The following is a 54,567-nucleotide window of genomic DNA, read 5'->3' on the forward strand; positions in this document are numbered from 1 at the left end:
CGGTAGTAGACGGGGTCGCTGGTGCGCAGCCACAGCGCCTCGACGACGAACAGGAACAGCGACAGGCTGATCGTCAAGATGGGCCACAGGATGTGAAAGATGGCCGTCATCGCAAATTGTGCGCGCGACAGGTCCAGGGTATCGAAACCGAACATGGCGTTGTCCTGTTCAGCTGGCGGCGGCCGAAGGCGCCAGCAGCACGGGGATGGATTTGAAGGTCGGCGTGCGCGAGCCTTCGCCCACGCTGTCGAGCGGCACCAGCGGATTGGTTTCCGGGTAGTAGGCGCCGATGCAGCCGCGCGGAATGTCGTACTCGACCAGCAGAAAGCGGTCGGCGCGGCGTTCGATGCCGTCATGCCACACGCCGATCAGGTCGACCCAGTCGCCGGCCGCAAAACCCAGCATGGCCAGGTCGTCCTTGTTGATGAAGACGACGCGGCGCTGGCCGAACACGCCCCGGTAGCGGTCGTCCATGGCGTAGATCGTCGTGTTGTACTGGTCGTGCGAACGCGTCGTCATCAGCACCATCAATCGTTCGCCGTATTGCTGGCGCGCACGATGGATGGGCGTATCGCGTTCCACGGCGTTGACGAGGAATTGCGCCTTGCCGCTGGCCGTCTTCCACACCCTTTCGCGCGAGGCGATTTCCAGGTGGAAGCCGCCGGGCTTGGCTATGCGCAAGTTGTAGTCGAAAAAGTCGTCGAATACTTGTTCGATGGAATCGCGCAGCAGCGCATAGTTGCCGGAATAGCGCAGCCAGTCGATCTTCTCGCTGCCCAGTGTCGCCTGCGCCATGCCGGCCACGATGGCGATTTCCGAGCGCAGATTGGGCGAGGCGGGCTGGTTCATGCCGAACGAGATGTGCACCATGCTCATCGAGTCTTCCACCGTCACGCCTTGTGCCACGCCTTGCTGCACGTCGATCTCCGTGCGCCCCAGGGTGGGCAGGATCAGCGCATCCTTGCCGTGCACCAGGTGGCTGCGGTTGAGCTTGGTGGCGATGTGGACCGTCAGGTCGCACGAGCGCAGCGCGTCCCAGGTGCGCGGCGTGTCCGGCGTGGCCATCGAGAAATTGCCACCGAGGGCGACAAACACTTTCACCTTCTTCTCCAGCATGGCTTCGATGGTGCCGACGGCGTCGTAGCCGTGGTGGCGCGGCGGTTCAAAACCGAACACCAGGCCCAGGCGGTCGAGGAATTCCTTGGTCGGCTGTTCCTCGATGCCCATGGTGCGGTCGCCCTGCACGTTCGAGTGGCCGCGCACGGGGCACAGACCCGCGCCGCGCTTGCCGATATTGCCGCGCATCATCATCAAGTTCGACAGGATCTGCACGGTGGCCAGCGAATTCTTGTGCTGCGTCACGCCCATGCCCCAGGTGGCGATGACGGCCTTGCCCTTCACGTAGATCTGCGTCAATTCTTCGATCTTGTCGCGCGCCACGCCCGATTCGGCCAGCAGCAAGTCCCAGCTTTCCGCGCGCAGGTCGGCGGCGAAGGCGTCGAAGCCGCTCGTGTGCTCGGCGATGAAGGCACAGTCGAGCACGCGCTCCTGGCCGTGGGCGATGGCGTCATCATCGAGCTCGACGACGCGCTTGGCCATGGCCTTGATCAGCGCGAAGTCGCCGCCCAGGGTGGGGCAGATGAACAGCGAACAGATGTTCGTGCTGCCGCCCGTCAGCATTTCCAGCGGATGCTGCGGGCTGGTGAAACGTTCCAGGCCCCGTTCGTGCAGCGGGTTGATGGAGACGATGGTGGCGCCGCGGCGCGATGCTTCGCGCAATTCGCCCAGCATGCGCGGGTGGTTGGTGGCCGGGTTCTGGCCGAACAGCAGCAGGGTGTCCGCATGCTCGAAATCGTCGAGCAGCACCGTGCCCTTGCCGATACCGACGGTTTCCGGCAAGCCACGGCTCGTCGCTTCGTGGCACAGGTTGGAACAGTCGGGGAAGTTATTCGTGCCGTAGGCGCGCACGAACAGCTGATACAAAAAGGCCGCTTCGTTGCTGGCGCGGCCAGACGTGTAGAAGGCGGCCTGGTCCGGGTCGTCCAGCGCGTGCAAATGGTGCGCCACGAGGGCGAACGCGTCGTCCCAGGCTATCGCCTGGTATTTGTCGCTGGCCGCGTCGTAGACCATGGGGTCCGTCAGGCGGCCATGTTGTTCCAGATCATAGTCCGACTGTTCCATCAATTCCGTGACCGTGTGCTCCTGGAAAAACTCGGGACGCACGCGCTTGCTCGTCGATTCGGCGGCCACGGCCTTGACGCCGTTTTCGCAGAATTCAAACGTCGATGCGTGTTCGCGGTCGGGCCAGGCGCAGCCGGGACAGTCGAAGCCGTCGGGCTGGTTTTGCTCGAACAGCGAACGGTAATTGCCCGCGCTGACTTTTTCCTTGAACAGATTGATGGCCACGTACTTGAGTGCTCCCCAACCGGCCGCGGCATGGGTATAGGGCGCGATGCGCGCGTCGGACTTTGGCTTGCTCATGATGACTCTCCTGGTGATATGCGATGGGACAATCACATGGTAGGGGCGGCGGACCGTCCCGTAGGCGCACAGTTCCGGACAAAAAAACAGAGTACAGATGGGCATGCGCCGATTTGCATCGCACCCGCCATGCCGCTGACTTATGATGCAAACGAGGGAAGTGCATTGCGCATTTCCAGCCTTCAACGAGGAACAATATGCAACATGAAGACGGAGTCGACGCGGCGCTGATAGCCCTGCTGGCGCTGCTGTGGGAGGCGCGCCAGGAAGCGTCCGAGAAACCGTGGTCGCTGGCCAAGCTGGCCAAGCGGGCAGGGGTACAGATGAGCACTTTGTTGCGCCAGCTCAATGCGCTGTCCAGCGCGCAACTGGTGAACGTGACGACGGCGGAGAGCGGCGGCGGCAGTGCGCTGCTGAGCGAAGCGGGCGCGCAGCTGTGCGCCAGCGTGTTCGCGCCGCCGCCGGCAGAGTAAAGCCGCATCTGTACTCTATCGCCCGGCGCCGGACTGTACCTCCTGGCCTGCCCCCATTCGCCCTATGCTACGTCCTGACGAATGCACATCAAGGGGGAAGCACAATGAACACCATCCTGTATCCGCAGCCAGCACTCCGGCAGCCAGACCATATCGCGCCCTGCTTGGACATGCTGGGCCGTCCCCTGACGGACTTGCGCATTTCCGTCATCGACCAGTGCAACTTCCGCTGCACCTATTGCATGCCGGCCGAGCTGTACCCGAGCGATTACCCGTTCCTGCCATCGAGCGAGCGCCTGTCCTTCGCGCAGATCGAGACGATGGCGCGCGCCTTCGTGCGCCTGGGCGTGGATAAAATCCGCATCACGGGCGGCGAACCGCTGCTGCGCAAGAACCTGGAACAGCTGATCGAGCGCCTGGCGCGGCTCGCCACGCCGGACGGGCGCGCCGTGAGCATCGCGCTGACGACGAATGGCAGCTTGCTGGCCGCCAAGGCGCGCTCGCTGAAGGACGCTGGCCTGGACCGGGTCACCGTCAGCCTCGACAGCCTGGATAACGGCATCTTCCAGCGCATGAATGGCGTCGATTTTCCCGTCGAGAAAGTGCTGCACGGCATTGAGGTAGCGCAAGCCGTGGGCTTGCATCCCGTGAAGGTCAACATGGTCGTGCAGAAAGGCGTCAACGACAGCCAGATCGTGCCGCTGGCGCGCCACTTCCGCCACACGGGCGTGATCCTGCGCCTGATCGAATTCATGGACGTGGGCGGCATCGGCGCCTGGTCGCGCACGCACGTCGTCACGTCGGACGCGGCGCGCGCGCTGATCGCGGCGGAATTTCCCCTCGTGCCGCTGGGCGAAGGCAAGCCGATCTCGCATGAAACGGCCAGCCGCTACAGTTATCTCGATGGCGGCGGCGAAGTGGGTTTCATTTCCAGCGTGTCGCAGCCGTTCTGCGGCGACTGCAGCCGCGTGCGCGTCTCGTCCGATGGCAAGCTGTTTACGTGTTTGTTCGCCCACGACGGCCTCGACCTGCGGCCCCATCTGGATTCCGAGCAAGGGCTGGAAACCGTGCTGCGCCGACACTGGCAACGCCGTGGCGACCGCTACTCGGAAGTGCGCGGCGCGCTGGCCCAGGCCGGCGGCGCCCAGCGCAAGCAGTATCCCACCGTGCGCATGTCGCTGGTGGGCGGGTGAATGGTTTACAAAAACTCGGTGATCAGTTTGCCGAGCAGGATGATCGCCTGTTCCACGTCCACGCTCCACGGATAGCTGTAGTTGAGGCGTATGCAATGCTTGTAAGCCTGGCTGACGGAAAACATGCGCCCCGGACCCACCGTGATCTTGCATTCCAGCGCGCGCCGGTACAGTTGCATCGAATCCACGTTGCCGGGCAACTCCACCCACAGCACGTAGCCGCCTTGCGGTTGCGAGACTTTGGTGCCAGCAGGAAAGAAGCGCAGCGCGGCGGCCGCCATGATGCGCGCCTGCTGGGCGTAGGCCTTGCGGGTGCGGCGCAGATGCTGTTCGTAGCCATCGTTTTGCAGGTATTCGGCGATGGCCAGTTGCGGAAACGAGGACGTGGCCAGGGTGTTGAGGAATTTGAGTTCCTCCACCTTGCCCCGGTAGCGCCCGGCCAGCGCCCAGCCCACGCGCTGGGCCGAGCTGAGGCTCTTGGAAAACGAGGAACAGTGCAGCACCAGGCCCTTGCGGTCGTAGGACTTGAGCGAGGACGGGTGGGCGTCGCCGTAATACAGTTCGTTGTAGACGCCGTTTTCGATGGCGGGCACGTCGTGCTGTTCCAGCAGCTGATACAGCGCGCGCTTGCGCTGGTCGGACATCTGGAAGCCCAGCGGATTCTGGAAGTTCGGCATCACCATGACGGCGGCGATCGGTTGCCGGGCCATGATGTCGGCCAGCGCTTCGATGCTGATGCCGTCGTACGGATCGGTGGAGATTTCCACCACCTTCATGCCCAGCCGTTCGACGGCCATCAGCATGGCATAGAAGGTGGGCGACTCGACGGCGATGGTGTCGCCCGGCCTGGCCACGGCTTGCAGGCACAGGTTGATCGCTTCCGTGGCGCCCACGGTGACGATGATTTCGTCGGGATCGACGGCCAGGCCGTTTTCCATGTAGCGGCGGGCGATTTCGCGGATCAGCTGCGGGTTGCCCGGCGGCAGGTCGTCCGTCATGTTCCACTCGCGGTTGCGGCGCGCCACGGCGCCCGCATACTGGTTGATGCGTCCCCAGGGAAACAGCGAAGGGTCGGGGTAGGGCGAGCCCAGCGGGATGGCGTCGTGCAAGCCGATCGAGCGCAGGGTCGACAGCACCAGGCGGCTGACGTGCACTTCGGCCGGCACGGTGCTCGGCTGCGAGGCTTGCATGCACAGGTCGGCCGGCTGTGCATCGCCGTCGGCGCGGGGCCGCACGAAGTAGCCGGACTGGGGCCGGCTTTCGATCACGCCCATGCTTTCCAGCTTGACGTAGGCGCGCAGCACCGTGGTGATGCTCAGCTTGTGCTGCTGGCTGGTCTGGCGCACGGAGGGTATGCGTTCGCCGGGCAAGAGCACGCCCTTGGTCACCAGTTGCTCGATGTCGCTGACGAGCTTTTCATACAATTTCATTGGTATCCATTCTTGAATCTTGCTCTACGTCATTGCATTATCGTCCAATTTATGACGACCTATAGTTACAGTTATCGCATGTTGCCTAAATGAAACTCCCAGGCTGCACTTCTGGTTTAATATCCATAGAGAAAACTAAAAGAGGAACATCTGTCATGGCAATTCCACAAAGCATGCTGTCTGTCGTCGCGCGCGACGAAGTGCATTTGCAGTTCAATGTGAAGGCCGGCGTTGAACCGGAGCAGCTGTTCAGGGTGTTGGGCAAACTGTGGGAATCCGAGGTCACGGGCATCCTGGATCCCACCCTGAACCGCCACCATCAGTTAACAGGCGGTACGGCCAATGTGGTGCTGGGATTCAAGCCCGAGCTGTGGCGCGCCGCTTGCCCCGGCTGCGTGCCGGACAACATGGCATCGTTCGCGCAAGACCTCGTGGGCGCCAATGGCAAGACGGCGCCGGCCACCCAGCACGATTTCTGGGTCTGGATCACGCAATCGAACGCGGCCACCCTGTACGACAGCATGCGCACGACGCTCACCTTGCTGAGCCCTTACGCCGAGCTGGCCAGCGAGCAGGTGTGTTTTCCGTATCACAATAACGTGACCTTCGACGGCTTTGCCGACGGCGTCGCCAACCCGAATCCGTTCCGCGCGAATGGCGTGGCCATCATTCCCGATGGCGAGGCGGGCGCGGGCGGCTCCACCGTGCTGCTGCAGAAATGGCGCATGGACGTGGAGCGCCTGCGCGCCTTGCCCGTGCACGCGGCGGAGCAGGTGTGGGGCCGCACCAAGGCCGGCAGCCATGAATTGTCGCCGCTGCCCGTCGATTCCCACGTGGGCCGCAACCAGTTTATCCGCGATGGCGAGGAAGTCGATATCGTGCGCCGCAATGCCAATTACGCCAATGCGACCGAGGCGGGCGTCATGTTTGTCGGTTTCTGCAAGGACATCACGGTGACCATGGGCATGCTGCGGCAAATGTACGGCGTAGGCTATGATGGCGTCACCAAGACGGACAGGCTGCTGGATTTTTCCACGGCGCTGTCGTCGGCGATCTATTTCGTGCCCAGCATCGACGCCTTGCTGGCCGTGGGTATTTCGCCGGCGGATCCCGGCTAAGGGCCGCCCCGGCGGTCCCTATTTTTACTTAACTAGGAGTTTTCCATGCGTATTCGTCCCGCCACACTGCTGTCCACCTTGATACTGGGCAGCGCCGTCTTCAGCGCTTCCGCTTCCGCCGTCGGCCTGGGTTTCCTGGCCGATACGCCGATGGCTTACCTGAACAAGAACGACAAGCCCGTCTTCGTGAAAGCCGTCACCGACGTGCTCAACGACAAGAAGGATGGCGAAACCGTGCAATGGAGCAATGAAGGCTTGCGCAATTCCGTGCGCATCGCCGCCGACATCACGGCCAGCGACACGGAAAAGACGGACGCGCAAACCTGCCGCAAGGTGCAGGTGGGCTTGAACGCCAAGGGCCAGGAACAGACCCTCAAGCTGAAAGTCTGCAAGGCTGGCACGGCCGCGTGGAAAGTGGCGAAGAGCTGATCGTCCGTGTTTTCCTTGCCGGTCCTGCGCCGGCAAGGTGACGACTTTCTCATAGGTGAGTCTGGCAGCGGTTAGAATCACGTTTTACCCTTACTTTTCTCACCTGCATGCAGCAAAGTCGCCTCCTGTTCTTCCGCCTGGCCGGCCAGTTTCGCCGCTATGGCGCCATCGTTGCCGCCACTTTGCTGGCCGTGGGCGTGGCGTCCGCCACCGATGTGTTGTTAATCCGCCAGTTGCAAAACGTCGTCGACGCCATGCGCACGACGGCCATCACGCAGGTTGCGCCCGCGTCCGGCGTGATGGGCATGCTGCAGGGCTGGGTCGACCGTTTCTTGCCGGCACAGGCGGGACAGGTGGATCTGTGGGTGATTCCCGCCACCATCCTGGGCCTGGCCGTGCTGCGCATGGTGTCGAGCTTTGCCGGCGATTACGGTTCCGTCTGGCTATCGAGCCGGGTGCAGGCCGATTTGCGCGAAAAGATGTTCGCCACCATCATGCGCCTGCCCAGCCGCTTCTTCGATACCACCACCACCAGCCTGACGCAGTCGCGCGTGGCCTTCGACGCCAGCCAGGTGTCGCAGGCGGGCTTGAACGTGCTCAACGTGATGGTGCGCGATTCCGTCGCCACCGTCGGCTACCTGATTTTATTGTTCAGCATCGACGTGAAACTGGCCCTGTTCTGCATGGCCTCGATGCCCATCGTCGCCATCGTCGTGACCTTGGCGGGACGGCGCATGCGCCACCTGAGCAAGAGTTCGCAGCAAGCCGTGGGCGAGCTGACGTCCGTGCTCGATGAAAGCATCGGCGGCCAGCGCGTGGTGAAAATCTTCGGCGGGCAAGACTATGAACAGGCGCGCTTCGGCAACGTCGTCAAGCGCAACCGCCAGCTGGCCGTCAAGCATGCGGCCACCTCGGCCATGAATTCCGGCTTCATCATGATGCTCGTCGGCATTACCCTGTCGTCCGTGATCTATTTCGCCATGCTGCGCGCGCAAAGCGGCGCCATCACGCCGGGCGCTTTTGTTGCCTTCATGGGCGCGCTGATGGCCATGCAGTCGCCGATCAAGAACCTGACCAAGATCAATGAGCCGCTGCAGCGGGGCCTGGCTGCGGCCGAGTCCGTCTTCGGTTTGATCGACACGCCGCTGGAACCGGACCCGGGCACCATCGCCCCGGCCACCGTGCAAGGCAATCTGTCTCTGCAGAACGTGCACTTCCGCTACAACAGCGACGATCCCGATGCGCCCACGGCCTTGAGCGATATCACGCTCGACATCCGCGCCGGCGAAACGGTGGCCCTGGTGGGCGGCTCGGGCGGCGGCAAGACGACCTTGCTGGGCTTGCTGCCGCGCTTCTATGACGTCAGCGGCGGCCGGATACTGCTCGACGGCGTCGACGTGCGCGACTACGCCTTGCTGGCCCTGCGGCGCCAGTTTGCCCTCGTCAGCCAGGACGTGATCCTTTTCAACGACACGATGGCGGCGAATATCGCGTATGGCGACCCGGCGCCGGACATGGCCCGCATCGAAGCGTCGGCGCGCGCCGCGTATGCGCACGACTTCATCATGCAGCTGCCGCAAGGCTACGCGACCCAGGCGGGCCAGAACGGTTCGCGCCTGTCGGGCGGGCAACGCCAGCGCCTGGCCATCGCCCGCGCCCTGTACAAGGATGCGCCGATCCTGCTGCTCGATGAAGCGACCAGCGCGCTGGACACGGAGTCGGAGCGCTCCGTGCAGGCGGCGCTGGAAGTGCTGATGCGCAACCGCACCACCATCGTCATCGCCCACCGCTTATCCACCATCGAAAGCGCCGACCGCATCGTCGTCATGCAGGGCGGCCGCCTGGTCGAGTCGGGCAGCCATGCCGCCTTGCTGCAGCAGGGCGGCGCGTATGCACGGCTGCATGCGAGCCAGTTGTCGCCTGTCAAGGATGGCATGGGCTGATGTGTGGCACGCTTGCCGCGCCAGCGCATGTCCCCGGACCGGGGCCGGACCAGCAGGTCTGGTCCCGGTTTTTTTTATTGTTGGGGCGGCAATCGTGCCCATGGCGAACGGCGCTTGCCTTTATGATAGTGGCCGCAAAGCAACATGAACAATGGAGCAACATGAAGAATCAACAGACGATGCGCTGGCTGCTGGCCGCCGCGCTGGGCATGGGCGCAGCCCTGCCATTGGCGGCTCAGGAACAGCCCGAAGGGCAAATGCCAACGCCAACCTTGCAGGAGGAAGACCACACCATGTATCTGGATGAAAATTTCATGCCCAGCAACCAGCGCCGCGCCGTGTATGCGCTGCGCACGCCGCCCGTGCGCGACGAGGCGTTGGGCGCCTGGCATGTGCGGCTCGAATTTCCCGACACGCCGGGCGTGCTGGCCTTTGAAACCTATGCCACGGATCTGGACCTGAGTCAGATCAGGTTCGTAAAGTTTCGCAAGTATTACTACGAGAATGGCCAGCTGTTACGGGAAACCTATTTCAATGCCCAGGGCGAGGAGCTGCTGGGCGGCTGCGTGTACTTCGAGAATGGCCAGATCCAGCAGAAGGTCACGCCGCTGCCGAACGGGCGCGACAGCATCTCGGAAACGTATCACAAGAACGGCCAATTGATGAGCCGCACGCTGTACCACGGCGACGAGATGGCCGATGGCGAGCACGTGTCGTATGGCGCGAATGGCGCCGTCAGCAACCGCTCGTATCGCCGCAATGGCCAGATGGATGGCGTGGAGGAATCGTTTTATCCGGATGGCAAGCTGTTCCGAAGGGGACGGCACGTCGATGGCCAGCGCGAGGGCGAGTTTGTCATGCTTGCCGAGGACGGCAAGGTGCTGGCCCGGACCGTCTGGGTGCACGGCCAGCCCGACGGCTGGTCGTTTGAAAGCCATGGCAATGGCGTCGTGTCGAACAAGACGCTGTACCATAAAGGTGCCGTGCTCAGCTTGCAAACGTGGGCCCCGAATGGCCGGCCCGTGTTTGCGTGGCAAAAAGACGCGCAGGGGCGCGACCATGGCGACACGACCGACTGGCATGCCAACGGCGTGCGCGCCAGCGTGACGCCGTTTGTCGAAGGCCAGCGCCACGGCTTGCTGCAGACCTGGTACAGCGACGGCAGCCTGCGGCAGATCGTGCCGTACGAACACGGCAAGAAGCACGGCATCGAGCGCCAGTGGGACAAGACGGGCAAGCTGGTGCTGGAGCAGGCGTGGCACGATGGCCAGCCGGTGGCCGCGCAGTAGGGGGGCGGCATGCGGTATGCACAGAAAATGCGCCTGGCGCTGCTGGCAGCGCTCATGACGGTGCTGCCGCTGGCGGCGCAGGCGCAGGCGCCGGCTCGCGGCACGTCGTTCTATGACAACGGCCAGCTCAAGCAAAAGGTGACCCGGCTGCCGAACGGACGCGACCGTATTGTCGAGTCTTACCATGAGAATGGCCAGCTGATGAACCGCATCCGCTACCACGGCCAGCAAATGGCCGATGGCGAGTATGTGTCGTATGGCCCGAATGGCAAGGTGAGCAGCCGCGCCTTCCTGAAGGGCGGCAGGATGCATGGGCTGCAGCAAGTGTTTTACGCCGACGGCAAGCTGTTCCAGCGCAGCCATTTCATCCATGACGAGCAGGATGGCGAGGCCGTCACCCTGGCGCCCGACGGCAAGGTACTCGCCAGCACGACGTGGCGCCATGGTGAGCCCGACGGCTGGTCGTTCGACAGCCATGACAATGGCCAGCTGGCGCAGAGAGCGCTGTACCGCAAGGGCAAGCTGCTGAGCATGCAGAAGTGGGGCAGCAATGGCCAGCCGACCGTTGCCTGGCAGCAGGATGCCCAAGGGCGCGAGCAGGGCGACGTGACGCAATGGCATGACAACGGCGTGCGCGCCAGTGTCACGCCCATGCGCGACGGCCAGCGCCATGGCTTGCTGCAGACCTGGTACGCGGACGGTAGCCCGCAGCAGGTCGTGCCGTATGAACATGACAAGAAACAGGGCATCGAGCGCCAGTGGGACCAGGCTGGCAAGCTGGTGCTGGAGCAGGCTTGGCAAGCTGGAGAGCCAGTCCCCATGCGCTAGGAATCCCCCCGCCTTTGCAGGTATCATGCAGGGATTCCGGCCCGCCAGCAGGCGCCCAGCCGGTACGATAACGGAGGCAATGGTGGTGGAAGCGGACATTTCGGCGGTGGCCCGGGCGCAGGGCATGGCCTTGCAAAACATGCGCGTCGTCATGCGCGCGGCGCAGCGGCACTCGGCGCAGATCGAGAAGCAATGCGGCGTGTCTGGCGCGCAACTGTGGGTGATGCAGGAATTGCTGGAGCGGCCGGGCCTGCGCATGGGCGAGCTGGCCGGCAAGATGTCGATACACCAGACGACGGCCAGCAACCTGGTCGAGGCGCTGGTGAAAAAAACCTATGTGCGCAAGGCGCGCGACCAGCCCGACCAGCGCGTCGTTACGCTCACCCTGACGGCGGAAGGGCAAGCCGTGATCGCCGGCGCGCCGCAGCCGGCGCGCGGCTTGCTGCCCAGTGCGCTGGCCCAGCTGGACCCCGACAGCCTGGCGCACCTGAACCAGGGCTTGAACGCCTTGCTGGCCGTCGTCGCCCCCGATGACAGGCAGGCGGGCATGCAGCCGTTTCCGTTTACGATGTAGTGTCCCGGCTGGCCTGCGGCAGCCGTTGCAGCTGCAGCTGCGCCAGCGCCCCGTACAGCGGTTCGCTGAGCACGCGCGAGACGGTGCTGGCCACCACGGCGCAGGCCATCAGGCTCAGCACCATGCCGTGGCCGTCGACCATTTCCATGACGATGATGAACGCCGTCAGCGGCGCCTGCGTGGCGGCGGCCAGGAATCCCACCATGCCCAGCGCGATCAGCGCGGGCGCATGCGGGTAGTGCAGCAATTGCGCAATGTCATGCCCGATCCCGGCGCCGATGGCCAAGGATGGCGCGAAGATGCCGGCCGGCACGCCCGACCACACGGTCAGCCACGTCGCCACATATTTGAAGGCAACAAAGGCGGGCGCCACGTCGGACGCGCCTTCGAGCATGGCGCGCGTGGCCACGGTGCCGCTGCCGAACGTGGCGCCGTGGCTGGCGATGCCGATGGCCGCCACCAGCAAACCGCAGACGGCGGCGAACAGCACGGGCCGGCCTGTTCTCCATGCGGACAATTTCCCCAGCGGATTGCCCCGGGCGGACGCCAGCAGCAGCCGCGCAAACAGGCCCCCGGCCACGCCCGCGACCAACGTTACCAGTAAACCTGGCAGTGCCAGCGCCAGGCCGATGGGGCCAGGGTGGATGATGCCGAAGTGGGTGGCGTTGCCGTGGATCGAGACGGCCATCATGCCGGCCAGCACGATGCCGGCGACAATCAAGCCGCTGTTGCGCTGCTCGGGCGAGCGCGACAGTTCCTCGATGGCGAACATGACGCCCGCCAGCGGCGTGTTGAAGGCGGCCGCGATGCCGGCCGCGCCACCGGCCACCAGCAGCGAATGGGCGCTCACCTGCGAATGGCGCGGCAGCCAGCGTCGCGCGGCCAGCATCACGCCGGCGGCGATCTGCACTGACGGCCCTTCGCGCCCCAGCGACAATCCCCCCAGCAAGCCGCCCGCCGTCAGGCCGATCTTCGCGGCGCTGAGTTTCAGGGAGACAAACAATGAGCGCTGCTCGGGCGCCACGGCCGGGTCCAGTGTCGCCATCACTTGCGGGATGCCGGAACCGGCCGCGCCCATGGCATAGCGGCGCGTCAGCCAGACGAGCAGGGCGGCGCAGGCCGGTGTCCACAGCAGGGCGAACCACCAGGCCTTGCCGTTAAAAAAGAGAAAACAATCGAGCGCTGTTTCCGCGAGCCACGTAAAGCCCACGACGACGAGGCCCGCGACGGCGGCCATGCCGACGACGACGGCGCGCGACCACCACAGGCGCGGGTTGGCAAATTCATGCTTGAAGGCAGAGGGGATGTCGTGCAAGTGCTTCATTGCGGCAAGTCCTGGAAGGGGCGCGCAGGGCGTCGGGGAGGCTTGTCATTATATAGATGTATTTGCTCAAATGTATTTGCGGGGTTTTAATTGTGGAACTTCAGTTGTGGAACTACTACACGAACAGCTCGCGCCGCGCGCTCTGGCTGATGGCGATGGTGGCGGGGTGGCTCAGCCGCCGCTCCGTGGTGATCGCATACACTTGCTCGACGAGGCTGTCGACCCGGCCCAGCGCCACCACGCCATGCTGTTCGCACACCTGGGGCGCGATCACGGTGGGGGCGAAGAACAGGCCGGCGCCGGACTGGCCGAAGGCCTGCATCATGGCGCTGTCGTCGAACTCGCCCACGATGCGCGGGTGCAGGTGGTTGTCGCCCAGCCATTGCAGCAGGCGGCCGTAGATGGCGAAATCCTCGCCCGGCAGCAGCAGCGGCGCGCCGTTCAGGCATAGCGGAAAGCCGCCTTCCAGGGTGGCGGCCAGGGCCGGCGTGCCGAACAGGGTCATGCCGCTTTCGCCCAGCAGGTGGTTGTAGCCGCGCACGCTCAAGTGGGACGGCATGGGGCGGTCGGCGATGATCAGGTCCAGCCGGTGCACGGCCAGGTCCGCCAGCAGGCTGGCCAGCCGGCCTTCGCGGCAGATCATGCGCAGCGGTTCGGCCAGGCCCAGCGCCGGTTCGACCAGGCGGCAGGCGATCAGTTTCGATACGGAATCGGCGCAGCCGACGCGAAACGTGGTCGTCGCCGTGCGCGACTGGTCGCGCACGATTTCCAGCAATTCGTCGCCCGTGCTGAAAATCTCTTCCGCATGGCTGAGGATGCGCCTGCCCGTCTCCGTCAATTCCAGCTTGCGCCCGCTGCGGCGGAACAGTTCCACGCCCAGGGTGTCGGCAAAGTCGCTGAGCTGGCCGGAAATCGATTGCGGCGTCAGGTGCAGCTGCTCGGCCGCGCGGGCGATGCTGCCCGTCTTGGCCACCATCCAGAAATAGCGCAAGTGCTTGAAGTTGAGTGTGGACATGTTTGTTCCCGGCAAAATTACTACATCGATTTTTTCGATGTATTCGTAAATTATATTCGATTTGTTCGATGTTTATATTCAGCCTATGATGACTGCTCAATTCATGCAAGGAGAGTGCCATGGGCATCAGGATAGAGACAGACGGTTGCGGAGGCCGCCGATGAACGGCCTGGAGAGTATTGCAACGGCACCCATGTGGGCCGGCTTCATCGTATTCGTCCTGTTCATGCTGGCGCTGGACCTGTTCGTCTTCGGCGGCAACAAGGCGCACAAGGTCAGTGTCAAGGAAGCGGCGACCTGGTCGCTCGTGTGGGTCAGCCTGGCCCTGCTGTTCAACGGCGGCCTGTGGTGGTATCTGAACGGCACGGCCGGTCCCGAGATCGCCAACCAGAAGGCACTGGAGTTTTTCTCCGGCTACCTGATCGAGAAAGCCCTGTCGGTCGATAACGTGTTCGTCTTCCTGCTGATCTTCAGCGCCTTTCAGGTGCCGATCCAGTACCAGCGCCGCGTGCTGATCTACGGCGTGCTGGGCGCGATCGTCATGCGCGCCGTGATGATCATGGCCGGCGCCTGGGTGGTGAGCGAGTTCAGCTGGGTGCTGTACCTGTTCGGCGCCTTCCTGTTGATTACCGGCATGCGCATGCTGGTGGCGGCCGATGCGGAACCGGACGTGGCGAACAATCCCGTGCTGCGTTTTGCCCGCCGTCACTTGCGGGTGGCCGACGGCGACCACGGCGAGCATTTCTTCGTGGCCAAGGGCGGTTTGCGCTATGTCACGCCGCTGTTCCTCGTGCTGATCCTGATCGAGGTGACGGACCTGGTGTTCGCGGTCGACTCGATCCCGGCGATTTTCGCCATCACGACGGACCCGTTCATCGTCTTCACGTCGAACCTGTTCGCCATCATGGGCTTGCGCGCCTTGTACTTCCTGCTGGTGGACGTGGCTGACCGCTTCCACATGCTCAAGTATGGCCTGGCGATGGTGCTGGTGTTCATCGGCGCCAAGATGCTGATCATGCCGTGGTACCACGTGCCCGTCGAAGCGTCGCTGCTGGTGGTGGCGGTGCTGATCGTGTCGAGCTGCGTGGCGAGCGTATTCATCACCCGCAGCGACAAAAAGTAACACAGCAGTACGGCGCGCCCCGCACGGCGGTGGCGCGCTTTTTAAACTCACAATGGAAAGTAAAGACTATGCGTACCTATGCAACGAACAGTCCCCAGGCAGCGGGACGTATTCTGGCCCTGATGATGGTGGTTGACGGCAACCTGGCCAGCGCCGAGCTGCAAGCCATGCACCGCAGCAAGATCCTCGAACATATCGACTTGGCGCCGGCCGCTTTTCAACAGCTGTTGCAAGACCTGTGCGACGACATGCTGACCTCGACCGTGCATGGCGCCGTGCAGCTGGCCCATGGCGTGATCGACAGCCTGCTCGATGAAATCACGGACCCGGACTTGCGCCGCAAGCTGCTGCAAGCCATGTGGAAGATTGCCGACGCGGACGACTGGCTGGCCGATGGCGAAGCCGTACTGCTGGCCCGCGCCAGCGCGGCATGGTCGGCGGAAACGAATTTCCGCCAGCACGCGGCGTAATTACGCTGCCTTGTGTCCCATGGCAATCACGGCGGCGCCGGCCAGGGCCAGGCCCACGCCCGTCACATCCGTCCAGGCGGGCGTGACGCCGTCCACCAGCCACAGCCATCCCAGCGCCGTGGCGATGTAGACGGCGCCATACGTGGCGTAGACCCTGCCGCTGGCGGCCGGATGCAGGGTCAGCAGCCACACGAAGATCAGCAGGCTGAGGGCGGCCGGCAACAGCAGCCAGGCGCTGCCCTTGTTGCTCAACCACAGCATGGGCAGGTAGCAGCCCAGCAGTTCGGCCACGGCCGTGACGGTAAACAGCCCGAAAGTGCGGGCAAGACTGGTCCATTCGATGGCGTCGCTCATTGCATTCCTGTTCGTGATCAAGCCGCCATTGTAGTCTCCGGGCAGCGCCGTCCCTGCTATGATCGGGTTCGGATACCCGAGGAGAGCACCATGACGACGCCCCCCGCGCCGCGCGCCTTGCTGCAAGCCATGTTCCATGCCGCCGTCGAGGCGGCGCAGCCATCGCACTGCATACCGCCCCACCTGCCGCCCGCACCCAGGGGACGCTTGATCGTCATCGGCGCCGGCAAGGCGTCGGCCGCCATGGCGCAAGCCGTGGAGCGGCACTGGCCGGGGCCGCTGTCGGGCCTCGTCGTCACGCGCTACGGCTATGCCGTGCCCTGTGAACGCATCGAGATCGTGGAAGCGTCGCATCCCGTGCCGGATGCGGCCGGCATGCAGGCCGCGCGGCGCATGCTGGACCTGGTGGGCAATCTGCAGGCGGACGACACGGTGCTGTGCCTGATCTCGGGCGGCGGCTCGTCGCTGCTGGCCTTGCCCCTGGACGGCATCACCCTGGAAGACAAGCAAACCTTGAACCGCGCGCTGCTGGCGTCGGGCGCCACCATCGGCGAAATGAATTGCGTGCGCCGCCATTTGTCCGCCATCAAGGGCGGCCGGCTGGCAGCCGCCTGCCATCCGGCGCAAGTCATCACTCTGGCCATCTCCGACGTGCCCGGCGACAAGCTCGGCGATATCGCGTCCGGCCCCACGGTGGGCGACGCGACGACGTGCGAGGATGCGCTGGCCATCGTGCGCCGCTATGGCATGGACTTGCCGGACAGCATAAGAAAAACGCTGGAAAGCGGGCGCGGCGAATCCGTGAAACCCGGTGACCCGCGCCTGGCGCGCACGCGCACGACCCTGGTCGCCACGCCGCAGATGGCGCTCGAGGCGGCGGCCGCCGTGGCGCGCGCGGCCGGCGTCACGCCGTATATATTGGGCGACAGCCTGGAAGGCGAGGCGCGCGACGTGGGCAAAGTCATGGCCGGCATCGCGCTGCAAACGGCGATGCGGGGCCAGCCGTTTCCCGCCCCGTGCGTGCTGCTGTCGGGCGGCGAAACGACGGTCACCGTGCGCGGCAAGGGCCGCGGCGGGCGCAACGTGGAATTTTTGCTGGCGCTGGGCATCGCGCTGGATGGGCAAGCGGGCATCCACGCGCTGGCCGGCGACACGGATGGCGTCGACGGCCAGGAAGACATCGCCGGCGCTTGTCTCGCGCCCGACACCCTGCAGCGTGCCTGGGCGCAGGGCATCAAGCCCCGCGATAGCCTCGACAACAACGATGGACACGGCTTCTTCCAGGCGCTGGGAGATAGTGTGATCACGGGTCCGACATTGACGAATGTCAATGATTTCCGGGCCATTCTGATTACCTGAGTTCAGAACCCTTCAAGGACGATCTTGCCTTTGGCCGTATTGCTTTCCAGCAGGGCATGCGCGCGCTTCAGATTCGCCGCGTTGATCGTGCCGAAGCGCTCGGCCACGGTGGTCTTGATGATACCGGCGTCCACCAGCTGCGCCAGTTCCTCGAGCAAGGCGTGCTGCTGGACCATGTCCGGCGTCTGGAACAGCGAACGGGTAAACATCAGTTCCCAGTGCAAGGACACGCTCTTGCCCTTGAACTTGCGCACGTCGATGTGCTCGGGGTCGTCGATCAGGGCGAACTTGCCTTGCGGCGCGATCAGTTCGACGATCTGCTCGAAATGCTTGTCCGTCTGGTTCAGGCTGATCACGTAATCGACGGGCGGCAAGCCCAGGCGCGTGATTTCGGCGGCCAGCGGCAGGCTGTGGTCGATCACGTGGTGGGCGCCCAGTTGCTTGACCCAATCGGCCGTTTCCGCGCGCGAGGCCGTGCCGATGATGGTGACGCCCGTCAACTGCCGCGCCAGTTGCACCAGCACGGAGCCGACGCCGCCCGCTGCGCCGATCACGAGCAGCGACTTGCCGGTCATGCTCTTGTCGCGGCTGATCTGCAGGCGGTCGAACAGCAATTCCCAGGCCGTGATCGCCGTGAGCGGCAGGGCGGCGGCCGGGGCGAAATCGAGGCTGGCCGGCATGTGGCCCACGATGCGCTCGTCGACTAATTGAAATTCGCTGTTGCTGCCGGGGCGGTTGATGGCGCCCGCGTACCAGACCTTGTCGCCCACCTGGAACAGGGTGACGTCGGGGCCGACGGCCGTGACGACGCCGGCCGCATCCCAGCCCAGCACTTCGGGCTGGCCGTCTTTCGGCGCGCGGTTCTGGCGCACCTTGGTGTCGACGGGATTGACGGAGACGGCCTTGACGGCGACGAGCAGGTCGCGTCCCGTGGGGACGGGCACGGGCAGCTCGATGTCGACCAGGGCGTCGGCATCGGTGATGGGCAGGCTGTGGTGGTAGGCGATGGCTTTCATATTCTTCCTTTGGTAAAACAGTGATGGAGTCGGGTAGGTCGGATTAGCGCGGCTGTACCGCGCGTAATCCGACACCACCATCGGCCACGCCAACAATGTTGTCGGATTACCGTCCTTTGGACCTCATCCGACCTACGCCATACAGGCTTGATGACGTATCATGGCCATTTTCTCGCCAGCGAAAAAGAGGGCGCGTACCGAAACACTTTCAAAGGAATGCTGAAAATTGTTGCGACTCGATGACTTGCAGGTGTTTGTCCGCACGGCTGATCGGGGCAGTTTGTCGGCGGCCGCGCGCGAGATCGGCATCTCGCCCGCGCTGGCCAGCGCCGCCGTCAAGCGCCTGGAAGGGGAATTGGGCTTGCGCCTGCTGGCCCGCACGACCCGTTCGCTGAGCCTGACGCCGGAAGGCACGCAATACCTGGAGCATGCGCGTGAAGCCCTGCGCCTGCTGCGCGCGGGCCACGACGCACTGCTGACCGGCAAGGACAGTTTCGGCGGAACCTTGAAAATTGCCATGCCTTCCGACCTGGGCCGCAACCTGATGCTGGGCTGGCTGGACGCATTCCAGGCGCGCCATCCGAAACTGCACTACCAGCTCAGCGTCAGCGACCGGGTGGCCGACATGGTGCGTCAGCAAGTCGACATTGCCCTGCGCTATGGCCAGCAGGATGATTCGAGCATGGTCGCCATGCCCATCGCGCCCGCCAACGACAGAGTGCTGGTGGCCTCGCCCGGCTACCTGCGCGAGCATGGCCCCTTGCTGGCGCTGCAAGACTTGTCGCAGCGCAATTGCCTGCGCTTCGCACTGGAAGACGGCTTGCACGACCGCTGGACTTTTTACCGCCTGCCCCAGCGCGAGCAGGTGACGATTGCCGTCAGCGGCAACCGCAGCGCCGACGACGCCGACCTCGTGCGCCGCTGGGCCGTGGCGGGCCTGGGCATCGCCTACAAATCGCGGCTCGACGTGGCTGGCGACCTGGCCACCGGCCGCCTGCAAGCGCTGTTGCCCGACGTGGCGGGCGAGGCCACGCCCCTGCACCTGGTCTGCATGCACCGGGCGCAGGTGACGCCGCTGGTGCTGCAGCTGCGCGATTTCCTGCGCGACAAGTGTGCGGAGTTATTGAAACAGCATGATTAATTGCGGATGATTCCTGCGCGAGGTGTACTCCGCGGATTTCAAGATCAGCGGTTTTTGAAAATCACATCACTCATGTATTGATTCAAATCGCGAAAATCCTTTACCCGCCAGGCGTATGGCGCGATCTTGACGCCATTCTCTTTCAAGGTCTTTGGAATTAAATCGCCATTCGGGCGCAGTATGACCGACGATACGATCACACCCGGATAATCCTTCAGGCGTTTTTTAAAAGCGGCCGTTGTCAGATCCGGTGTAGGGGGATTGCTTTTATTCGCCAATGGCCCGGTTCCCTTGATCTCTGCTCCGTGGCACACGGCACATCGCTGCACATACAGGGTTTTTCCATTCAGATTCTCGGCGAAGGATAAGGGCGTTTGAATGAACGATAAGATTCCCAATGCGGAGATAAATAATATTTTCATTTCTTTTTAATGTGGACGTATTGTATGGATAATGTCTGGTTTAAGAGAAAATACGGAGCTGCCATTGCAGTACGCCATTCTCTCGATAACATTTTATCCGAGATTGTTCATTGCTCACGTGCCCGCGCCCGCGCGCGATCGGCTGGCGAACACGCCCGCTTGATTACAACTCGTTGCAAATGGCAATCATGCGCGGGTCAACCTGGGCGTACCCTCAGGCATTCTGGTTGAAACCGCTTGAAAGATTGCCATGAGCCCGAACCGATTATTGCCGACGACCTTGATATCCCTGCTGTTGCTGGCCGGCTGTGCCGCGACGGCGCCGCCGGCCGCGCAGCATGCCGTCGCCGCGCCCGACAATGCCGCGCAAGGCATCGCGATGCTCGAGCGCGTCAGCTGGGGTGTGAACGGCGGCAGCGTGCGCCAGGTGCAAAAGGAAGGCTGGAACGCTTACCTGCAGGCGCAGTTACACCCAGGCAAAGCCAGGCTGCCGCCCGCCGTGCAGGCGCAGATCGACGCCATGACCATCAGCCAGATGCCGCTCGACCAGCTCGTCATGTCCGTGGAGCAAAAGCGCAAGGAGTCGGCCGGCGTCATGGACGACATGGCGAAGCAGCAAGCGCAAAAGGAGTACCAGCAGGAACTGAACCGCCTGGCGCGCGAGGCGGCCACGCGCTCGCTGTTGCTCGACGTGTATTCGCCGAACCAGCTGCAGCAGCAGCTGAGCTGGTTCTGGCTCAACCATTTCAGCGTGCACCAGGGCAAGCACAACTTGCGCGCCATGGTCGGCGATTACGAGGCGAACGCCATCGCGCCGCATGCCCTGGGGAAATTCCGCGACTTGCTGGGCGCGACCGTCCACCACCCGGCCATGCTGCGCTACCTCGATAATGAAGCCAATGCCGTCAAGCGCATCAATGAAAACTATGCGCGCGAGCTGATGGAGCTGCACACCCTGGGCGTGAACGGCGGCTATAGCCAGACCGACGTGCAGGAACTGGCGCGTATCCTCACCGGCGTGGGCGTCAACCTGGGCACGGATATGCCGAAGGTGAAACCGGCGCTGCAATCGCAATACGTGCGCCGGGGCCTGTTCGAATTCAATCCGAACCGCCACGATTACGGCGATAAACAATTCCTCGGGCAAACGGTGAAGGGGCGGGGACTGGCCGAACTCGATGAAGCGCTGGACCGCCTGAGCCGCAGTCCCGCCACCGCGCGCTTTATCAGCGGCAAGCTGGCCCAGTATTTCGTGGGAGATAACCCTCCCGAAGCGCTGGTGGCGCGCATGGCGGCCACCTTCCAGCACAGCGACGGCATGATCGCCGACGTGTTGCAGACCATGTTCAGCAGTCCCGAGTTCAGGCAGTCGCTGGGCAAGAAATTCAAGGATCCCATGCATTATGTGGTGTCGGCCGTGCGCCTCAGCTATGACGACAAGCCCATCCTGAACGCCGGTCCCATGCTGAGCTGGCTCGCGCGCATGGGACAGCCCCTGTACGGGCGCCAGACGCCGGACGGCTATCCGCTGACGGATGCGTCCTGGGCCAGCCCCGGCCAGATGACGACGCGTTTCGATATCGCCCGCACCATCGGTTCGGGCAGCGCCGGCCTGTTCAAGACGGACGGCCCGCAGCCACAGGAAAAGGTCGCGTTTCCCCAGCTGGCCAGCGCCCTGTACTACCAGTCGCTACAGCCGACCTTGAGTGCCGCCACGCGCCAGGCCCTGGACCAGGCCGCCTCGCCGCAGGAGTGGAATACATTTTTGCTCTCTTCGCCGGAAATGATGCACCGCTAGATTGAAAGGATCGCCATGAACCGTCGTGACTTGTTGAAAGCCCTGGCCGCCGCGCCCCTGTTGTCGCACGCGGGCGGCTTGCTGGCCGCGCCCGCCACGAATGCGAAGCTGCTGTTCGTCTTCCTGCGCGGCGGCTATGACGCGAACAACCTGCTGGTGCCCATCGGCAGCGATTTTTATTATGCATCGCGGCCGAATATCGCCATCGCGAAACCGGGTGCGGACAACGGCGCGCTGGCCTTGAACGCCGACTGGGCCCTGCATCCGGCCTTGCGCGAGACCATCTACCCGATGTTCACGGGCGGCGAGGCGGCCTTCATTCCGTTTGCCGGCACGACGGATTTGACGCGCAGCCATTTCGAGACGCAGGACAGCATCGAACTGGGGCAGGAACTGGGCGGGCGCCGCGATTTCCGTTCGGGCTTTTTGAACCGGCTGGCGCAAAGCCTCAATAGCGGCAAGCACGCCATTTCCTTCACGGACCAGCTGCCCCTGATCTTCCAGGGCGACGTGCAAGTGCCGAACATGGGGCTGCGTTCCGTGGGCAAGTCCGGTATCGATGCGCGTCAAAGCCAGCTCATCGCGGCGATGTACAAGGGCACGCCTCTGCAGCAACCGGTCAGCGCGGGCTTTGCCGTGCGCGAGGACGTGAGCCGGGAATTGACGGGAGAAATGCAGGCGGCCAACCGCAACGCCATCAGTACCAAGGGCTTTGAACTGGAAGCGCAGCGCATCGCGCGCTTGATGAAGGACAAATACAACCTCGGTTTCGTCGACGTGGGCGGCTGGGATACGCACGTGGGGCAGGGCGGCGCGAATGGCTACCTGGCGGGGCGCTTCGATGAGCTGGGCCGGGGCCTGGCCGCGTTTTCGCAGGAAATGGGCAGCGAGTGGCGCAATACCGTCGTCGTCGTCGTCAGCGAATTTGGCCGCACCTTCCGCGAAAACGGCAACCGCGGCACGGACCATGGCCACGGCAGCGTGTTCTGGGTGCTCGGCGGCGGCATCAAGGGCAAGCAGGTGGCGGGCGAGCAGGTGGCGATGTCGCAGGCGACGCTGTTCCAGAACCGCGACATGCCCGTGCTCAATGAATACCGCGCCGTGCTGGGCGGCTTGCTGCGCCGCACCTTCGGTTTGACGCCGGCGCAACTCGAGCACGTGTTTGCCGGCGTCAAACCGGTGGAGCTGGGCCTCGTATAAATCGCCATGGCTCCGTGTTACGCTACGCCTGCGCAACTGGCGCGTAGCTAAGTCCCGTCGCGCTTCCCGGCGCCGGGCACGAATGGAGTGGTATGACCGATACCCAGCGCGACATCGTCAGCGCAGGCTTTTCCCTGGCCCTGATCGCCGTGACGGCCTTCGTCATGCAGCGTTTCTTTTTGCCGCTCGTGTGGGCCGGCATCCTGTGCGTGGCCACCTGGCCCCTGTACCTGCGCGTGCGCGCGGCGCTGGGCCAGCGCACCATCATCGCGGCCGCCGTGCTGACCCTGGCGTTCGCCTGCATCTTTATCATCCCCGTGCTGTTCGGCGTGGCGCAGGCGGCGCGCGAAGTGCCCGTGCTGGCCAATTTCGTCGTCCATGCGAATACGGACGGCTTGCCCGTGCCGGACTGGGTGGCGCATATTCCGCTGGCCGGCAGCGCCATCGGCGACTGGTGGCAAGCCACCCTGAGCCAGCCCCACGGCCTCGGTCACTTCTTTGCGGGCAGCGCCGTGGGCGGTTTTCATTCCGCGCGCGACATGCTCAAGGTGCTGGGCGCGGACGTCTTCCACCGCCTGGTCGATTTCGGCCTGGCCTTTCTATGCCTGTTTTTCTTTTACAAGGATGGCGAAGCGCTGACGCGCCAGATCACGGCCGTCGGCAGCCATTTTTTGCGTCCTGAACGCTGGGGCCGCTATGCGCAAAAGATCCCCACGGCCATCCGCGCCACCGTCAATGGCCTGGTGCTCGTGGGCCTGGCCGAAGGCGTGCTGATCGGCTTCGCCTATGCGATTGCCGGCTTGCCGTCGCCGGCCCTGTGGGCGTTCGCCACCGGTATTTTGGCCATCATCCCGTTCGGCGCGCCGCTCGCTTACCTGTGCGCGGCCGCTTTGCTGGTGTTCCAGGGCAATGTAGGCGCCGCCATCGGCGTGGCCGCATGGGGCACCGTGGTGCTGTTCGTGGCCGATCACTTCGTGCGTCCCGGCATGATCGGCAACGCTACCCGCTTGCCTTTCCTGGCCGTGCTGTTCGGCATTTTGGGCGGCGTGGAAACCCTGGGCCTCGTGGGCCTGTTCATCGGCCCCGTCGTGATGGTGCTGTTCGTGACCTTGTGGTACGAGGCGAATGTGTTCGACAAGGCGGCGCCTGTCAAGACAAGCGCGAATACACCTGCCAGCCCGGCCGCACAGGAACGCACGCAGTAATGAGGGGTCGACCAGCGTTGCCGCTGGCCGGTACTGGCGCGCTCCCGGCGTGGCCGGGCGGAGCAGACTTCAAAACAGAGTGCAAGCACCTTGTTTTAAAGTCATTCTTAATGCGCCTTGGATAAAATGAGGAGCCAACGGCGCATCAGCAGCACTTCAACATAGCCCGGCTCGATGCCCGTACCGCACTCGATCAAGGGATTGACGGTGTAGTAGCGCTTGCGGAAGTCGCGGCAGACGAGGATTTCGCGCTTGCCCATGCGGACGAGGAAAGAGCTTGGGGCGTATTCCAGGCCGAACCGTGAGCCAAAACCGCTATTCAATGTTGCCATGACAATTCCTTTGAGGGAGATGTGTTGAACGAGTCATCAGAATAGCATAACTACTGTATGAATACACAGCTACTGTATGAATAAACAGTATTTTTTTGCTGGTGTGGTTTTTTTGATCATCGCCAGGAACAAGAAAGAGAGATCAGTTTGCAAGAGAATAATGACATGGGCGTGACCACGGGCTGGACCATGAAACTGCGCCGCTTCGTCGAGGCGCGCCTGTCGCCCGAAGGCGAACTGGGCCTGCATATGACGGTCGGTGTGGCCCTGATGCTGGTGGCCATCGTGGTCTTCCACGAGATCGCCGAAGCCGTGATGGGCATGGAGCAGATCACCGTGATCGACTTGCAGGTGGCGCAGTGGTTCAACCGGCATGCCGTGCCGTGGATCACCAGCGTGCTGCTGGTCGTTACGCATATGCATGGCGTGATCGGCGCCATCACCCTGGCCGTCTTGCTGGGCTGGTATCTGCACCGCAAGGGCGCCGACTACTGGCTGTTTACCCTGGTCATCACCATGCCGGGCGTCATGTTTTTGAACCTGCTGTTAAAGTACATTTTTGTGCGCGCGCGGCCCAGCTTTGACGAGCCCATCCTGCAGACGGCCTTGAGCACGTACAGCTTTCCCAGCGGCCATACGGCCACCTCGACAGCCCTGTACGGCTTGCTGGCCGCCTACCTGATTTGCCAGACGGCGCCGGGCGCCTGGGGCAAGCGCATCGGCATCGCGCTGGGCGCATTCCTGATGGCGTCGCTCGTGGGCTTCAGCCGCATTTATTTGGGCGCGCATTACCTGAGCGATGTGCTGGCGGCCATGGCGGAAAGCTATGGCTGGCTGGCCATCTGCATCGCCGGCGTGTCGACCCTGCGCCGCCGCCGGCATATCCGGCAAACGAAATAAGGGGAACGATCCTGAGCAAAATCGCCGTCATCATCAACGCGGGCGCCGGCTGCGGCTATGCGCCGGACTGGGCGCAGCAGCTCGAAGCGCAATTCCTGGCCGTGGGTCTCGACGCCGCCATCACCCTGGCGCAAAGCGGGGCCGAGATGATCGCCACGGCCGAGCAGGCCCTGCGCGATGGCGCGCCCATCGTCGTGGCCGGGGGCGGCGACGGCACCATCAATGCCGTCGCGTCCGTCGTCGTCGGCAGCGGCACGCCGTTTGGCGTCTTGCCGCTGGGCACCTTGAACCACTTCGCCAAGGATTTGAATATCCCGCTTGACCTCGATGCGGCGATTGCCAACGTGGCGCGGGGCGTGCCGCACCAGGTCGACGTGGGCGAAGTCAATGGCCGCATCTTCCTGAACAATTCCAGCCTGGGCCTGTATCCCGATATCGTGCGCGACCGCGAAAAGCAGCAGCGCCGCCTGGGACGGGGCAAGTGGCTGGCCTTCAGCTGGGCGCTGGTGGCCGCATTGCGCCGCTATCCGTTTCTCAGCGTGCAATTGAAACTCAACGACGCCGTGCATGCGCGGCGCACGCCCTTCGTCTTCATCGGCAATAATGAATACCTGATGGAAGGCTTGAATATCGGCGAGCGCGAACGCCTCAACGGTGGCCAGCTGAGCCTGTACGTGGCGCAGCGTCCGGGCCGCCTGGGCCTCGTGCGCCTGGCCCTGCACGCGCTGTTCGGCAAGTTGTCGCAGGCCAAGGATTTCGATGTGCTGACGGCCACCGACCTGGAGATCGCCACGAAACACCGCCGCCTGCGCGTGGCCACCGATGGCGAAGTGACCGTCATGAATACGCCACTGCGCTACCGCATCCGCACGGCCGCGCTCGAAGTGATCGTGCCGGCGTCCGTGCCCGCCGCCAGCTAGGAGAACGCCATGCGTACCATCGTGCATTTATCGGATTTGCATTTCGGCCGGGTCGACGGGGATTTGCTGGCGCCCTTGCGCGCGCTGGTCGAGCGCCTGGAACCGGATGTGGTGGTGGTCTCGGGCGACCTCACCCAGCGGGCCCGCAGCGCCCAGTTCCAGGCGGCGCGGCACTTTCTCGACAGCTTGCCGGGGCCGCAGATCGTGGTGCCGGGCAACCATGACGTACCCCTGTACAACGTCTTTTCCCGCTTCCTGACGCCGCTGGTGAAGTACCGGCGCCACGTGACGGACGATTTGTCGCCCGAATACGTGGACGAGGAAATCGCCGTGCTGGGCATCAACACGGCCCGTTCATTGACGTTCAAGGATGGGCGCATCAGCCACGAGCAGATCGATTTCCTGCGTGAACGCCTGGGCCGCTTGCCGCCCGGTTTGACGCGCATCATCGTCACGCACCATCCATTCGACTTGCCCGAGCACTTCGACGAGGATGACCTGGTGGACCGCGCGCCGCAGGCGCTGCAAATGTTTTCCGAATGCGGCGTGGATTTATTGCTGGCGGGACACTTGCATGCCAGCGTGGCGGGCAACACGGCCGAGCGCTACAAGATCGCCGGCTACGCGGCCCTGATGGTGCAGGCGGGCACGGCCACGTCCACGCGGGGCAGGGGCGAGTCGAACTCGTTCAATGTGCTGCGCGTGGAAAACAGTTGTATCCGGGTCGAGCGCTACAGCTGGAATGAAGACAGCGCCGAGTTTGAAAAGGTCAGCACGGAAGCGTTCGAACGCCAGGGCGGCGTGTGGGCCAGCTTGCGACCGCTGTGATCGATGATGTTTTAATTACAGATGGCGTGCCGCATCCATGCGGTCATGCAAAATGCGGACGATGGCAATGCCATAGTGAGTGATGCGGAAATAAATCATGTGCCGTCCCACTTTGCGGCGCCGGTAGCCGGGCCGAATCTGCTCGCATGCCGGTGCCGTCTCGGGCGCGCGTGCCAGGTCATCGAAGGCTGCCGTCATGTTGTCAAGATAAAGACTGGCCTGCTGCACGCTCCAGCGCTGCGACGTGTACGCCCAGATCGCCTCAAGATCATGCTCGGTGGCGGGCGTCAGCCGGTATTCAGCCATGCGCTGCCAGCATTCTCTGCTTGAAAGCCCTGGCGTCGAAAGGCTGGGGTTCACCGCTGGCCTCGCCTTCCACCAGCGCCGCGCGGATCGCATCGAGTTCGGCGCTGCGTTCCTGTTCACGCCGGATCAGGTCGCGGATGTATTCGCTGTCGTTCGTATAGCGCCCGGCGTCAATTTGCGCCTTGATCCAGTCGTCCTGCTGGTCCGTCAAGGTAATGGTCTTGCGCACGGTTCCCATGATGGTTCACTCCAGATATGAGCAGTACGACGATCGTCATACTATTGGTGCAATATAGTGCATATTTGTGCAAATATCCAGTCGCCTGATCGGTGCTTATAACCAGTAATTCATGAAACGGGCCGCCCATTCCTTCATGCGGTCGGAGATGGGCCGGGTTTCCCATTTCGCCTTGGTGATCTCTTCCGAGTCGCGCAAGTCTTCCTGGAAGGCGTTTTCCATTTCCCTGCCGAAGCTGTCGCCCAGCACGATCACGTTCAGCTCGCTGTTGTGCAGGAAGCTGCGCATGTCGATGTTGGTCGAGCCGACCGTCGACCAGGCGCCGTCGATGACGGCCGTCTTGGCGTGCAGCACGGCCAGTTTCAAGTGAAAAATGCGGATGCCGCCGGCCAGCAGCTGGTCGTACAGCGCGTGTCCCGCATGGAACACGAGGCCGCTGTCGGACACGCCGGGCAGCACCACGGTGACGTCTACGCCCCGCTTGGCGGCCGCGACCAGCGCGTCGACCGTCTGCTGGTCGGGCACGAAATAGGCGGACGTGATGTGGATCGATTTCTTTGCTTCCTGGATGGCAAGGATGTAGGCCTTGTAGATTTCAAAGCCGCCTTCCGGCTCGCTGGCCACCACGCGCACCAGCTTGTCGCCCACTTCGGACAGCACGGGGAAATAATTGGCATCCGGCAAGTCGGCCTGGTCTTGCTGGGCCCAGGTGCGGATGAACAGCCACTGGAAGGCGGCCACGGCCGGGCCTTCCACTTTCACGTGCGTGTCGCGCCAGCCCACGTCCTTCTTGTCGGTGGGCTTCGATTTCGAGCGGAACAGCGAGCTTTTCGCATAGGTATCGCTGATATTGATGCCGCCCGTAAACGCTGTCTTGCCGTCGACGATCAGCACCTTGCGGTGGTCGCGGTTGTTGATCTTCCAGTCGTCGCCCTTGAGCTTGGCCGGATTGACGGGGTTGAAGGCCACCAGGCGCACGCCGGCCGCGCGCATGCGCTCAAAAAACGCCTGCGGCACGCCGATGGTGCCCACGCTATCGTAGATGACGTTGACCGTCACGCCCGCCTGCTGCTTTTCGATCAGCATGTCGGCAAACTTCAGGCCCAGCGGGTCCTGGTCGAAGATATACGTTTCCAGGTTGATGCTGTTCTTCGCTTCGCTGATGGCCTGGAACATGGCGGCCATGGTTTGCGGGCCGTCAAACAGCAGGGTTACCTTGTTGCCCTTGATCAGAGGCACGCCCGTGGCCGCCTCTTCCAGCGCGGCCTGGGTCTTCAAGTCCATGCCGGACTTGGCCCAGCGTTTGTTGAGCAGGGCGGCCCGGCTGTTGACGTTCAGCACGGCGCCCTTGCCCGTGATCACCTTGGGCTTGGCCACGGGTTCCAGGGTGGTGTTGAGGTTCTTGACATTGGGCAGCGAGGCGCATGCAGCCAGGGTCCAGCACAGCAGGAGGGCGGTGAGACAGGGTTGCATGCGCCTAGCGGTCATTTTTGAGCCTTGTTTGTCAGTGACAGGTTTGCCGTATCATCGGCCAGTACCAGGGGCGGCGGGTTTTTCGAACCAAAGAAGAAGACGATGGGCGAGCGCAGGAAACGCTTGCCCAGGATTTTCAACAATTGCATGCCGTGCTTGAAGCGCACCTGGCGCGAACGCAGGGCTACCCACAGGGCCAGGCCGAAGCTGACCAGCAGGTTGGCCGTGCCGATGGCGAAGATGCCCGACAGCGACTTGACGGCCAGTTGCCAGCTCATATTGTGGTCGAGTCCCACCAGGGCTGTTGCAAAGTTGGCGGCCGAGAAGGTGATGTGGCGGATATCGATGGGCAGGCCGATCAAAAAGCCGAGGGTGCCGATGGAGCCCAGCAAAATACCGAAATAGAAGTTACCCATCAGGCCGCCCAGGTTGTTTTCCAGGTACAGGCCCAGCCGCTGCAAGCGCTCCTGGCCGATCACCCGGCCCAGGCCGCGCAATTGCGCGATGCGCTGCGCCCAGCGCGTGTACAGGGCCTGGTTGTCGTAGTAGCCGGAAATCAGGCCCGCCACGAACAGGCACACGCCGGCGATCATGGCGTAGAAGATGGCGGGGCTGCCGATGGGATCGATATCGTGCAGCAGATGCATGGCTTTTTCCGGCGACACCAGGTTGTGCCCCGTGATCGCCTTGTAGCCGAGCGCGATCAGCCACGCCGTGGGGATGGCCGTGGCCAGGTTGCCCAGCACGGCCATGTTTTGCGTGCGGAACACTTTGTTGATCAGTTCCGCCATGCTGTCGAGGTCGATATTCCGGCCATCCTTGCTGTGCAGGCCGGCGGCGATGCGTGAGGCCGTCATGGCCGGCTGCTTGGTGGCCACCGTGAAGTGCAGCAAGTGGATGAACATGAAGCCGATCGAGTAATTCATGCTGAACATGAACGCTTCGACCAGCGGCGCCGAGCGCAAATACGACATCAATATCTTGAACAGGGCCATGAAGCCGATGATCACGCCCGCGCCTGCGGACGAGAGGAACATGGCGCCCATTTCGCGGCGGTTTTCCGCGATGTAGTGCTCGCCCGTGCGGCTGGCGTTTTCCGTCACATTGCGCGCCAGCAAGTTGATATTGTCGGAAAACAGGTCGCTGACCTTGTATTTGTGGTTGTGCGCGCGTATCAGTTCCAGCGCCAGCCCGACGGCGCCCGCGCGGCGGCGGCTGACGGGCTGCGGGTGCAGCAAGTCCTGCGTGGCGTCGACCGTGATGGCGTCGATGTCCACGTTGTTCGATGCGGGCAGCTCGCCGCTCGTGTCGACGAGGAACAGCAGCTTGCGCAGGCGGTCGATGCTCTGCGCCAGCGCCACCAGTAAATACGTGAGGGGAATGCTGGTGCCCTGGTACAGCGCCTTCTTGCGGATCTTGGCGATGACGGCGTCGCACTGGTCCAGCATCACCAGCAAATGGCGCGCGTCCTCGATGTGCTCGATGTCGCCTTGCAGCAGGCTCGAATAGGCATCCAGGTAGGCGTTCACTTCCGTGTTCTGCACCATGAACGGCGACTGGAACACTTCGATTTCATTGTGGAAACGCGTCAGTTCCGGTTCCAGGCCCATGGCGCAGACGCGGTAGGACAGGGTGCGGATGGCGTCGAGCATGCCTGGCAGCATGATATTGCCGTCGCCGACGGCCAGTTCGACCTCGTCGCTGGTGAGCACGTCGAACAGTTCCAGCCAGTCCGTGGCGGGCACGTTGCTGATCCACAAATAATCGGTCTTCAGGTACAGCACCTGGTCGAGCGCGTCGTTCAGGTATTCATCGCCAAGGGCGGGCGGCAGCATGCGGTAGGCGATGCGGCGTTTTAATTCTGTAAAGAAGCCGCTGTTCGACAGCACGCCGATATCCGTGTACAGGCTGGCGTGGCGGCGCGCGGCCAGCACGCGCAGCACGTATTCGTGCAGGGCGCGCGCCTGGGCGGGATTACCTTTGAGAAGCTGGCGCAGGGTGCGCACGTTGGCGATCGCGGTAGCGCTGTCGTGGGGGCGCTTGGGACGCAATGAGTTGAATAATTCCACCAGCAAGTCGATATTGCTGGAGTTGGGGTCAATGCGTTCGAGGATAGCTAGCATGCAGAAAAAACGGGCGAGCCGCTGTCGGTAAAACCAGTAGTGTACCGCCTGCGTCAGATCGCGCAACGTTCGCCACCGAACATTGCTTTACGGCAGGGGCTGCAATTCACGCCATTTTGCCGCAAATTGCCACAATCATGGTCAAACTTGCGTGTTGTCAGTGTGCGACGTGTTTCTTGGGACTAAGCTGAAGTTTCTGTTGTACAACGCACGGATGGCTGGACAAAAAGCGAGGATAAGGTAACACTTGGATCAGACACACAGCGCATGTCCTGATCAATACCGGGTAGTTTACTTTTCACGTCACCGAGATATTTATCATGAAGACCTCGTATTTTGCGCTTGCTGTGATAGGGATGGGGCCTTTCGCGCTGGGCGCGACGGCCCAGGCTGCCGATGGCGCGGGCAGTGCCGCATCCACCAACGTTGCCGTGTACGGCGTGCTCGACGCGGGCATCGTGGCCGAGCGGGGCTGCGCCGCCGGTTGCGCCGGCACCAAGGTGTCCGGCGGCGTCGCGTCCGGCTCGCGCCTGGGCGTGCAGGGGCGCGAAGCGCTGGGCAACGACGTTTCCGCCGTGTTTACCCTGGAAGCGGGCGTCCAGAACGACACGGGCCAGTCGGAAGATGGCCGCCTGTTCGGCCGGCAAGCCTACGTGGGCCTGGACAGCCGCCTGGGCGCGCTGACCCTGGGGCGCCAGTACAACCTGCAATACCTGGCGCTCACCGACGTGGCCGACCCGTTCAAGGGCGGCATGGCCGGCAGCGCCAGCAACCTGGCCGGCTACAGCGTGAAACGCTACGACAATACCGTCAAATACGTGACGCCCGCCTTGCGCGGCGTGACGGCCAGCGCCATCTACAGCTTCGGCGAGTCGCCTTACAGCAGCGCCAACAACCGCGCGTATGGCGCCACCCTCGGCTATTCGTCCGGCGCCGTGAATGTCAGCGTGTCGCACCAGCGCAAGAACAACTTCATCCTCGCCTCCGGCACCTTGCCCGCCATCGACATGTCGTCGCGCAACACCCTGATCGCGGCGAACATCGACCTGAAAGTGGCCACCGCCTTTGCCGCCGTGGGCGTGAACAAGGGCTATGGCAGCTCGCCGTGGGACCCGAACAATGCCTACAGCTCGCTGGCCCTGTCGATGTCGTCGTCGGACAGCCGCGACACTCTGCTGGGCGTGTCCGTGCCCGTGGGCGGCTTCAAGCTGCTGGCCTCGTACGTGCGCAAGGATGATCGCGACCTGGCCAACCGCGACGCCAAACAGGTGGCCGTCGGCCTCACGTATTCCCTGTCAAAACGCAGCGATTTCTACGCGTCCTACGCGAAGATCCACAACAAGAACGGCGCCCGCTACACGGTGGGCAATGCCAGCGATGCGGGGCGCGGCGACGCGGCTTTTAATATGGGCTTCCGTCACGGTTTCTGAGCGGCGGCGGACGGGGCAGGGCACGTTGCTCCCAGCCACTTGCCGTTGCTCGTCACATTCACCTGTTCCGGCGTGCCGCGCGCGCTCGTCGTCACGGCCAGCTGCATGCTGAACGCCTGGTCGCCCGAGAACAGCACCTGGCCTTCGCCGCTCGATTTCGGATTCGCGCACGTGAACGACACCTGCATGCCGCCCGCGATGTCCTTGTTCTTCGAGGTGCAATCGCCGGGCTGGCCCGTGGGAATCTGCTTGCGCGCCGCCATGTCCGGCGTCACGCACGCCGTCACGCGCACGGCGCCGTCGGCGCCCACGGTGGGCATGGCCATGCCGCGGCTGGCCGCCATGCTTTCCAGCTGCTTGCGTTGATCGGGAGGAAGGTTGCCCAGTTGCTGCAGCACCATGGACATGGCGTTGTCGGTGGCGGCGTCGGGCGACGCCATCTTGCTGTCGACTTGCCACAGGCCAGGCTTGATGGTGGCCGATGGCGCGGCGGCCATGGCCTGGCTGCCGAATGCGGCGCAAGCGAGCAGGGTCAGGCGTAGCAAAGAATGTTTCATGTGGGCGTCTCCGGAAAAGGCAGACCCCAGCATACGGCATGGCAAGCGGGGCACGCTTGCCATTGTGTTACAAACTGTGATCGGGCTCGATGCGGCGCACGTCCACGCTGGCGATGCGGCGCTCGTCGGCCTCGAGGATTTCATAGCGCAGATCGTCGAGTTCCAGCACTTCGCCCACGGCAGGCATGTTTTCGAAATGCGCCAGCAGGAAGCCGGCCAGCGAGTTGTACTCGCCGTCTTCGCTGACCAGGGTTTCCGTCTCGAATACTTGCTCCAGGTAATGCAGGTCCGTCGCGCCGTCGATGCGCCAGTGGCCGGGACCGAGCACTTCCACGTCCGGCTGCTCGTCCTCGTCGGGGAATTCGCCGGCGATGGCTTCCAGGATATCGATTGGCGTGAGCACGCCTTGCACGGTGCCGAACTCGTCTACCACCAGCACCAGCTGGCCGCGCGAGCGCTTCAGGGTCTCCATGGCTTTCAGCACGCCGGCCGCTTCCGGCACGACGACGGCTTCGCGCATGCTGGCCGGGTCGATCTTGCCGCGCGAGACGAGGTCCTCGATCAGGTCCTTGCTGCGCGCGATGCCGACCACATTGTCGAGGTCATCATTGCAGACAGGAATCATGCTGTGCGGCGTGTCGCGCAGCAATTGCAGCATCTTGTCGCTGCTGTCGTTCAGGTTGACCCAGGAGACGTCGCCGCGCGGCGTCATCACGGAACGGATCGAGCGTTCGGCCAGGGTCAGCACGCCGCTGACCATGTTGCGCTCTTCCACGCCGAAGGCGGAGACGTCGGGCAATTCCTTGACTTCGTGCTCTTCCACGGCTTCGCGGCCCTTGCGCCCGCCCAGCAGGCTCAGCACGGCTTGTGCCGTGCGGTCGCGCAGCGGGGCGTTCGACTGCAGCTTGAGGAAGTTGCGGCGCGCCAGCTGGTTGAAGAACTCGATGACGATCGAGAAACCGATGGCGGCGTACAGATAGCCTTTCGGAATGTGGAAGCCCAGGCCTTCGGCCACCAGGGACAGGCCGATCATCAGCAAAAAGCTCAGGCACAGCACGACGACGGTGGGATGGGCGTTGACGAAGCGCGTCAGCACCTTTGAGGCCAGCATCATGACGACGATGGAAATGACGACGGCCGCCATCATCACGTACAGGTTTTCCACCATGCCGACGGCCGTGATGACGGCGTCGAGCGAAAAGACGGCGTCGAGCACGACGATCTGCGCCACCACGAGGCCGAAGCCGGCGTAGACTTTCGGTCCCGTCTGCGCATGCGTGACGCCTTCGAGGCGCTCGTGCAGCTCGCTGGTGGCCTTGAACAGCAGGAACAGGCCGCCGATGAGCAGGATCAGGTCGCGCCCCGAAAACGAGAAGGCCCATATGGAAAACAAGGGCGTCGTCAGGGTGACGAGCCAGGAAATCAGCGAGAGCAGGCCCAGCCGCATGACGAGGGCCAGGGTCAGGCCCAGCACCCTGGCCTTGTCGCGCTGGTGCGGCGGCAGCTTTTCGGCCAGGATGGCGATGAAAATCAGGTTGTCGATACCCAGTACGATTTCCAGTACGACCAGCGTCAGCAGGCCGACCCAGATTGTCGGGTCAAATAACCATTCCATGTGTGTAACCTTGTAAAGTCAGTAAGTATCAAGCTTGCCTGGCGGCCAGTGCCCCAGGGAATCGTGTTGCTATTGCGTGATGTGGCGGCGGACGCGCGGCGGCCGGGTGGCCTGCCGCGCGTCCGCTTCGGCAAGTGCCCCCGGTCCCGCTTGCCAAATGATGGCGCAAAACGGCGCCCCCTGGCGCGAGGTCGGGTATAGCGTGATGGGGTCGTTGTCGCATTCGTCGGCGTCGCAGCTGTCGCCGGGCAAGCCCGCATGGACGCCGGGGTCAAGGCAATCGGCGACGAAGGCAGGCGTGGCAGTAGTGCCGGCCGCGACTGCATGCTGGAATGGGGAAGGGCTGGCGTCAGCCATGCTGGCGAACGCCTGGGGTAAGGCAATGAAGACAAAAAGGCAGAGCAGGACGAGAGCTCGTCTCATATACAGGCAGATAGTTCCGGAACCGTGGAGTATAACACGCGCACATAACAGCCCGATGACAGGCACTTGCGTAACTGACAAGCATGACGTAAATTGCGAGAGCAATGATTTCCCTGGACAGCGAAGACGCAGCGCGGGTCCATGGCAATTCTTGCATTCGTATTCCATTGCGCCCGCTTTTGCGCTTGTCTAATAACGTAGTGCTACCAGGACTCCGATTTGAAACCAATTACCGCCCTCCTGCTTGCCGCCGGCATCCTCTCGCCGTCGTTCATCCTGGCCGCCACCCCGGTCGAAGCCGCGCCGATCCAGAAAACCGGCAAGGCCGCATCGAACCGTGCCGCCGCCGTCAAAGTCACGTCCGTCGAAGGCATCACCGAATACCGCCTGGCCAATGGCTTGCGCGTGCTGCTGTTCCCGGACGCCAGCAAGCCGACCCTGACCACCAACATCGTCTACCTGGTCGGTTCGCGCCATGAAAACTACGGCGAAACGGGCATGGCCCACTTGCTCGAGCACTTGCTGTTCAAGCCCAGCGCCAACTTCGGCGTCAGGAAGGGCACGAAAACTCCCGTCGAGATCCTGAACTCGACAGGAGCCGATTTCAACGGCACCACCTGGTACGACCGCACCAATTACTACGCCACGTTCCCCGCCAACGACGACAACCTGCGCCAGATGCTGGCCATGGAAGCGGACCGCATGGTCAACGCGGCCATCGACCAGAACGATCTGTGGAATCCGAAGACGCAGAAGGGCGAAATGACGGTCGTGCGCAACGAGTTCGAAATGGGCGAGAGCGACCCGATCGGCGTGACCAGCGAACGCATCCAGGCCGTCGCCTACGACTGGCACAACTACGGCAAGTCGACCATCGGCGCCCGTTCCGACATCGAACAGGTCAACATTCCCCGCCTGCGCGCGTTCTACCATAAATATTATCAGCCGGATAACGCCGTGCTGATGGTGGCGGGCCGCTTCGATGAAGCGAAGGTGTTGAAGCAGATCAATGAACTGTTCGGCAAGATCCCGAAACCGACGCGCGTGATCGAACCGACCTACACGGCCGAACCCGTGCAGGATGGCGAGCGCGCCGTGACGGTGCGCCGCAGCGGCGGCACGCAGTTCGTCGGCGCCGGCTATCACGTGGCGCCGTCCGGCAACCCGGACGCTGTCGCCATCGAGGTGCTCGGTCACGTGCTGACGGACGCGCCCGCCGGTCGCCTGCACAAGGCGCTGGTGGAAACCAAGCTGGCCAGCAAGATCGAATACAACTCGGTGAGCAACCTGGAGCCGGGCTACAACCTGTTCGGCGCCCTGGTGCCCGTCGATGGCAACCTCGACGCGGCGCAAGCGGCCATGCTGAAAGTGCTGGAAGAACTGAAATCGCAGCCGGTCACGGATGCGGAAGTGGCGCGCGTGAAACAGCAGCTGAACAAGCAGGTCGAACTGATCACGTCGAATACGGCGCGCATGACGATCGCCCTGACGGAGTCGCTGGCGGCCGGCGACTGGCGTCTGTTCTTCCTGCAGCGCGACCAGCTCGACAAGCTGACGACGGCGCAGGTGCAGGCGGCGGCCGAGAAATACCTGAAGAGCTCGAACCGCACCCTGGGCCGCTTCATCCCCACCGATGCGCCGGACCGCACCGTTGTGCCGGCCTATGCCGACGTGGCGCCGCAACTGGCCGGCTACACGGGCCGCGCCGTCGTGGCGCAGGGCGAAGCGTTCGACCCCAGCCCCGACAATATCGAAGCGCGCACCACGCGCTTCACCTTGCCGAACGGCTTGAAGGGCGCCTTGCTGCCGAAGAAAACCAAGGGCAATACCGTCAGCGTCGTGTTGAAACTGCAGCTCGGCAGCGAAGAGAGCCTGCGCGGCAAGGGGCAAGTGGGCAGCTACACGGCCAGTCTGTTGTCGCGCGGCACGGATAAACTGTCGCGCCAGGAAGTAAAGGACAAGTTCGACCAGCTGGGCATGCAAGTGGCCATCTCCGGCGGCGCCGAAGGCGTAACCGCCATGCTGACGGGCAAGCGCGAGAACTTGCCTGCCGCCATGGACCTGCTGGCGCAAGTGCTGCAAAAGCCGGCCTTGAACGAAACGGAATTCCTGGAATTGCAGCGCGAGCGCGTGGGCCGCGCCGAGCAGGAATTGCCTGAACCGCAGCCGCTGGCCGTGAACGCCTTCCGCCGCCTGCTCGACGCCACGCCGGAAGGCCATGTGCGCCACGTGGCCACCTTGCCGCTTGAGCTGGCGCAATGGAAAGCCATCAAGGTTGCCGATGTGAAAGCCTTCCATGGCGCCTACTATGGCGCGTCGAACGCCACGTTTGCCGCCGTGGGCGACTTCGACCCGGCCGCGCTGAAGGCGCAAGTGGCCAGCCTGTACGGCAGCTGGAAGACGCAGCAGCCGTATGTGCGCATTCCCGATGCCGTCAAGCCTGTGAGCGGCGAGAAAGTCACGCTGGAAACGCCGGACAAGGCCAACAGCGTGCTGTTCGCCATCCAGCCAATTCCGCTCAAGGATGACGCCGCCAGCTATCCGGCGTTGCTGATCGCCAATCACATGCTCGGTGGCGGCGCCTTGCGCAGCCGCCTGGCCGACCGCATCCGCCAGAAGGAAGGCCTGTCGTACGGCGTCGGTTCGCAAGTGAGCGTGCCGTCGCGCGAACCGGCCGGCTACTGGATGGCGTATGCCATCAGCGCGCCGCAAAACACGGTCAAGGTGGAAGCGGCCCTGCGCGAGGAAATCGCCAAGGCGCTGGCCGACGGGTTCTCGGAAGCGGAACTGGCCGAGGCGAAAAAGGGCTGGCTGCAATCGGAAGAAGTGAGCCGCACGCAGGACAGCGCTCTGGCCAGCGGCCTCGCCAGCTACCTGGCGCAAGACCGTACCATGGCTTACGACAAGGACCTGGAAGCGAAAGTGGCCGCCTTGACGCTGGCGCAAGTGAACCAGGGCTTGCGCGAGTACCTGAAGCCATCGGCCGTCTCGATCGTGACGGCGGGCGACTTTGCCAAGGTGGCGAAAGAGGGCGAAAGCGGCGCGAAGGCAACGACGTCGAAATAATCCGTTTCACATAGAAAAAACCCGCTGGCAAGGTCACTTGCCAGCGGGTTTTTTATTGATGCGTGTCAGCTTAGCGCGGAGCAAGCTCGGCTACGTAGATCTCCACGCGGCGATTGCGTGCGCGTCCGGCCGCATCCGCATTCGAGGCGATCGGCTCGCGGGCGCCGCGGCCTTCCGTGACGACGCGCGTCGGCGAGACGCCGCGCATGGCCAGGTAGTCGCGCGTGTGGGCCGCGCGTTCCACCGACAGCGGTTCGTTGATGGAATCGCTGCCCGTGCTGTCCGTATGGCCGATGATGCTGACCGTGGTGTTCGGGTTTTCGTTCAGGGTGGCGGCAAAGCGGTCGAGGATGGGGCGGAAGTTGCCCTTGATGTCGGCGCGGTTGGTGTCGAAGGAAATGTCGCTGGGGATTTCCATTTTCAGGCGGTTATCGGCCGTTTGCGACACTTGCACGCCGGTGCCCTGTGTCGCTTGCTCCATCGCGCGCTTCTGGTTTTCCATGCGGTTCGACCAGATATTGCCGACCACGGCGCCAGCTGCGGCACCGATCAGCGCGCCGCCGGCCGTGCGGCCGCTGCTGCCGCCACCGGTGGTGCCGCCGATCAAGGCGCCCAGGCCCGCGCCGATGCCGGCGCCCGTGGCCGTGCCACGTTGCGTCGAGGACATATCCGCGCAGCCGGTGGCGGCCAGTGCGATCACCAGCATGCCGATCAGGGATGTGGCGCCAGGGCCTTTTTTGAATGCTTCTTTCATGGATTTTCTCCTTGTTTTGTTATTGGGACATACCCAGGAATTACCTGCACACGTTACTGCAAAATGCCGCAGTGTGCCAGTGCGCGCGCACTGTACGCAAAAGGCGGAAAAAGGGCGGCGCCCGTTTGCACGCGCGCCGCCCCTGTCTGGCCAATGGAGTGGCCTCTATAAACCGCGCCCGCTGATCAGACGCAACAGGATCATGATGACTGCCACCACCAGGAGGATGTGAATGAAGCCGCCAATGGTATAGGAAGTTACCAGGCCCAGCAGCCAAAGAATAATGAGTACGACGGCGATTGTATACAGCATGATGTGTCCTCCGAGAGTAATGTGTGGATGACGGCGGCTGCCTTGGCCTTGCGCCGTCATCAGTTTTTGTCATTGCGCAGCGACCGGGTCGCTGAACGCTTATGCCATGACTAAGTGTCTACTTTGTTTTCATTGTGTTCTGTACGCTGTCGTACACAAGGCTCAACTAGCGGGAGCGGTCGGCGTGTTCATCGGCCATGCCCGGTATCCAGGCCAGCATGCCGGCCATGCCGACGGCGCCGGCCAGGCAGCTGACCATGCCGCCGGTCAACAGCAGCATGACGCCAAACACGGGCGCGCTTGTTTGCACGGGCGCCAGATCCAGCGCGCAAAAGCCCAGCGCCGTGGCCAATATGCCGCCACCGATAAAGCCGAGCCAGATCCGGTGACTGTTTGTCTTGTCGTTTTCCATCGCACCTCCTTGAAGATATTCGTTGAACTTTCTTGAATGCATCATCTCGCGGGACGGCAAACTCATCTGTACGCCAACGAACATTGTCAAAAAGAAAACGCCCGGACAGGCCGGGCGTGTGTTGAATTTGCAACTCATCGCGGCAGCGGCGCCGCCGCGCTCCGCTTAGCCCATGGCGCGCAAGCCGCCGTTGACGACGCGCACGCGGTCGCCCTGGCGCCAGTTCGGCGCGGCGCTCTGGTGCACGGTGCGCGTCTTGCCGTTGTCGAGGCGCACGACGATGTTGTAGCTGCGCGTGGCGCGCACGCTGCCTTCGATCTGATTGCCGGCCACGGCGCCGCCTACGGCGCCCAGCACGGTGGCCAGCTGCTTGCCGTGGCCGCCGCCGACCTGGTTGCCCAGCAAGCCGCCGACGACGGCGCCGCCGGCCGCGCCCACGCCGCTGCCTTCGGCGCGCGTATTGACTTCATGGATGGCTTCGATCACGCCGCAGTTGCTGCACACTTGCGGTGCCGGGGCCGCCGCGTATTGCTGTTGTGGTTGCTGCTGGGGCTGCGGCTGGCGCACTGGCTGCTGCTGTTGCTGCTGTTGCTGCTGAGGCGGCAGGGCGGCCAGCGGCTGCGCACCGGCAGGCTGCAGGTTCGCTGGCGGCTGGTTCGCCTGCAGGTTGGCCATCTGTTCGGCCGAAGTGCCGGCTGCCAGTGGCCGGCTGTCGCTCTGGGACGAAGGCAGCCAGCCCATCAGGGCCGCCGTGCCCACGCCGCAGAACAGCAGGACGGCGACGGCGGCGGCAAGTACCAGCGGATGGAGGGATTTGGTGGTGGTGGTCATGGAAAACTCCTGTTTTTTAAAATAATGAAATGGGTAGTGCGTGTTATCCGTGCGATTCGCGTGTATTGCCAGTGTGCTGTGCCGCTTGCTTCGCTTCCGTGCGTCACCGTACATACATGGGCGGTACTGCACCGTAGGCTAAGTAAAAATTATGTCGAGTTGTAACGACACCAAGGAAAAGCAATGCCACTAACGAACGCCAGCATGACCCTGTCCCGCGATACAGGCCGATCCGGCCTGGGGTCGTCCGTGGGCGCGCCTGACGCCGGCAACCGCTTGCTGGCCAGCCTGCCCGAGCACGATTTGCGGCACCTGACGGCCTTGTTCGATACGGTCACGGTCGAGGTAGGCGAGGTGCTGTACGAACCGGGCCAGCCTATCGGCCACATTTATTTCCCCCGCGACTGCCTGATCTCGCTGCTGGCCGTGGCGGAGGGCCGCATGACCCTGGAAGTGGGCTCGGTCGGCCGCGAAGGCGTGCTGGGCGCGTCCGTCGCGCTCGGTCATGAGCTGGCGCAAGTGCGTGCCGTGGTGCAACGTTCCGGCATGGCCAGCCGCATCGCGCGGGCCGATTTCTGCGCCGAGTTCGCCCAGCTCGAGTCCCTGCAGCGCTTGCTGTACCGCTACACGGATACCCTGCTGGCGCAAGCCATCCAGATTGCCGTGTGCAGCCGCTTCCACGTGCTCGAGGCGCGCCTGGCCCGTTCGCTGCTGATCACGCGCGACCGCCTGCAATCCGAAAAATTTCACCTCACGCATGAATTCCTCGCCCATACCCTGGGTGTGCGGCGGGTCGGCGTGACCAAGGCAGCGAGCGCGCTGCAACAGCAAAAACTGATTACTTACAGCCGCGGCAATATCGAAATCCTTGATTCGGTCGGCCTGGAAGCTGTCTCCTGCCGCTGTTACGAGCTGGTCAAGGACAGCGGCACCATCGGCATGGCCAACGTCTTCGTCTGACTTTCCTCGCTTGCCTTGCATCAGGCTTGCCCTCATCCCGCTTGCTTTCATCCTTGTGCCGCAGACGCAAAAAAGCGGGGCGGGCGCCTGCGCACCCACCCCGCTTTCTTGAGCAACAATTACTTCGGCTTGACCTGGTTACCGATCACGCCGCCGACAGCGGCGCCGCCGACTGCGCCGACAGCGCTGCCGCCGGTCAGCACGGAACCGGCAACGGCGCCGACGCCAGCGCCGATGGCTGTGTTTTTATCCTGGCCGGACATGTTGGCGCAAGCCGTCAGGCTCAGCAGCAGGGCGGCAACGGAAGTGGTAGCGGCGATTTTTTTAATGATTTGCATGATAGTTCTCCTATGAATTCAGACCTCGTGGCGCCGGCATGGTATGGGCCGGATGACTTCGTGACGCCGTGTGTTTCAGGCACGATCACAGCATAGGATTGCGGCAAGGCAGGGTCTGTTCGGCAACGCACATAGGGGTGTAACAATTGTAAAGGCGCCCACGCCGCGTTCAGCGCACCTTGCGCACGGCTTTCCCCGGCTTGGGCGCCACCGGTTTCACGCGCGCCTGGGCCAGCAGGGCCGCGCACTCGCTATCTTCGACGGGGCCGGTATTGACCAGCGGCAGCAGCGCCGCCACGGGCGCCACCACGGCCAGCGCCAGTGCGCCGCCGGCGCGCAAGGCCAGCACGCCCTTGTCGACGCTCACGTCGGGCTTGCTGAAAGTGCCATGCACGTACAGGGGCGAGCGCAGCGAAAAGACGCGCAAGCCCTTGCTGTCCGGCCGCAGGGTCAGGTCCAGCCGTTCATCGGCCAGGTTCACCGTGCCATCGATATGCAGGACGGCATCATCCGTGTCGACGATAAACTGGCGCGTCTGCATCAATCCTTTGGTGACGGCGAAATCGGCGGCCATGCAGTTCAGCTTGACCTGCTTGTCGCCAGACAGTTTGGCCAGCACGACACTGCCGATATTCAAGCCCATTTCTTCCAGCAGCAGCTTGCTGATGCTGCCCCGGTTGATCAGCGCGCGCACTTCGCCGTTCGAGCTGCCCAGCAGGGTGGCGACGGAATTGCCCGTAGCCGACAGCGAAGCGTCGCCATTGATTTCGCCCACGCTCGCTTGCAGGGCGGGCAGGCGGGGAAACAGTTGCTGGATGTGTAGATGGCGGGCGCTGGCCTTGAGTTCGGCCGCGATGCCGTTGGCGATGACCTTGCCGCTGCCGTCGAGCTTGATTTGCGACGTCAGGGTGCCGCCCGCCACGTTGAAGTTGAGCGGCGTCAATGACAGCACGCCATCCGTCAGCACCACATGCGTGTCGAGCTTGCTGATTGGCAGCTCGGCATCGCGCGTGATCTTGTCGGCCGTGTAGCGCACGTCTGCGTCCAGGCTGGTCCAGCGCTCCGTCTTGAACGTTTCCACCGGCAGCACGCGGCCGGCCGGCTGCGTCGATGCCACGCCCCGTTCCTTCTTGCTGGCGCTGGAATCGGCGCCCACCAGCGGGCCCAGGTCGGAAAACTGCAGCAGGCGCGAGTGGACTTCTCCCGTCAGGCGCTTGCGCGGCGTGCTGGCAGAAAAGGCCAGCTTGCCACTGATGTCGCTGGAACCCACCTTGCCGGTGAACTTGTCGTACACCCATTCACCGCCGCGCGGCGCCAGGGTGCCCGTCAAATGGCCTTCCGTGCTGAAGTGCGGCGTTTCCGGCAGCAGCACGCCCGTCAATGGATACAGGCTCGCCATGCTGGGCCCCGATAGCTTCAGGCGCACGTCGAGCGCGGCCAGCTTGGCCGGACGCGTCAGGGTGCCTTCGATGGCCATGCTGCTGCCGCCCGCGCGCATGTCGGCCTGGATGGGGAAGGGCGTGCCTTGCTGCTGCAGCGACAGCACGCCGCCGGCCTTGCCGCCGCCCTTGACGCTTTCGCCATGGTATTTGCCCGACAGCGTCCAGGCGATGCCGTAGCGCGCATCGTTCGCGATGGTGTCGACATCGGCGCGCATCGCCGTTTTCGTGACAGCATCGTCCAGATACACGGTGCCCTTGCTGAAGACCACGCCTTGCAATTCCAGCTGCCACGGCGATGGCTGCTCCTGTTTGTCGAAGGTCCAGTTGTTCTTGCCGTCCTTGTTGCGCAGCAAGCGCACCTGCGGCGTGTCGAAGCGCAATTGCGGAATGATGATTTTCTTGTCCAGCAGGGCCAGGGGATTGAGCGAGAACGCCAGCTGGCTGACGGTAGCCAGCTGCGCCCCGTCGTCCGTCCCGGACATGGTGCTTGGGTTGCCCAGGCGCACATCCTTTGCCTGCAGGTGCGGCCATGGCAAATAGTCGCGCCAGCCTTGTTTGCCTCCCGTCGCGGGCTGCTGCCACGTCAGCGTCAGGTCGCCTTCGATGGCAAACGGTCTCCCCAGCGCTTCGCTGGCGCGCGCATTGAGCCAGGGCTTGGCGCGGTTCCAGTCCATATGCATCAGGACGATGGAGGCGGTGACGGGCAGGGCGATGAGCACGGCGGCGCTGGCGAGGGAGATTTTCTGACGGCGGGACAGTTGCATGGTAGACGATTCTTTCTGGACAAGTATTCACGATGCTACAGGAATCGCTCCTCAGCCGGGCCCGTTTCTCGCTTTTACGGTCCGGCACGTGCGCTGGCGCACGTTGCCGATGCAAGTATTGTCGATTTCTTACTCTATGTGCGGCACCGAACGGATATGCGGGGAGCCGGAGCCTATAACGTCTACATCAAACGCCGTTCCTGATTCCAGATGCACCGACGTATGAACCCTAACGCTTACACATTCTCCAGGAGAAAAAAAATGACAAACCGAGATTTCAAGATTTCCCCACTGGCCGCCCTGGCCGCCTGCGCCACGGCCGTTGTCCTGATGACGGGCTGCTCCAGCCTGAAAACGCCAGCCACGGCCGATGTCGCCGTGTCGCGCGCCGCCGTCGATAACGCCGCCAGCGCCGGCGCTGCCGACCTGGCACCCGATGAAATGCGTTCGGCCCGCGAAAAAATGCGCATGGCTAACCAAGCCCTGAAAGACCGTGACTACAAGACGGCGCGCGACCTGGCCGACCAGGCGCAAGCCGATGCCAAGCTGGCGCAAAGCAAGGCCAACTCGGCCAAGGCCACCAGCGCCGCCGATGAAATCAACGAGAATATCCGCGTCATGCGCGAAGAACTCGACCGTGCCAATCAGCAAGCCCCGAAACAATAACCAAGAATAAGAACAGGATTCCATCATGAAAAAAGCTACTTACACCACCATTCCCGGCCTGCTGGCCATGGCCGCCCTCGTTGCCGCCTGCAGTTCCGCACCGACCACCACCAGCCTGCTCGACCAGACCCGCGGCGACTACATGGCGGCGCAATCGAACCCGATGGTATCGACCTATGCGCCACGCGAATTCCGCGAAGCGAGCGCTGCGCTGGAAGCGGCAAACGCCGCCGCCACGCGCCAGGAAGATAGCGAAAAAGTCGACAAGCTGGCCTACCTGGCCAAGCAAAAGATAGCCACGGCGCAAGAAGTCGCCAAGCAGAAAGCGGCCGAAGCCGATATCGCCAACGCGGGCAAGCAGCGCGACCAGTTGCGCCTCGATGCGCGCACGCAGCAGGCTGACCAGGCCACGGCCCGCGCCCAGACGGCGCAAGCGGATGCGGAAGCGGCCAAGGCCCAGGCTCAGGCTGCCGAAGCATCGGCCCGCGATGCGCAAGCGCGCGCCGCCGGACTCGAAGCGCAGCTGGCCGACCTGGCCGCCAAGAAAACCGAACGCGGCATGGTCATTACCCTGGGCGACGTGCTGTTTGGCACGGACAAGGCGAACCTGACGGCCGATGGCGTGAATACGGCGCGCAAGCTGGCCGAGGTGCTGAAAAACAACCCGCAGCGCACCGTGCTGATCGAAGGCTTTACCGATAGCACGGGCGGCTCCGCGCACAACCTGGAATTGTCGCAACGCCGCGCCGAATCCGTGCGCAATGCGCTGCTGGAGCAAGGCATCAGCCGTGACCGCATCGCCACGAAAGGCTATGGCGCCGCCTATCCGGCCGCCGGCAACGATACGGCGGCAAACCGCCAGCTGAATCGTCGTGTGGAAATCGTCTTGTCGGAAGATAACACGGCCATTCCCGCCCGCCGTTAAAACACCAGGCCAAACTACGGTTTTTGCCTGGCGTTTGATTTGTTCGTAGGCAGCACCGGCCGCTACTTGGCCGGTGGATACCCATGTAATACTTGAAAGGAAGCATCATGACCCAAACATCTGTTGAGATTCCAGCTGGCATCGATACGGCCGCCATCCGCGCCGCCGCCAAAAACCTGGACGACGGCGCCGTGACGGCCGGCTACCAGGGCGACCGCCAGGAGTTGATCACCCTGTTGAATGGGGCGCTGGCCACCGAACTGGTGTGTATTGCGCGCTATAAACGCCATTACTACACGGTGAGCGGACGCGACAACGGCACCATCAAGGCCGAGTTCCTTGAGCATGCGCAGCAGGAGCAGGAACACGCCGACTGGCTGGCCGAACGCATCGTGCAACTCAATGGCAAGCCAGATTTTAATCCTGCAACATTGCTTGCGCGCAGCCATGCCGAGTATGATGACTCCGAAGACGTGCAAAGCATGGTGCGTGCCAATCTGATCGCGGAACGGGTAGCGATCGAGTCGTATCGCCAGATGATCGTCAAAATTGGCGACAAGGACCCGACCACACGCCATTTGTTGATCAAAATCATGGCTGTCGAAGAAGAGCACGCCGATGACATGCGCGATCTAATGGAATAGTGTTTTTGAGTAAAGTAGGTATAGTAACTACATTCATCCACAGCTAAGGAGCTAAACCATGTTGGAAAACAATATCACCACCGTCAATAACGATGTCAAAACCCTGGTCAAGGATGCGCAAGCCCTGTTCAGCGCCGCTGCCGCCCTGACCGGTGAAAAAGCCGATGAAGTGCGCATCAAGGGCATGAAAACCCTGGACGCTGCCCTGGCCAAGGCGCACGAAGCGCAAGCGTCGGCCATCGTTGCTACCAAACAGCTCGCCTCCCAGGCGGACGGTTATGTCAAGGAAAACCCATGGCGCACGGTAGCCGTCGCCGCTGGCGTCGGCGTACTGGTCGGCTTCATCCTGGGCCGCAAGTAATCCATTGTCAGGAGCGATATGGACAAGTCTGCTTCGTCTCACCAGGGGCCGGGATTGATCGGCTCGGTCGCCGGCCTGGCCAAGAACGCCGTCGGACTGATGTTGTCGCGGCTGGAACTGGCCACCATCGAACTGTCGGAAGTGCGCAATCACATGCTGCAGCTCGTGGTCATTTTCGCCCTGGCGACAGTGGCGGGCTTGTTTGCCATCGCTTACGGCAGCGTACTGATCGTTTTCCTGGCCTGGGATAGCCTGGGCTGGAAGATCCTGGCGATCATGACGGTCGTATTCGTACTGCTGGCCATCGCGCTGGTCATGTATGCGCGCGCCATGCTGCGTCAAGGAAAGCTGTCCATGCCTGCCACCATGGCGGAATTGAAGGCCGACCGCGACATGCTGATGTAAGCGGGCTCACGAGGAGAATTCATGTCGGAAACCGACAAACTGGCGGCGCAAGCCGCCCGCAAGCGCCTGCTGATCGCCCAAGGCGAAATGTATCGCGTGGGCATCGTGCATGCGCGCGCCAACGTGGGCTATGCCCTGCGTCCCGAATCGCTGCTGCAGGGCGTGGTCGAAACGGCGGTCGGCTTTGCCGGCCACCGCGTCGAGTCCCTGCTGGCGCCGGGCGGCATGCGTTTGCAGGGCGCCATGCCCTACGTGCTGACGGCGCTATCGTTTATTGGACGCAAGAAGCTGGTCAAGCCGGCCCTGGTCCTCGTGGCCGTGGCCGCCGTGGCCGCCAGCTGGCTGCGCCGCAAGCGCTGAACGCCAGCCGTGTTGCACAGGAACGCCGTCATTGACGGCGTTTTTTTTGCCCGTACCCAACGTCCGGCACGGGCAGTCGCAATCCCTTACAATGATTCACGCCGCATTTTGCGCGGCGCACAGAGGGGCTATCTTGATGACGAATTCGAAGACACCGATCAATCAGTTAAATCCCTCGCGCCTGCGCATCGTGCTGGTGCTGCAGGGCGGCGGCGCACTGGGCGCCTACCAGGCCGGCGTCTACCATGCGCTGCACGAACATGGCCTGGCGCCCGACTGGGTGGTGGGCACCTCGATCGGCGCCATCAATGCCGCCATTTTGGCCGGCAACAAGCACGAGGACAGGCTCGTGCGTTTAAAACAGTTCTGGCAGCGCGTGGCGCACCGCGACAGCGTCGACATGAATCTCGTTTCGGACCAGCAGCGCCGCTCGAACATCTGGCTGGCCACGCTCGATACGGTGCTGCGCGGCGTGCCCGGCTTCTTCAAGCCGCGCATTTTCAGCCTGTTCTCCGCAGGAATCGCCGTCAAGCCGGAAGAGGCCAGCTTCTATGACACCAGTGAGCTGGCCAGCACCCTCGAGGAACTGGTCGATTTCGATTACCTGAACCAGCCCGGCGGCATGCGCCTGACGGTCAACGCCCTGCGCGTCAAATGCGGCAGCCTCACCAGTTTCGACAGCCAGCAGCAACCCCTGACGGCGGACCATATCCGCGCCAGCGGCGCCTTGCCGCCCGGCTTTGCCGGCGTGCGCGTCGATGGCGATTTATATTGGGATGGCGGCCTGTACTCGAACACGCCGCTGGAAACCGTGCTCGACGACACGCCCCACGTCGACACCCTGGTCTTCATGGTCGACCTGTGGAGCTCGGAAGGGCCGGAACCGACCACCCTCGATGAGGTGCAGACGCGGCAAAAGGACGTCACCTTCGCCTCGCGCTCGAAACGCCATATCGCCGACTATGTCAATACGCACACCTTGCAGCGCAAATTGCGCGAGCTGTACGCCGGCCTGCCCGACACAAAGCACAACCGCCAGCAGACGGAAGAGCTCGTAGCGCTGGGCTGCGACAGCACCATGCACATCGTGCGCCTGCCGTATGCGGGGCGCGACTGGCACATGGCGGCCAAGGATATCAATTTCTCCAAGGGCTCCATCGAGTGGCGCTGGGAGCAGGGCTACCAGGATGGCTTGCGCGCGATCAAGGCGGCCGGCTGGCTGGCCTTCGTCACGGAAGACACGCCGCTCGTGGTGCACGAACTCCCGCCCTATGAGCGCGATGCGGCTTAGTGACGCCTGTCAAAACCTGCTGCGCGTCGGTATAGGCGGCCTGCGATGCTCACCGTACCTTCCGTACGGTTGCGCTTCTTAGCCACCTCTCCCTTCCGCTCGCGACGGTTTTGTCAGGTGTTGCAATGTTGTTCAGCGTCGCAACAGCACGGCGCATCACTGCGGATGCGCCGCTGCACGAAGTTTTTCCGCGTTCGCCATGTCTTGCCGGTAAGTATCCTGCGCGTCCTTCAGGCAGCTGGCGCGCGTGGCGGACGGTTCCAAGCGGCACGCTTTTTTGGCCTCGGCCAGGGCGGCGGCGATTTCCTTGCGCAAAGTGCGCAGCTGGGCTTGCGCCGTGCTGTCCTCCTGGTACCAGCGTTGCGGGTCGCCCGGCTGCGGCGAGGCCGTCTGCGCCAGTGCCATCGGCGCCAGGCTGCAGGCGAGCAGGGTGGCCAAGAGTGTATTGTGGATAGTCATGATATTTCCTCCTTGAAATAAAAAAGGCGCCGTAGCGCCTTTTTTTACAACCTGCCCGTCAGTAATAGCAGGATCAGTATCACTACGACCAGGCCGGCGATGCCGCTGGGGCCGTAACCCCAGTTGCGGCTATGCGGCCAGGTAGGCAGGACGCCGACCAGGGCCAGGATCAAGATGATCAGAATGATGGTGCCCATGGCAACTCCTTGTTATGGTACGACTCATGCGAGATGGCGGATGCCTGCTGACAAGCTCCGCCGAGAATTAATAGCGGTAGACGCGGCCGTCGACGACGCGCACGCGGTTGCCCGGGCGCAAATCATTCGCGTTGTCCTGCACTACAGTACGGTACTCGCCGTTGTCGAGACGCACGCTGATCTGGTAGGCCTGCGCCTGCTGCCTGCGGCCTTCGACCTGGTTGCCCACGACGCCGCCGGCGACGGCGCCCGCCACGGTGGCGGCCGTGCGTCCGCTGCCCGAACCGATGGTATTGCCCAGCAGGGCGCCGGCGATGCCGCCGACCACGGCGCCGGCGCCGCTGGTTTGACCGCCACCCTGCACGATCTGGATGGAGTCGACGGTGCCGTACATGGCGGACTCAGGCTGGTTGGCCGGGTAATATTGTTGCGACTGGGTAGGGCCGGTGGCACAACCGCTCAGTACGGCGGTGGCGGCGAGCATCAGTGCAGCCAAGGTGGCGTTGGTTTTCATTTTATTCTCCTGACGAGGTGAGGGTGTAGTGCCATCTTAGTCATGCCCCTGTCCCCGGTCTGTACGCTGCCGCACGTACTTATTTGCAGTCGAAAAGGGGAGTGCGGGCAGGAGCGATCCGGCAAAAACGTTGTTATTTCTCCATATTGCCCTTCCGCTTTCAAAATAAATTACTTGTGTACGGCAGCGTACAGAAGAGCGGCGACTATCCACGTAAAACGGTAGTCATGCCAAGCAGACATGCTTGCTACCACCAGGGAGAAATACAACATGAACAAGAATAAGCTTTTCACCGCCATCGTCGTCAGCCTGGCATGCGCCGCATGGGGCGGCCAGGCAGTGGCGGCCACGCCGGAAGCAAAAGCAGCGTACAAGGCGGCCAATGAACAGGCTGGCCTGAATTACAAACTGGCGCATGCCGAGTGCGAAAAAATCACGGGCAACCCCAAGGATGTCTGCATCGCCGAGGCGAAGGCCGTGCGCACCTACGATGAAGCCGTGGCCCAGGCGCAATACACGAATACGCTGCGTGCCTACACGAAGGCGCGCATCAAGATTGCCGATGCCAATTACGATGTCGATCTGGCCCGCTGCAATGCGCTGACGGGCAACGACAAGGATGTCTGCGTCAAGCTGGCCAAGTCCACCAAGGTGGCGGCCCTGGCCGACGCCAAAGCGGACAAGAAAGTCATCGAAGCGCGCAGCGATGCGCGTGAAGCAAAAAGAAAAGCCGAGTACAAGGTCGCGACAGAAAAATGCGATGCATTGGCCGGCGCAGCCAAGGATGACTGTATCAAGGCTGCAAAAACCCAGTTTGGCTACTGAGCTCCCTCCGGCGCGCAGTCACCACACTGGTATAAGAAGCTCATTGTGAGCACATTGATTGACCACTCCTAAGGAAAAAACCATGAAATTCACTAAATCTATCGCTACTGGCCTTTTCGTCGCTTCCCTGTTCGCCGTTGCAGGCTGCGCTTCGACCCCAACCAAGGAAGGCACGGGCGAATACCTCGACGACGCCGCGATCACCACCAAAGTGAAAGCCAGCATCTTCAATGAGCCTACCCTGAAATCGACGGAAATCAACGTTGAAACCTTCAAGGGCGTGGTTCAGCTGAGCGGCTTCGTTGCCCAGCCAGCCGATGCCGCCAAAGCGGGCGAAGTCGCCCGTGGCGTCAAGGGCGTGAAGTCGGTGAAAAACGACATCCGCGTCAAGTAATGGCCTGACCTGCCGCAGCGGCCAGCCTCACGGCTGGCCCTGTGGCCTTCCACCGACCGTCGCGGGAATCGCATGCATACCCAGCCTTCAGATACCCCGCCCGATCCGGTGGCGGCTGCCTCCACCGAGCCTGCCGGGCCAACTCCCGGCGCGCCCGTGGAGCAGCCAGACTCAACCTTGCGCTTGCCGCTGCATGTCAATGCGCGTGGCATGGCCTTGGGCATCATCGCCACCGTCAGCTTTATTTATGCGCTGCAGTGGGCACAGAAATTCCTCATTCCCGTCATCTTCGGCATTTTCATTGCCTACACCCTCAATCCCGTTGTCGCCTGGCTGGAAAAGCTGCGCCTGCCGCGCGCCATCGGCGCCACGGCCGTCACGGCCCTGATCCTGTTCGGCTCCATCGTCGTGGTCGAGCGCGTGCAGGGCGAATTCGAATCCATCGTTGAAGAGTTGCCGGCCGCCACGCATAAACTGTCGCGGCTGATCGCCGCCAATACGGGCGGCAAGAACAGCACCTTCCAGAAGATGCAGGCCGTGGCCAATGAAATCGAGCAAGTGGCCGCCGGCGCCGAAGCGCGCCGCAACAACCGCCGCGCCGCCGCGGCCGAGGCGCCCAACTTCAAGATCATGGACTGGGTCTGGGCCGGTTCGCTGGGCCTGGTGGGCTTCCTCAGCCAGGCCACCATGGTCATCTTCCTCGTATTCTTCCTGCTGCTGTCGGGCGACACCTTCAAGCGCAAGCTCGTCAAGCTGACGGGACCGTCGCTGAGCCGCAAGAAGGTCACTGTGCACATCCTGGAAGACATCAACACTTCAATCCAGAACTATATGTTCATGCTGCTCGTCACGAATGTCTTGCTGGCCGTCCTGATGTGGATCGCCCTGCGCGTGATCGGGCTGGAAAACGCGGGCGCCTGGGCCATCGTGGCCGGCTTGCTGCACATCATGCCGTATTTCGGCCCCTTGCTCATCACCATCGCCACGGGCCTGGTCGCCTTCCTGCAGTTCGAATCGCTGGAAATGGTCTTGCTGGTGACGGGCACGTCGATGGCCATCGCCACCCTGGTGGGCACCTTTGTCACCACCTGGATGACGGGGCGTATCGCGCGCATGAATCCTACTGCCGTGTTCGTCAGCCTGCTGTTTTGGGGCTGGCTGTGGGGCGTCTGGGGATTGCTGCTGGGCGTGCCCATCATCGTCATGGTGAAGGTCGTGGCCGAGCGCGTGCAAGGCATGGAAGTGGTGGCGGAACTGCTGGGCGAATAGCTTGCGGCAAGGCCAAGAACAACGGCGCCCGCGGGCGCCGTTGCTGCATCCGGAACGACACCTTACGACTGGTGGCGTTTCAGTATCTTCACTTGCACGTCGCCGTCTTCCGTCTTCGGCATATCCTTCATGCTGCCCAGCTGCAGGGCGAACTGGCGTGTAAATTCGGCGCCCAGGAAGAAGATTTGCGCCGAGTAATACACCCACAGCAGCAGGGCGACCAGCGAACCGGCGGCGCCATAGCTGCTGGCCACGCCGCTATTGCCGATATACACACCAATCGCATATTTCCCCAGTGAAAACATGAAGGCCGTGCCGATGGCGCCGATCAGCACGTCGCGCCAGGACAGGCGCACGCGCGGCAGCATTTTATAGATGACGGCAAACAGGCTGGCGATGACGGCAAAGCCGATCAGGTTCGACAGGATGGTAAACAGCACGGCAGTGTCTTTCCACACGCCTTCCCAAAAGTTGGCGAGGATGGCCATGGCGGCGTTGACCACCAGCGACACCATCAGCAGGAAGGCCAGCACCAGTACCAAGCCAAACGACAGCAGGCGCGTGCGCACCATGTCCCAGGCACCCGCTTCCTTCAAGGGTGGCACTTGCCAGATTTCATCGAGACTGGCCTTCAGTTCGGCAAAGACGCTGGTGGCGCCAAACAGCAGCAGGGCGCTGGCGATGAGGGTGGCGATGCGGCCCTGTTCATGGTTTTTCGCGCCGGCCAGCACGAGCTGGATGGCTTCGGCGCCCTGCGTGCCCAGCAAGCCCTGCAGTTGCCCCATCAGCTCGCCGCGCGCGGCGGCCGGGCCATAGAAAAAGCCGGCGATGGCGATCACCAGTACGAGGATGGGGGCGATGGAAAACAGGGTGTAATAGGCGAGGGCGGCGCCCTTGCTCGAGGCGCGGTGTTCCAGCCATTCGGTGACGGAGCAGTAGACGACGCTGCGCATCTGTTTGCTGAACGGCGCGAGACCGGCCAGTCTGGGATAGCGGGTAAAGAAATTCATGATGGCTTTCAATGCAAAAAAGGGGCGCGAGCCCCTTTTTTTTTAATTCACAAGTGGCGTACCACTGTCGAGCTTACTGCACGCGGCGTTCGATGGTGATTTGTTCCACTTCAACGCGGCGGTTAGGTTCCAGGCACTTGATCAGGTCGGCACGTTTCTTGTTGTTGCACTCCACGACCGGATTGGTCGAACCCTTGCCTTCAGCCGTCAGGCGGTTGGCGGCAACACCGTGGGCGACCAGGTATTCCTTGACTGCATCAGCGCGCTGCTGCGACAGTTTCAGGTTGTACTTGGGCGAACCGATACGGTCGGCATAGCCACTGATGACGACGTTGTTGACGTCCGGCGCTGCGTTCAGCACGCGTGCGATTTCGTCGAGCTTGGTTTGTGTCGGGCCCAGCTTGGCGCTGTCGAACGCGAACAGTTCCGTTGCCGACATCGTCACTTTTTCAAAGCGTGGTGGCGGTGGCGGCGGTGGTGGCGGCACGACCACGACGACTTCTTCACGTACTGGCGGCGGTGGCGGTGGTGGCGGCGGTGCAGGCGGTTTGTCGAACGCGTAGTTCAAGCCCACGGTGACGTAGTAGTTGTTGGACTTGCTGCTCGGGTCGAACGTATTGCCGCGCAGGAAACCGTGCACATTGCGCACGTCAGCCTGCAGGGACAGCTGCTCGGTGATGCTGGACTGGAAACCCAGGCCCACGCTCGCGTATGGCGAGCTCTTCGTGCGTTCACCGAAGGCGAAGCTGGTGTCCTTGTCGCGCTGCATGCCGGCACCGACCAGCAGGAAAGGACGGAAGGCTTTGCGCGAGAACATGTACAAGCCGTCTACGCCCAGCGTATTTTGCTGGTAGCGCTGACCGCCATCCTTGGAACGCGCATACGTGGTGCCCAGCTGGATATCCCAGTCCTGGGAAACAGGCTTACCGAAACGCAAGCCTGCGCCATAACCGGTTTTATCCGTGGCGAAGTCGGAATCTGGCTTGAGTGCGTTGATGCTAGGTTGAATATACCAGGAGGGATTGATTTCCTGGGCCT

General features: G+C 63.0%; 58 protein-coding genes (2 of these 58 cut by a window edge). 31 read left to right on the forward strand and 27 right to left on the reverse strand.

Going from position 1 to position 54,567, the window contains the following annotated elements; all coding sequences use genetic code 11:
• Together AC3RCG_RS09410 and AC3RCG_RS09415 are read right to left on the reverse strand one after the other, a co-directional pair.
• A protein-coding gene (locus tag AC3RCG_RS09410) for a cytochrome ubiquinol oxidase subunit I (RefSeq protein WP_492404325.1) crosses the window boundary here: on the reverse strand, nt 1–155 show its 5' portion. It extends 1,225 nt beyond the left edge of the window; only the first 155 of its 1,380 coding nucleotides appear in the window; the start codon lies at nt 153–155; the stop codon falls past the left edge of the window.
• A 13-nt stretch (nt 156–168) separates the two neighbouring features.
• Complete coding sequence (locus AC3RCG_RS09415) at nt 169–2,481, reverse strand: FdhF/YdeP family oxidoreductase (RefSeq protein WP_492404327.1); 2,313 nt, start codon at nt 2,479–2,481, stop codon at nt 169–171.
• Between the two features lie 197 nt (nt 2,482–2,678).
• Between AC3RCG_RS09415 and AC3RCG_RS09420 the strand changes: the two genes are divergently transcribed.
• Nucleotides 2,679–2,954: a helix-turn-helix domain-containing protein gene (locus AC3RCG_RS09420; RefSeq protein WP_409026866.1), complete on the forward strand. Its 276-nt coding sequence runs from the start codon at nt 2,679–2,681 to the stop codon at nt 2,952–2,954.
• Between the two features lie 104 nt (nt 2,955–3,058).
• The gene (gene moaA / locus AC3RCG_RS09425) at nt 3,059–4,147 is read left to right on the forward strand and encodes a GTP 3',8-cyclase MoaA (RefSeq protein ID WP_492404329.1); all 1,089 of its coding nucleotides are present in this window, start codon (nt 3,059–3,061) and stop codon (nt 4,145–4,147) included.
• Nucleotides 4,148–4,152: 5 nt separating this feature from the next.
• Here moaA and AC3RCG_RS09430 read toward each other — a convergent pair whose 3' ends face one another.
• Nucleotides 4,153–5,577: an aminotransferase-like domain-containing protein gene (locus tag AC3RCG_RS09430; RefSeq protein ID WP_492404331.1), complete on the reverse strand. Its 1,425-nt coding sequence runs from the start codon at nt 5,575–5,577 to the stop codon at nt 4,153–4,155.
• Nucleotides 5,578–5,732: 155 nt separating this feature from the next.
• On the opposite strand from AC3RCG_RS09430, the gene AC3RCG_RS09435 reads away from it, so the two are divergent.
• The 6 genes from AC3RCG_RS09435 to AC3RCG_RS09460 all read left to right on the forward strand — a co-directional run bounded on the left by AC3RCG_RS09435 (nt 5,733) and on the right by AC3RCG_RS09460 (nt 11,758).
• Entirely contained in the window at nt 5,733–6,695 is a 963-nt protein-coding gene (locus tag AC3RCG_RS09435) for a Dyp-type peroxidase (RefSeq protein ID WP_162995600.1), read from the forward strand.
• A gap of 45 nt (nt 6,696–6,740) precedes the next feature.
• Nucleotides 6,741–7,124 (forward strand): hypothetical protein, encoded by a 384-nt coding sequence (locus tag AC3RCG_RS09440; protein WP_070224881.1) that lies wholly within the window; start codon nt 6,741–6,743, stop codon nt 7,122–7,124.
• Nucleotides 7,125–7,231: 107 nt separating this feature from the next.
• Complete coding sequence (gene msbA / locus AC3RCG_RS09445) at nt 7,232–9,067, forward strand: lipid A export permease/ATP-binding protein MsbA (RefSeq protein WP_492404334.1); 1,836 nt, start codon at nt 7,232–7,234, stop codon at nt 9,065–9,067.
• A 161-nt stretch (nt 9,068–9,228) separates the two neighbouring features.
• Nucleotides 9,229–10,356, forward strand: coding sequence for a toxin-antitoxin system YwqK family antitoxin (locus tag AC3RCG_RS09450; RefSeq protein ID WP_070224883.1), 1,128 nt, complete (start codon nt 9,229–9,231; stop codon nt 10,354–10,356).
• A gap of 9 nt (nt 10,357–10,365) precedes the next feature.
• Complete coding sequence (locus AC3RCG_RS09455) at nt 10,366–11,184, forward strand: toxin-antitoxin system YwqK family antitoxin (protein ID WP_492404335.1); 819 nt, start codon at nt 10,366–10,368, stop codon at nt 11,182–11,184.
• Nucleotides 11,185–11,263: 79 nt separating this feature from the next.
• The gene (locus AC3RCG_RS09460) at nt 11,264–11,758 is read left to right on the forward strand and encodes a MarR family winged helix-turn-helix transcriptional regulator (RefSeq protein ID WP_070224885.1); all 495 of its coding nucleotides are present in this window, start codon (nt 11,264–11,266) and stop codon (nt 11,756–11,758) included.
• Here the strand turns inward: AC3RCG_RS09460 and AC3RCG_RS09465 are convergent.
• Nucleotides 11,748–13,082: a chloride channel protein gene (locus AC3RCG_RS09465; protein ID WP_492404337.1), complete on the reverse strand. Its 1,335-nt coding sequence runs from the start codon at nt 13,080–13,082 to the stop codon at nt 11,748–11,750. The genes AC3RCG_RS09460 and AC3RCG_RS09465 overlap by 11 nt on opposite strands.
• A gap of 115 nt (nt 13,083–13,197) precedes the next feature.
• Nucleotides 13,198–14,097, reverse strand: coding sequence for a transcriptional activator NhaR (nhaR, locus tag AC3RCG_RS09470; protein ID WP_099409922.1), 900 nt, complete (start codon nt 14,095–14,097; stop codon nt 13,198–13,200).
• Between the two features lie 160 nt (nt 14,098–14,257).
• On the opposite strand from nhaR, the gene AC3RCG_RS09475 reads away from it, so the two are divergent.
• The gene (locus tag AC3RCG_RS09475; protein WP_492404339.1) at nt 14,258–15,220 is read left to right on the forward strand and encodes a TerC family protein; all 963 of its coding nucleotides are present in this window, start codon (nt 14,258–14,260) and stop codon (nt 15,218–15,220) included.
• A gap of 68 nt (nt 15,221–15,288) precedes the next feature.
• Nucleotides 15,289–15,690 (forward strand): TerB family tellurite resistance protein, encoded by a 402-nt coding sequence (locus tag AC3RCG_RS09480; protein WP_070312983.1) that lies wholly within the window; start codon nt 15,289–15,291, stop codon nt 15,688–15,690.
• On the opposite strand, the gene AC3RCG_RS09485 is transcribed toward AC3RCG_RS09480, so the two are convergent.
• Nucleotides 15,691–16,044 (reverse strand): YnfA family protein, encoded by a 354-nt coding sequence (locus AC3RCG_RS09485; RefSeq protein WP_070291362.1) that lies wholly within the window; start codon nt 16,042–16,044, stop codon nt 15,691–15,693.
• A gap of 90 nt (nt 16,045–16,134) precedes the next feature.
• Between AC3RCG_RS09485 and AC3RCG_RS09490 the strand changes: the two genes are divergently transcribed.
• Nucleotides 16,135–17,403 carry a glycerate kinase type-2 family protein gene (locus tag AC3RCG_RS09490; protein ID WP_492404341.1) on the forward strand — a complete coding sequence of 423 codons (1,269 nt, stop codon included), beginning with the start codon at nt 16,135–16,137 and terminating at the stop codon, nt 17,401–17,403.
• 2 nt (nt 17,404–17,405) lie between these two features.
• On the opposite strand, the gene AC3RCG_RS09495 is transcribed toward AC3RCG_RS09490, so the two are convergent.
• Complete coding sequence (locus AC3RCG_RS09495; RefSeq protein ID WP_492404343.1) at nt 17,406–18,419, reverse strand: zinc-binding alcohol dehydrogenase family protein; 1,014 nt, start codon at nt 18,417–18,419, stop codon at nt 17,406–17,408.
• A 226-nt stretch (nt 18,420–18,645) separates the two neighbouring features.
• Between AC3RCG_RS09495 and AC3RCG_RS09500 the strand changes: the two genes are divergently transcribed.
• Nucleotides 18,646–19,560 (forward strand): LysR family transcriptional regulator, encoded by a 915-nt coding sequence (locus tag AC3RCG_RS09500; RefSeq protein WP_070224893.1) that lies wholly within the window; start codon nt 18,646–18,648, stop codon nt 19,558–19,560.
• 44 nt (nt 19,561–19,604) lie between these two features.
• On the opposite strand, the gene AC3RCG_RS09505 is transcribed toward AC3RCG_RS09500, so the two are convergent.
• Entirely contained in the window at nt 19,605–19,982 is a 378-nt protein-coding gene (locus AC3RCG_RS09505; RefSeq protein WP_070300305.1) for a c-type cytochrome, read from the reverse strand.
• A gap of 250 nt (nt 19,983–20,232) precedes the next feature.
• Between AC3RCG_RS09505 and AC3RCG_RS09510 the strand changes: the two genes are divergently transcribed.
• The 3 genes from AC3RCG_RS09510 to AC3RCG_RS09520 all read left to right on the forward strand — a co-directional run bounded on the left by AC3RCG_RS09510 (nt 20,233) and on the right by AC3RCG_RS09520 (nt 24,185).
• Nucleotides 20,233–21,780 (forward strand): DUF1800 domain-containing protein, encoded by a 1,548-nt coding sequence (locus AC3RCG_RS09510; protein ID WP_070224894.1) that lies wholly within the window; start codon nt 20,233–20,235, stop codon nt 21,778–21,780.
• 15 nt (nt 21,781–21,795) lie between these two features.
• Nucleotides 21,796–22,980, forward strand: a complete 1,185-nt coding sequence (locus tag AC3RCG_RS09515) for a DUF1501 domain-containing protein (RefSeq protein ID WP_070224895.1) — start codon at nt 21,796–21,798, stop codon at nt 22,978–22,980.
• Between the two features lie 92 nt (nt 22,981–23,072).
• Nucleotides 23,073–24,185 carry an AI-2E family transporter gene (locus tag AC3RCG_RS09520; protein ID WP_070224896.1) on the forward strand — a complete coding sequence of 371 codons (1,113 nt, stop codon included), beginning with the start codon at nt 23,073–23,075 and terminating at the stop codon, nt 24,183–24,185.
• A 107-nt stretch (nt 24,186–24,292) separates the two neighbouring features.
• On the opposite strand, the gene AC3RCG_RS09525 is transcribed toward AC3RCG_RS09520, so the two are convergent.
• Nucleotides 24,293–24,517 (reverse strand): hypothetical protein, encoded by a 225-nt coding sequence (locus tag AC3RCG_RS09525; protein ID WP_010396348.1) that lies wholly within the window; start codon nt 24,515–24,517, stop codon nt 24,293–24,295.
• A 147-nt stretch (nt 24,518–24,664) separates the two neighbouring features.
• On the opposite strand from AC3RCG_RS09525, the gene AC3RCG_RS09530 reads away from it, so the two are divergent.
• From AC3RCG_RS09530 to AC3RCG_RS09540, 3 genes are read left to right on the forward strand one after another with little or no spacing between them, the layout of a single operon-like run.
• Entirely contained in the window at nt 24,665–25,417 is a 753-nt protein-coding gene (locus AC3RCG_RS09530) for a phosphatase PAP2 family protein (RefSeq protein WP_306798503.1), read from the forward strand.
• Between the two features lie 11 nt (nt 25,418–25,428).
• A complete protein-coding gene (locus AC3RCG_RS09535; protein WP_139143795.1) occupies nt 25,429–26,337 on the forward strand; it encodes a diacylglycerol/lipid kinase family protein in 909 nt (302 codons plus the stop codon).
• A gap of 9 nt (nt 26,338–26,346) precedes the next feature.
• Entirely contained in the window at nt 26,347–27,165 is an 819-nt protein-coding gene (locus tag AC3RCG_RS09540) for a metallophosphoesterase family protein (RefSeq protein ID WP_070224898.1), read from the forward strand.
• A gap of 15 nt (nt 27,166–27,180) precedes the next feature.
• On the opposite strand, the gene AC3RCG_RS09545 is transcribed toward AC3RCG_RS09540, so the two are convergent.
• From AC3RCG_RS09545 to AC3RCG_RS09560, 4 genes are all read right to left on the reverse strand, one after another.
• Nucleotides 27,181–27,471, reverse strand: a complete 291-nt coding sequence (locus AC3RCG_RS09545; protein ID WP_070224899.1) for a type II toxin-antitoxin system RelE/ParE family toxin — start codon at nt 27,469–27,471, stop codon at nt 27,181–27,183.
• The gene (locus AC3RCG_RS09550; protein ID WP_070224900.1) at nt 27,464–27,709 is read right to left on the reverse strand and encodes a type II toxin-antitoxin system ParD family antitoxin; all 246 of its coding nucleotides are present in this window, start codon (nt 27,707–27,709) and stop codon (nt 27,464–27,466) included. Before AC3RCG_RS09550 ends, AC3RCG_RS09545 begins: the two co-directional genes overlap by 8 nt.
• A gap of 96 nt (nt 27,710–27,805) precedes the next feature.
• The gene (cls, locus tag AC3RCG_RS09555) at nt 27,806–29,182 is read right to left on the reverse strand and encodes a cardiolipin synthase (RefSeq protein WP_492404349.1); all 1,377 of its coding nucleotides are present in this window, start codon (nt 29,180–29,182) and stop codon (nt 27,806–27,808) included.
• 11 nt (nt 29,183–29,193) lie between these two features.
• Nucleotides 29,194–31,305: a site-specific recombinase gene (locus AC3RCG_RS09560; RefSeq protein ID WP_492404351.1), complete on the reverse strand. Its 2,112-nt coding sequence runs from the start codon at nt 31,303–31,305 to the stop codon at nt 29,194–29,196.
• Between the two features lie 320 nt (nt 31,306–31,625).
• Between AC3RCG_RS09560 and AC3RCG_RS09565 the strand changes: the two genes are divergently transcribed.
• Complete coding sequence (locus tag AC3RCG_RS09565) at nt 31,626–32,735, forward strand: porin (protein ID WP_099409911.1); 1,110 nt, start codon at nt 31,626–31,628, stop codon at nt 32,733–32,735.
• Here AC3RCG_RS09565 and AC3RCG_RS09570 read toward each other — a convergent pair.
• The 3 genes from AC3RCG_RS09570 to AC3RCG_RS09580 form a co-directional block, all read right to left on the reverse strand.
• On the reverse strand, nt 32,723–33,292 hold the full coding sequence (locus tag AC3RCG_RS09570; RefSeq protein ID WP_070291349.1) for a DUF3617 domain-containing protein: 570 nt from the start codon (nt 33,290–33,292) through the stop codon (nt 32,723–32,725). The genes AC3RCG_RS09565 and AC3RCG_RS09570 overlap by 13 nt on opposite strands.
• 67 nt (nt 33,293–33,359) lie before the next feature.
• The gene (locus tag AC3RCG_RS09575) at nt 33,360–34,907 is read right to left on the reverse strand and encodes a TerC family protein (RefSeq protein WP_070224904.1); all 1,548 of its coding nucleotides are present in this window, start codon (nt 34,905–34,907) and stop codon (nt 33,360–33,362) included.
• 69 nt (nt 34,908–34,976) lie between these two features.
• Entirely contained in the window at nt 34,977–35,264 is a 288-nt protein-coding gene (locus AC3RCG_RS09580) for a hypothetical protein (protein ID WP_139143790.1), read from the reverse strand.
• A 285-nt stretch (nt 35,265–35,549) separates the two neighbouring features.
• On the opposite strand from AC3RCG_RS09580, the gene AC3RCG_RS09585 reads away from it, so the two are divergent.
• Nucleotides 35,550–38,396 (forward strand): M16 family metallopeptidase, encoded by a 2,847-nt coding sequence (locus AC3RCG_RS09585; RefSeq protein WP_492404356.1) that lies wholly within the window; start codon nt 35,550–35,552, stop codon nt 38,394–38,396.
• Between the two features lie 70 nt (nt 38,397–38,466).
• Here AC3RCG_RS09585 and AC3RCG_RS09590 read toward each other — a convergent pair whose 3' ends face one another.
• The 4 genes from AC3RCG_RS09590 to AC3RCG_RS09605 form a co-directional block, all read right to left on the reverse strand.
• Nucleotides 38,467–39,102: a YiaD family glycine zipper/OmpA-like lipoprotein gene (locus AC3RCG_RS09590; RefSeq protein ID WP_409028766.1), complete on the reverse strand. Its 636-nt coding sequence runs from the start codon at nt 39,100–39,102 to the stop codon at nt 38,467–38,469.
• Between the two features lie 213 nt (nt 39,103–39,315).
• Entirely contained in the window at nt 39,316–39,462 is a 147-nt protein-coding gene (locus AC3RCG_RS09595; protein WP_121670992.1) for a lmo0937 family membrane protein, read from the reverse strand.
• A gap of 166 nt (nt 39,463–39,628) precedes the next feature.
• Nucleotides 39,629–39,874, reverse strand: a complete 246-nt coding sequence (locus tag AC3RCG_RS09600; RefSeq protein WP_070224908.1) for a hypothetical protein — start codon at nt 39,872–39,874, stop codon at nt 39,629–39,631.
• 165 nt (nt 39,875–40,039) lie between these two features.
• Entirely contained in the window at nt 40,040–40,705 is a 666-nt protein-coding gene (locus AC3RCG_RS09605; RefSeq protein ID WP_099409907.1) for an outer membrane lipoprotein, read from the reverse strand.
• A gap of 183 nt (nt 40,706–40,888) precedes the next feature.
• Between AC3RCG_RS09605 and AC3RCG_RS09610 the strand changes: the two genes are divergently transcribed.
• Nucleotides 40,889–41,665 (forward strand): Crp/Fnr family transcriptional regulator, encoded by a 777-nt coding sequence (locus AC3RCG_RS09610; RefSeq protein ID WP_492404359.1) that lies wholly within the window; start codon nt 40,889–40,891, stop codon nt 41,663–41,665.
• A 119-nt stretch (nt 41,666–41,784) separates the two neighbouring features.
• On the opposite strand, the gene AC3RCG_RS09615 is transcribed toward AC3RCG_RS09610, so the two are convergent.
• Together AC3RCG_RS09615 and AC3RCG_RS09620 are read right to left on the reverse strand one after the other, a co-directional pair.
• Complete coding sequence (locus tag AC3RCG_RS09615) at nt 41,785–42,003, reverse strand: YMGG-like glycine zipper-containing protein (protein WP_034758955.1); 219 nt, start codon at nt 42,001–42,003, stop codon at nt 41,785–41,787.
• Between the two features lie 169 nt (nt 42,004–42,172).
• The gene (locus AC3RCG_RS09620) at nt 42,173–44,209 is read right to left on the reverse strand and encodes an AsmA family protein (RefSeq protein WP_492404362.1); all 2,037 of its coding nucleotides are present in this window, start codon (nt 44,207–44,209) and stop codon (nt 42,173–42,175) included.
• Nucleotides 44,210–44,470: 261 nt separating this feature from the next.
• On the opposite strand from AC3RCG_RS09620, the gene AC3RCG_RS09625 reads away from it, so the two are divergent.
• The 7 genes from AC3RCG_RS09625 to AC3RCG_RS09655 all read left to right on the forward strand — a co-directional run bounded on the left by AC3RCG_RS09625 (nt 44,471) and on the right by AC3RCG_RS09655 (nt 48,861).
• Complete coding sequence (locus AC3RCG_RS09625) at nt 44,471–44,875, forward strand: DUF4398 domain-containing protein (RefSeq protein ID WP_070224911.1); 405 nt, start codon at nt 44,471–44,473, stop codon at nt 44,873–44,875.
• Nucleotides 44,876–44,900: 25 nt separating this feature from the next.
• Nucleotides 44,901–45,800, forward strand: a complete 900-nt coding sequence (locus tag AC3RCG_RS09630; RefSeq protein WP_070224912.1) for an OmpA family protein — start codon at nt 44,901–44,903, stop codon at nt 45,798–45,800.
• A 107-nt stretch (nt 45,801–45,907) separates the two neighbouring features.
• Nucleotides 45,908–46,444, forward strand: a complete 537-nt coding sequence (locus AC3RCG_RS09635) for a ferritin-like domain-containing protein (protein ID WP_070224913.1) — start codon at nt 45,908–45,910, stop codon at nt 46,442–46,444.
• A 58-nt stretch (nt 46,445–46,502) separates the two neighbouring features.
• The gene (locus AC3RCG_RS09640; protein WP_070224914.1) at nt 46,503–46,805 is read left to right on the forward strand and encodes an ElaB/YgaM/YqjD family protein; all 303 of its coding nucleotides are present in this window, start codon (nt 46,503–46,505) and stop codon (nt 46,803–46,805) included.
• Between the two features lie 18 nt (nt 46,806–46,823).
• Entirely contained in the window at nt 46,824–47,210 is a 387-nt protein-coding gene (locus tag AC3RCG_RS09645; RefSeq protein ID WP_070224915.1) for a phage holin family protein, read from the forward strand.
• Nucleotides 47,211–47,231: 21 nt separating this feature from the next.
• Entirely contained in the window at nt 47,232–47,570 is a 339-nt protein-coding gene (locus tag AC3RCG_RS09650) for a hypothetical protein (protein WP_070224916.1), read from the forward strand.
• Nucleotides 47,571–47,706: 136 nt separating this feature from the next.
• Nucleotides 47,707–48,861, forward strand: a complete 1,155-nt coding sequence (locus AC3RCG_RS09655; protein WP_070224917.1) for a patatin-like phospholipase family protein — start codon at nt 47,707–47,709, stop codon at nt 48,859–48,861.
• A 156-nt stretch (nt 48,862–49,017) separates the two neighbouring features.
• Here AC3RCG_RS09655 and AC3RCG_RS09660 read toward each other — a convergent pair whose 3' ends face one another.
• The 3 genes from AC3RCG_RS09660 to AC3RCG_RS09670 all read right to left on the reverse strand — a co-directional run bounded on the left by AC3RCG_RS09660 (nt 49,018) and on the right by AC3RCG_RS09670 (nt 50,031).
• Nucleotides 49,018–49,320, reverse strand: coding sequence for a hypothetical protein (locus AC3RCG_RS09660; protein WP_230505895.1), 303 nt, complete (start codon nt 49,318–49,320; stop codon nt 49,018–49,020).
• Nucleotides 49,321–49,364: 44 nt separating this feature from the next.
• Entirely contained in the window at nt 49,365–49,517 is a 153-nt protein-coding gene (locus AC3RCG_RS09665; RefSeq protein WP_010396415.1) for a DUF3309 family protein, read from the reverse strand.
• 67 nt (nt 49,518–49,584) lie between these two features.
• Complete coding sequence (locus tag AC3RCG_RS09670; RefSeq protein WP_070224919.1) at nt 49,585–50,031, reverse strand: outer membrane lipoprotein; 447 nt, start codon at nt 50,029–50,031, stop codon at nt 49,585–49,587.
• Nucleotides 50,032–50,301: 270 nt separating this feature from the next.
• Between AC3RCG_RS09670 and AC3RCG_RS09675 the strand changes: the two genes are divergently transcribed.
• The 3 genes from AC3RCG_RS09675 (at nt 50,302) to AC3RCG_RS09685 (ending at nt 52,519) form a co-directional block, all read left to right on the forward strand.
• Nucleotides 50,302–50,856: a hypothetical protein gene (locus AC3RCG_RS09675; protein ID WP_046682431.1), complete on the forward strand. Its 555-nt coding sequence runs from the start codon at nt 50,302–50,304 to the stop codon at nt 50,854–50,856.
• An 82-nt stretch (nt 50,857–50,938) separates the two neighbouring features.
• Nucleotides 50,939–51,250, forward strand: coding sequence for a BON domain-containing protein (locus tag AC3RCG_RS09680; protein ID WP_070224920.1), 312 nt, complete (start codon nt 50,939–50,941; stop codon nt 51,248–51,250).
• A gap of 72 nt (nt 51,251–51,322) precedes the next feature.
• The gene (locus AC3RCG_RS09685) at nt 51,323–52,519 is read left to right on the forward strand and encodes an AI-2E family transporter (RefSeq protein ID WP_492404368.1); all 1,197 of its coding nucleotides are present in this window, start codon (nt 51,323–51,325) and stop codon (nt 52,517–52,519) included.
• Nucleotides 52,520–52,581: 62 nt separating this feature from the next.
• On the opposite strand, the gene AC3RCG_RS09690 is transcribed toward AC3RCG_RS09685, so the two are convergent.
• Entirely contained in the window at nt 52,582–53,529 is a 948-nt protein-coding gene (locus AC3RCG_RS09690) for a YihY/virulence factor BrkB family protein (RefSeq protein ID WP_070312966.1), read from the reverse strand.
• A 73-nt stretch (nt 53,530–53,602) separates the two neighbouring features.
• Nucleotides 53,603–54,567, reverse strand: the 3' portion of a protein-coding gene (locus AC3RCG_RS09695; RefSeq protein WP_070224923.1) for an OmpA family protein. The gene runs 61 nt beyond the window's last position; 965 of the gene's 1,026 nt are visible here — the last part of the coding sequence; its start codon lies beyond the right edge, outside the window; the stop codon is at nt 53,603–53,605.

The sequence above is a fragment of the Janthinobacterium sp. GW823-FHT01H08 genome, from assembly GCF_058797855.1.

Excerpts from the sequence above, each read along its gene's own strand:
- AC3RCG_RS09635 (WP_070224913.1), top strand. The coding sequence starts at position 45,908 with ATGACCCAAACATCTGTTGAGATTCCAGCTGGCATCGATACGGCCGCC.
- AC3RCG_RS09690 (WP_070312966.1), bottom strand. The coding sequence starts at position 53,529 with ATGAATTTCTTTACCCGCTATCCCAGACTGGCCGGTCTCGCGCCGTTC.
- AC3RCG_RS09650 (WP_070224916.1), top strand. The coding sequence starts at position 47,232 with ATGTCGGAAACCGACAAACTGGCGGCGCAAGCCGCCCGCAAGCGCCTG.
- AC3RCG_RS09600 (WP_070224908.1), bottom strand. The coding sequence starts at position 39,874 with ATGGAAAACGACAAGACAAACAGTCACCGGATCTGGCTCGGCTTTATC.
- AC3RCG_RS09625 (WP_070224911.1), top strand. The coding sequence starts at position 44,471 with ATGACAAACCGAGATTTCAAGATTTCCCCACTGGCCGCCCTGGCCGCC.
- AC3RCG_RS09490 (WP_492404341.1), top strand. The coding sequence starts at position 16,135 with ATGACGACGCCCCCCGCGCCGCGCGCCTTGCTGCAAGCCATGTTCCAT.
- AC3RCG_RS09435 (WP_162995600.1), top strand. The coding sequence starts at position 5,733 with ATGGCAATTCCACAAAGCATGCTGTCTGTCGTCGCGCGCGACGAAGTG.
- AC3RCG_RS09485 (WP_070291362.1), bottom strand. The coding sequence starts at position 16,044 with ATGAGCGACGCCATCGAATGGACCAGTCTTGCCCGCACTTTCGGGCTG.
- AC3RCG_RS09595 (WP_121670992.1), bottom strand. The coding sequence starts at position 39,462 with ATGCTGTATACAATCGCCGTCGTACTCATTATTCTTTGGCTGCTGGGC.
- moaA (WP_492404329.1), top strand. The coding sequence starts at position 3,059 with ATGAACACCATCCTGTATCCGCAGCCAGCACTCCGGCAGCCAGACCAT.
- AC3RCG_RS09495 (WP_492404343.1), bottom strand. The coding sequence starts at position 18,419 with ATGAAAGCCATCGCCTACCACCACAGCCTGCCCATCACCGATGCCGAC.
- AC3RCG_RS09550 (WP_070224900.1), bottom strand. The coding sequence starts at position 27,709 with ATGGGAACCGTGCGCAAGACCATTACCTTGACGGACCAGCAGGACGAC.
- AC3RCG_RS09510 (WP_070224894.1), top strand. The coding sequence starts at position 20,233 with ATGAGCCCGAACCGATTATTGCCGACGACCTTGATATCCCTGCTGTTG.
- AC3RCG_RS09580 (WP_139143790.1), bottom strand. The coding sequence starts at position 35,264 with ATGGCTGACGCCAGCCCTTCCCCATTCCAGCATGCAGTCGCGGCCGGC.
- AC3RCG_RS09515 (WP_070224895.1), top strand. The coding sequence starts at position 21,796 with ATGAACCGTCGTGACTTGTTGAAAGCCCTGGCCGCCGCGCCCCTGTTG.
- AC3RCG_RS09505 (WP_070300305.1), bottom strand. The coding sequence starts at position 19,982 with ATGAAAATATTATTTATCTCCGCATTGGGAATCTTATCGTTCATTCAA.
- AC3RCG_RS09430 (WP_492404331.1), bottom strand. The coding sequence starts at position 5,577 with ATGAAATTGTATGAAAAGCTCGTCAGCGACATCGAGCAACTGGTGACC.
- AC3RCG_RS09615 (WP_034758955.1), bottom strand. The coding sequence starts at position 42,003 with ATGCAAATCATTAAAAAAATCGCCGCTACCACTTCCGTTGCCGCCCTG.
- msbA (WP_492404334.1), top strand. The coding sequence starts at position 7,232 with ATGCAGCAAAGTCGCCTCCTGTTCTTCCGCCTGGCCGGCCAGTTTCGC.
- AC3RCG_RS09565 (WP_099409911.1), top strand. The coding sequence starts at position 31,626 with ATGAAGACCTCGTATTTTGCGCTTGCTGTGATAGGGATGGGGCCTTTC.
- AC3RCG_RS09655 (WP_070224917.1), top strand. The coding sequence starts at position 47,707 with ATGACGAATTCGAAGACACCGATCAATCAGTTAAATCCCTCGCGCCTG.
- AC3RCG_RS09465 (WP_492404337.1), bottom strand. The coding sequence starts at position 13,082 with ATGAAGCACTTGCACGACATCCCCTCTGCCTTCAAGCATGAATTTGCC.
- AC3RCG_RS09560 (WP_492404351.1), bottom strand. The coding sequence starts at position 31,305 with ATGCTAGCTATCCTCGAACGCATTGACCCCAACTCCAGCAATATCGAC.
- AC3RCG_RS09680 (WP_070224920.1), top strand. The coding sequence starts at position 50,939 with ATGAAATTCACTAAATCTATCGCTACTGGCCTTTTCGTCGCTTCCCTG.
- AC3RCG_RS09545 (WP_070224899.1), bottom strand. The coding sequence starts at position 27,471 with ATGGCTGAATACCGGCTGACGCCCGCCACCGAGCATGATCTTGAGGCG.
- AC3RCG_RS09420 (WP_409026866.1), top strand. The coding sequence starts at position 2,679 with ATGCAACATGAAGACGGAGTCGACGCGGCGCTGATAGCCCTGCTGGCG.
- AC3RCG_RS09475 (WP_492404339.1), top strand. The coding sequence starts at position 14,258 with ATGAACGGCCTGGAGAGTATTGCAACGGCACCCATGTGGGCCGGCTTC.
- AC3RCG_RS09670 (WP_070224919.1), bottom strand. The coding sequence starts at position 50,031 with ATGAAAACCAACGCCACCTTGGCTGCACTGATGCTCGCCGCCACCGCC.
- AC3RCG_RS09640 (WP_070224914.1), top strand. The coding sequence starts at position 46,503 with ATGTTGGAAAACAATATCACCACCGTCAATAACGATGTCAAAACCCTG.
- AC3RCG_RS09590 (WP_409028766.1), bottom strand. The coding sequence starts at position 39,102 with ATGCTGGTGATCGCACTGGCCGCCACCGGCTGCGCGGATATGTCCTCG.
- AC3RCG_RS09675 (WP_046682431.1), top strand. The coding sequence starts at position 50,302 with ATGAACAAGAATAAGCTTTTCACCGCCATCGTCGTCAGCCTGGCATGC.
- AC3RCG_RS09665 (WP_010396415.1), bottom strand. The coding sequence starts at position 49,517 with ATGGGCACCATCATTCTGATCATCTTGATCCTGGCCCTGGTCGGCGTC.
- AC3RCG_RS09450 (WP_070224883.1), top strand. The coding sequence starts at position 9,229 with ATGAAGAATCAACAGACGATGCGCTGGCTGCTGGCCGCCGCGCTGGGC.
- AC3RCG_RS09660 (WP_230505895.1), bottom strand. The coding sequence starts at position 49,320 with ATGACTATCCACAATACACTCTTGGCCACCCTGCTCGCCTGCAGCCTG.
- AC3RCG_RS09685 (WP_492404368.1), top strand. The coding sequence starts at position 51,323 with ATGCATACCCAGCCTTCAGATACCCCGCCCGATCCGGTGGCGGCTGCC.
- cls (WP_492404349.1), bottom strand. The coding sequence starts at position 29,182 with ATGCAACCCTGTCTCACCGCCCTCCTGCTGTGCTGGACCCTGGCTGCA.
- AC3RCG_RS09520 (WP_070224896.1), top strand. The coding sequence starts at position 23,073 with ATGACCGATACCCAGCGCGACATCGTCAGCGCAGGCTTTTCCCTGGCC.
- AC3RCG_RS09630 (WP_070224912.1), top strand. The coding sequence starts at position 44,901 with ATGAAAAAAGCTACTTACACCACCATTCCCGGCCTGCTGGCCATGGCC.
- nhaR (WP_099409922.1), bottom strand. The coding sequence starts at position 14,097 with ATGTCCACACTCAACTTCAAGCACTTGCGCTATTTCTGGATGGTGGCC.
- AC3RCG_RS09570 (WP_070291349.1), bottom strand. The coding sequence starts at position 33,292 with ATGAAACATTCTTTGCTACGCCTGACCCTGCTCGCTTGCGCCGCATTC.
- AC3RCG_RS09575 (WP_070224904.1), bottom strand. The coding sequence starts at position 34,907 with ATGGAATGGTTATTTGACCCGACAATCTGGGTCGGCCTGCTGACGCTG.
- AC3RCG_RS09480 (WP_070312983.1), top strand. The coding sequence starts at position 15,289 with ATGCGTACCTATGCAACGAACAGTCCCCAGGCAGCGGGACGTATTCTG.
- AC3RCG_RS09440 (WP_070224881.1), top strand. The coding sequence starts at position 6,741 with ATGCGTATTCGTCCCGCCACACTGCTGTCCACCTTGATACTGGGCAGC.
- AC3RCG_RS09460 (WP_070224885.1), top strand. The coding sequence starts at position 11,264 with ATGGTGGTGGAAGCGGACATTTCGGCGGTGGCCCGGGCGCAGGGCATG.
- AC3RCG_RS09645 (WP_070224915.1), top strand. The coding sequence starts at position 46,824 with ATGGACAAGTCTGCTTCGTCTCACCAGGGGCCGGGATTGATCGGCTCG.
- AC3RCG_RS09605 (WP_099409907.1), bottom strand. The coding sequence starts at position 40,705 with ATGACCACCACCACCAAATCCCTCCATCCGCTGGTACTTGCCGCCGCC.
- AC3RCG_RS09455 (WP_492404335.1), top strand. The coding sequence starts at position 10,366 with ATGCGGTATGCACAGAAAATGCGCCTGGCGCTGCTGGCAGCGCTCATG.
- AC3RCG_RS09540 (WP_070224898.1), top strand. The coding sequence starts at position 26,347 with ATGCGTACCATCGTGCATTTATCGGATTTGCATTTCGGCCGGGTCGAC.
- AC3RCG_RS09610 (WP_492404359.1), top strand. The coding sequence starts at position 40,889 with ATGCCACTAACGAACGCCAGCATGACCCTGTCCCGCGATACAGGCCGA.
- AC3RCG_RS09415 (WP_492404327.1), bottom strand. The coding sequence starts at position 2,481 with ATGAGCAAGCCAAAGTCCGACGCGCGCATCGCGCCCTATACCCATGCC.
- AC3RCG_RS09620 (WP_492404362.1), bottom strand. The coding sequence starts at position 44,209 with ATGCAACTGTCCCGCCGTCAGAAAATCTCCCTCGCCAGCGCCGCCGTG.
- AC3RCG_RS09525 (WP_010396348.1), bottom strand. The coding sequence starts at position 24,517 with ATGGCAACATTGAATAGCGGTTTTGGCTCACGGTTCGGCCTGGAATAC.